This window comes from Prochlorococcus marinus XMU1412 (assembly GCF_017696315.1).
Lineage (GTDB): Bacteria > Cyanobacteriota > Cyanobacteriia > PCC-6307 > Cyanobiaceae > Prochlorococcus_A > Prochlorococcus_A marinus_AF.
Genome location: NZ_JAAORJ010000004.1, coordinates 547,343 through 605,013 on the forward strand (window position 1 = coordinate 547,343; position 57,671 = coordinate 605,013).

Consider the following 57,671-nt stretch of genomic DNA (forward strand, 5'->3'; position numbering starts at 1 on the left):
TTGGGCCTACTGCAAGTGGCAAAACAGAATTAGCTATTGAAATTGCAGAATATTTTAAAACTCATATACACAATGTCGATTCAAGGCAAATTTATAAGTCCATGGATATTGGAACAGCCAAGCCATCAAAAATCCAACAAAAAAAAATAAAGCATTTTTTAATAGATATTGAGGAACCAATCAATCCAATTAATGTAAAACAATTTCAAGAAATTGCTCAAAAATCTATTAAGGAAGAAATTAAACAAAAAAAATTACCTTTTCTTGTTGGAGGAAGTGGGTTGTATATGAACTCAATAACAAAAGGGTTTTTTGTCCCAGATGTTCCTCCTCAAAATAATTTAAGAAGACAATTAGAAGAAATGGGGCAAGAACAATGTTGGGACCTGTTAAAAAATTGTGATCCATTATCAACAAAAAAAATCAATTTTGCTGACCACATTCGAACAATAAGAGCTTTGGAAGTCTTCTACGTAAAAGGTGAACCTTTGTCAACTCTGAAAGTTCAAAAACCCCCTAACTGGAAAATCCTAGAGCTTGGATTAGATAGAGATAATTTAAAAGAAAGAATTTTTCAAAGAACAAAAAATATGTTTTTATCCGGAATTATTGAGGAGACTTACCAACTTATCTCTAAATACGGATTTGATTTGCCATTATTAGAAACCATTGGTTACCGAGAAGCTAGAGATGTTTTAAATAACCGTTCAACAATTGACAAAGCGATTGAGTTGACTGCGACTAAAACAATCCAATTTGCCAAAAGACAAAAAACTTGGTTTCGTAATAAAAATAATCCTCTTTGGCTTAATAACAAAAACCTGCTAAAAGATGCAATAATTAAAATAGAGTCTTTTTTAAGCTAACTTTATAAAAATAGATTTTGTTCATCATCCAATCAATTTATTAAATTAACTGAATGCCCCCACGCCCACGCTTTGACCGCCGAGCTCCAGTTAGAGAGCTACCAAATATAAATGAAAGAATAAAATACCCTCAATTAAGAGTGGTTGATTCAGATGGAAAACAATTAGGCGTCATAGATAGGTTAAAAGCATTAGAAATAGCATCTCAAAGAGAACTTGATTTGGTTTTGGTGAGCGAAAAAGCAAATCCTCCTGTTTGTAGAATCATGGACTACGGGAAATATAAATTTGAACAAGAAAAGAAAGCTAAAGAAGCAAGAAAAAAATCTCATCAAACAGAAGTTAAAGAAGTAAAAATGAGATACAAAATTGACAAGCATGATTACGATGTTCGGATTGGTCAAGCTACTAAATTTCTGAAATCGGGAGATAAGGTAAAATGCACTGTAATTTTTAGGGGAAGAGAAATTCAACACTCAAATTTAGCCGAGACACTTCTTTTGAAAATGGCTAATGATTTAGAAGAACAATCAGAAGTTCAACAAAAGCCAAAAAGAGAAGGAAGAAACATGATTATGTTTTTAAGCCCTCGAAAAACTCCTCTAATTAAAAAAATTGATGGGTAAAAAATGCTTTTATTAAGGTATGACGAATGTTAAAGTGTCACTATGGTTTAAAAATAAATTATTCAGGGTTTTTTTCAAGTGAGATTCAATATTCAACAAGACAGTGATATCCCAGCATCTACTCAACTAAGTAATCAAATTTGTTTCGCAATTGCAGCAAGACATTATCCTCCAGGGCACAGACTACCCAGTACGAGGCAACTTGCAATGCAGACTGGACTCCATCGGAATACTATAAGCAAAGTTTACAGACAGCTGGAAATAGATGGGGTTGTTGAAGCAATAGCTGGATCAGGTATCTATGTCAGAGATAATCTTACTAAAAGAGAATTTACAAAATCACTTTACTCAAAAGATAAAATAAGTAAAGCACCAGATCAAGAAGCAAAGACGGTAATTGACAATTTAATAAGTCTTGGATTCACTTTACAAGAGACGAGAGAGATATTGAACAATGAAATTAATTGGCGTATTAAGTGCGGATCAAGAATCATAGTCAGTACTCCTAGAGAAGATATTGGAGCTTCTATGTTAATAGCAGAAGACCTTTCCTCAACAGTTAATGTACCAGTAGAAGTTGTTCCTATGGAAGAATTAGAAAAAGTTTTGAGTAATTCAAATAATGGTACGATTGTCACAAGTAGATATTTTTTACAGCCTCTAGAAAAAGTTGCCAAACAACATGGAGTTCGTGCTATTGCAGTCGACTTAAGCGACTTTCAAAAGGAATTGAAAATTCTGAAGGAATTAAATGCAGGGAGTTGTGTAGGTATTGTTAGCATAAGTCCTGGCTTATTAAGAGCAGCCGAAGTTATTATACACAGCATGCGAGGTAGTGAATTAATGCTTATGACAGCAATCTCAGATAATAACAGTAGATTATTATCACTTTTAAAGGCTTCTAACCATATAGTGTGTGATGGGCCTAGTTTGTCAGTTGTAGAAAACACACTATTAAAAAATCGTTCACAGTTAATGAGATTACCTCAAATAATATGCGCTAAAAATTATTTAAGCAACGAAACGATAAACCAATTAAAAAAAGAAATAGGAGTTATTAATTAGACTAAGATGCTAAAAACTTTTAAATCAGATATAGAAATTATCAGAGAAAGAGATCCGGCCGCAAGAGGAATAGTAGAGATATTTCTTTGCTACCCCGGGTTTCAAGCAATAGTTATACATAGGTTTACGCATAAATTATGGCAATTAAAGATTCCTTTGATTCCCCGTTTACTAAGTCATCTTAATAGGCTAGCAACAGGTATTGAAATCCATCCTGGGGCAAAAATTGGTAAACGGGTTTTCATAGATCATGGAATGGGAGTTGTAATTGGTGAAACTGCTGAGATAGGAAATAACTGTTTGCTTTATCAGGGAGTGACATTAGGAGGTACTGGTAAAAGCCATGGCAAAAGACACCCCACCTTAATGGAAAATGTTGTAGTCGGAGCGGGCGCAAAAGTTCTTGGATCAATCACAGTAGGATCTAATACCCGTATTGGTGCTGGCTCAGTAGTTGTTCGAAATGTAGAGGGGAACAGTACTGTGGTTGGGGTTCCTGGCAGGGTAGTACATCAAAGTGGTGTCAAAGTAAATCCTTTAGCTCACTCTGCCTTACCAGATGCAGAAGCTAATGTGATAAAAAATTTAATGGATAGGATAGATTCTCTTGAAAATGAAATTCTTAAATTACAAAAAACTCTACAATGTATAGCCAGCTCAGAATCTATTGATATTTCTAAACTCGGTGATTCTCAAAATCTTAAAGACAAAGAAATTTTTGAATTTCTTGGAGATGATTAAATATCGATTTAATTGTTTTCATTAGCGTCAGTTTTAGGTTGAAACATAAACATTGAATAAATAACATTTCGTCTCATATTAGTCATCATTTCGAGAAACATGTCATATCCCTCGTTTTTATATTCGATTAATGGATCTTTTTGACCATAACCCCTCAATCCGACTGATTCCCTTAAGGAATCCATTGATTGAAGATGTTCTCGCCATAAATTATCGATTTGCTGCAAAATGAAAAATCTTTCAGCTTCTCGCATTAATCCTGGACGAATCTTTTCTATTTGTGATTCCTTTAAATCATAAGCAATTCGCAACTGCTCTTGAAGATAGTTTTTTAATTCTTCTATTGACAGTAAATTAATATCATCAGATTTAAGATCATCTAATAAGTATATAAATTCTTTGACTTTAGAAATTAATTGATCAATATTCCATTCTTCAGGAGGAAGATCAGGATTGATATAAGCATCTACAATTTCAATCATTGTCCTTTCTCCATATCCTATTACTTGTCTCTTTAAATCAATTCCTTTCAATACTCTAAGTCTTTCGCCATAAACTGCTTTTCTTTGATTGTTCATTACCTCGTCGTATTCAAAAACTTGTTTTCTAATATCGTAATAGTAGGTTTCAACTTTCTTTTGAGCATTTTCAAGAGACCTAGTAAGCATGCCTGACTCAATAGGCATATCTTCATCAACCCTAAAAGCATTCATTAGATTTGCTACTCTATCACCTCCAAAAATCCTCAATAAATTATCATCTAAAGATAAAAAGAATCTTGTACTTCCAAGATCACCTTGTCTTCCTGCTCTACCTCTAAGTTGATTATCAACTCTTCTTGATTCATGTCTCTCAGTACCAATGACATGTAAACCGCCAGCTTCTCTTACTTTTTCTTCTTCATGAATCAAAACTTTTTCATATTCTTCCTTTACATCAGACAATGATTCTCTCAAAAGCATTATCAAGTTATCATCAGTTGGTGCTTTTTCTGCTGCTGTAGCTATTCTGTCGTCAAGTTCCAAGACAGAAAGTTGTCTATCTCCCCAATTATTAACAAGTTCATCAGATAAAAAAGAGAGTTTCTTTTCAATTACTTCATCTAGTTTGCAAGGGAAAAGACTTGTTGAAGAATTTGAAATGTTCTTTTTCGAATTTGAAGCAGCTTTTGTGGAAAAACCACCCTTAGATTTTGAATTTCTTTGTTTAGGTATTGGTGGCTTATGCTCATTATCAGGCTTGACTAACAAAGGAATTAAAAGTTCTTTTAATTTAAGCCTTGCCATATAGTCACTATTACCGCCAAGAATTATATCTGTTCCCCTTCCAGCCATATTAGTCGCAATCGTAACAGCACCTGCTCTTCCTGCCTGAGCAACAATTTCTGCCTCACGTTCAACGTTCTCTGGCTTAGCGTTTAACAAATTATGTGGGATTTTTTCGGCAGATAAAAGTGAACTTAATAATTCACTTTTTTCAACACTCGTTGTACCAACTAAAACAGGTCTGCCATCTCTATGAATTTGTGCAGTTTCTTTAGCAACGGCTTTCCATTTACCAATCTCTGTCTTAAATACTTGATCAGACCAATCTTGTCTCTTTCTTATTTGATTTGTCGGTATAACTGTTGATTCTAATTTATAAGTTTTTTCAAATTCAACCTCCTCAGTTTTTGCAGTTCCCGTCATTCCTGCTAAACCAGGATATAGAAGGAAAAAATTCTGATAAGTTATGGATGCTAATGTTTGAGTCTCAGGCTGAATTTTAAGATTTTCTTTTGCTTCTATTGCCTGATGTTGTCCATCGCTCCAACGCCTTCCAGGCATGACCCTACCAGTAAATTCGTCCACTATTACAGCCTCATCATTCTTAATAATATAATTTACATCTTTAATAAATAATTCTTTGGCTTTTAAAGCGTTTGTTATATAGTGCGCCCAAGGATCTTGAGGATTATATAAATCATTAACTCCCAAATACTCTTCACATTTTGCAAAACCCTGATCAGTTAATATACAACTTCTCTGTTTTTCATCAACTTCATAATCTCCTTCTGGATCAATACCATCTTTACTTAATTCTTTTGCTTTGACTAATGCCAGAGATAATTCTGCAGCTTTTTGATATTTTTCTTGTGGTCTTTCAACTTGGCCAGAAATGATTAAAGGTGTTCTTGCTTCATCAATTAATATTGAATCAACCTCATCAATTACGCAGTAATTAAACTTCCTTTGAACTACCTCACTAATATCAGTAGCCATATTATCTCTTAAATAATCAAAACCTAATTCTGAATTTGTGGCATAAGTTATATCACAATCATAATTTTTCTTTCTCTCAACTGGATTCATATCTTGCTGAATCAAACCAACGGATAAACCTAAAAAACGATGAACTTGTCCCATCCACTCTGCATCCCTTCTAGCTAAATAATCATTTACAGTAACAACATGAACACCTTTTCCAGTAAGAGCATTTAAATAACAAGGTAATGTTGCGACAAGAGTTTTTCCCTCTCCAGTTTTCATCTCAGCAATTTGACACTCATTTAAAACCATCCCGCCAATTAACTGAACATCAAAATGTCTCATATCAAGAACACGTTTACTTGCTTCTCTTACGATTGCAAAGGCTTTAGGAAGAAATTCTTCTAGGAGTTCTTTTTGCTTTTTAAAATCTAATTCTGCTGAAATATTTGATTTAAGATTTTGAGTTTCTTTTCTAAGCTCATCATCAGTCAATTGAGAAATTTCTTCTTCTAAAAAATTTATCTCTTCGACTATTGGTTGATAGCGCTTTAACTTTCGTGTATTCGGATCTCCCAACAAAAGTTTTAGCATAAGTCAAAGTCCTTAAAAAATTCATCTTATTACAAACATTATAAATTAGTGCGTTACAACAGAATGAAGAAAACTATTATCTCTTTATTTTATAGAAACGATCGATTAAGGTATTTAGATTGAAGTCACAAAAATAACCTAGCTGACATCACTTTTCAAAATTTTTTTTACTAAATGAAAGAAATATCTCTAATCAAACATGCCAAAGGAGCTTTAGGGTTAAGGGTTTTTGGATTAGGTCCTAATCTGAAACCAACAAATGGCTTAATTAAGCTACAAAAATTACTAGATACCAATGCTTTCTGGGCAAAAAATAGAACAATTAATGATCTAAAAAAATGTCTTGCTAACAGTGATGTCGTAATAAGTCTTTGGGTTGGTAAGGAAATAGTTGGATTTGGTAGAGCTTTGACCGATGGGATTTACCGCGGAGTACTTTGGGATATTGTTATAGATCAAAATCATCAAGGCAAAGGTTTTGGCACATTAATTGTAAAAAATCTTTTATCTTCTAAAAAAATTAAAAATACAAAAAAATTATATTTAATGACAACAAATAAAAAATTGTTTTATTCTCAATTGGATTTTAAAGAAGTTACTTCTCAAAATTTATTGATTCATGAAATATAAGGCACTTTGTTTCTAGAGAAATAAAATCAAGATACAAATTTACTATAAAGCCATCTTATAAAAGTTCCTAAAATAGGAACTGGTCCAAAAGTTGGTCCGCAAAAATCAAAGTAATCTCTGTGCTCTTTGATTAATCCATTTTCCCCAAATAATAAACGAGTGGTTCCAGGATAAATAAATTCTTTACCCATAATTTTTAAACCCATTGTCCATTCAACAAATCCACAATCCCCAGTTATGGAAATTGCATGAGTTTCTAAAAAAACATCATCACATCTTTTAACTAGCTTTTCTTGAGCTTTAACATAAGAATCTAAGCCCTCTGTTTCCTGAGTTGGGTCAGTAAAAATAACATTCTCATTATAAAATTCAGCCCATTTTTGTTTTGTTGGTGCATCCGTACCATAAGGTTTAGTAAATAATCCCTTTAAATCCTTTATAGAAATTACTCTTGTCATTACGAAATTTTTATTAAGAACATCTTAAAAGATACAATCATTAAAAGCGGATGAAGAGATTCGAACTCTCGACATTCTCCTTGGCAAGGAGATGCTCTACCACTGAGCTACATCCGCATAACTCTCTTATTTTATCTCAAAGAAGGGATCAATGATTAAAATAATTAAATTTTTTCAATTAATTTAAATTTTTAATTAAAGATCCCATCTCAATTGCTTGTAAAGCATAATTCCAACCAAGATTATTTTTAATCCCTGCTCTTTCTAAAGCTTGCTGCATAGTATCAGTAGTTAAAACTCCAAAAATAATTGGAACATTATTTTCATTTGAAACTTGCGAAATACCTTTGCTAGCCTCTGATATAACGACATCATAGTGGGAAGTTTCACCACGGATCACAGCCCCAAGAGCAATTACAACGTCATAACTCTTTTTTTTCATGAGGGTTTTAGCTGCGATTGGTAATTCGAATGAACCAGGAACCCAAACTATATCTACTTGATTGCTTAATACAGAAGTATCTAAACCATGTCTTTTTAAACAATCAAGACAACCAGATAGAATTTTATTTGTAATTAAATCATTAAATCTTGCTATTACAATCCCAACTTTTAAAGTAGAGGCATTAGTAAAAGAACCCTCAAAAATAGCCATTAAATTTTACTTAGATATATTAATAGACTCTCACGAAAAGGTATTAAGTTCAAACTAATGAAGAAACTATCCCTGTAACAAAAACCAAAACAATCCAAACAGCAGCAATAGAATAAATTTTTCTCCTACTTTCTCGCTGTCCTTCCTCAGTAGAAGGTTGAGTCACATATAAAACGGGTACTCCAACTACCGCAATTAGAGAAGCAAATAATAGAGCATTTACGAAGAAAAAGTTAACAGCCTGCATAATTCAGTCTTAAGTTTCAAATATTATAAATACTATAATCTCATGAAAATGATAATTTTTAGAGAAAATTTACATACTTTAGCCACTTTAAAATGCAAAAAAAAAATTTCTACCTAATATCTATTTAGGAATTAAAAAAGTATGCAAGAAGATACGATAATTCAAAAGAATTTATTTGCAATTGGTAATGATAATAATGAGCAAAAAGAAATAACAAAAATTACAGAAGATTTATCTTTGGAAGATTTAAAAAAAGAATCGCAAAAAAGACCCAGACAAAGAAAAAATTCAACTAATTTAATAAATAAATTCAAGACTGATTTAATTTCAAATAACAAAAATGTTTGCATCAATGAAGAATCCTATAGCTATAAAACTGTTTCAAAACTGAAATTAACTCCTGTAATGAAGCATTATGTAACTCTAAAAGAAGAAAATAAAGATAGGTTATTACTTTATAGATTAGGAGACTTTTTTGAATGTTTTTTTGAGGACGCTGTATTAATATCTAACCTTTTAGAAATAACGCTTACCAGTAAAGATGCTGGCAAAGAGATTGGTAAGATCCCTATGGCAGGGGTTCCCCATCATGCAATGGAGAGATACTGTGCTGATTTAATTAAAAAAAATTACTCTGTAGTTATATGCGATCAATTAGAAAAAAGTTCTGGCAATTATGGGACTCCAATTAAAAGAGGAATAACAAGAATAATTACTCCTGGAACTGTAATTGAAGAGGGGATGTTGATAGCAAAGAAAAATAATTGGATTACTGCTATTTACTTATCAGAAGAAAACTCAGATGAATCTTATGAATGGGGCATATCAAAGGCTGATGTAAGCACAGGAGAATTAATAACTTTAGAAGGCCAATCTCTGTCAAAACTATTTGATGAAATTATTAAATTAGATTCTTCAGAAATCATTGTAGGAAGCAATGCAGTAAGAAATTTATTAATTAAAGGAAATAGGCAAATTACATATACTGTTTCTCAAGAGACTAATTTTGGAATTAATGAAGCAAATTATCTAATAAAAAATTATTTCCAAATTGCAAACTTAGAGGGAATAGGACTTAAAAATTTAAACAATGCAACTAGATCACTTGGAGGCTTATTAAATTATTTAGAAAAAATTAATCCTTCAAATTTAGATAAAGATTCTTCATTAAAAATCTCATTAGACTTTCCACAAATCCAATATGGTCACAACAAATTAATTATTGATTATCAAACTCAAAAAAACTTAGAAATCAAAAATACACAACGAGAACACAATTATGTAGGCTCGCTCTTATGGAGTATTGATAGAACTTATACTTGCATGGGTGCAAGGTGTTTAAGAAGGTGGATAGATTCACCACTATTAAACGTTAATGAAATTTATAAAAGACAAAATATAATTACAAACTTTATTGAATCTAAAAAATTACGTACAGATACTCAAAATTTACTTAGAGCAATGGGGGATTTAGAAAGACTTGCAGGTAGAGCTTGTGCAGGTCATGCAAGTCCCAGAGACTTAATTGCAATAGCTGAAGGTTTAAAAAAATTGCCTAGACTAAAATCCATAATTAAATTATTTAAATATGATCTCCCAGATTGGACTGATCAATTAAAAAATATTGATGAAGGACTCTTAGAATTAGCTGATACTATAAGTTTTAAACTAATAGAAAATCCCCCTCTAAATATTAGTGAAGGAGGCATGATCCACGATGGTGTTGACAATATATTAGATGGTTTACGTAATTTAATGGATGATTACTCTGAGTGGCTAAATAAAGAAGAATTAAAAGAAAGAAAAATTAGCAAAATTTCAAACCTAAAAATTCAATTTCATAAAAATTTTGGTTATTACATTTCTATAAATAAATCAAAAGTTAATTTAGCTCCACAACATTGGATCAAAAGGCAAACACTTACTAATGAAGAAAGGTATATCACTTCAGAAATTAAAAATAAAGAAAATAAGATTTTCCAAATAAAAAGTAGAGCTTCTTCAAAAGAATATGAAATTTTCTGCGAATTAAGAAATATAGTTGCTGAAAAAACAAAACAAATAAGATCAATCGCAAAATCCATAGCATCTCTTGATGCACTGCTTGGTTTATCAATTACTTCAGTAGAAAACAATTTTATAAAACCTTCATTAATACCAATAAATGATTCAATGACAAAAAATAGTACAAAAATTATCGCAGGAAGAAATCCAATTGTAGAGCAATTGTTAAGTGATAAAAAGTTTGTAGCAAACGATATCTCTTTTGAGGATAATCAAAAATTAATTATATTAACCGGTCCCAATGCAAGCGGAAAAAGTTGCTTTATAAGACAACTCGGTTTAATACAAATTCTCACACAAATTGGAAGCTTTGTTCCTGCTAATAATGCTGAAATCAAGATTGCAGATAGGATTTTCACAAGAATTGGGGCAGTTGATGATCAATCATCTGGGCAATCAACATTTATGGTAGAAATGTCTGAAACTGCATCAATTCTAAATCAGGCAACTTCTAGCTCACTAGTTTTACTTGATGAGATAGGCAGAGGGACATCAACTTTTGATGGACTTTCAATAGCTTGGTCAGTAAGTGAATATCTTGCAAAAAAAATTCAATGTAATACTATTTTTGCTACGCACTATCATGAGCTTAATTACTTAAAAAATTCAAATAGGAATATACAAAATTTTCAAGTTTTAGTAGAACAAAATAACGATCAGCTAATTTTTAGCCACAGAATTGTTAAAGGGGGCTCAAACAAAAGCTATGGCATAGAAGCAGCTAAATTAGCAGGAGTTCCAAAAGAAGTTATAGAAAAAGCAAAATCAGTTTTAAATTCTTTAGAAGAAAATAACAAATTAAATTATGATATTAAGTAGATTTTTGACATTTTTATAAAATAAATACTTTTTAAATAGTTTCCCTCAATAAGGCGTTAACCGCAGCAGCTGCCATAGCAGCGCCTCCTCTAGTTGAATTCAAAACAATTCTAGGAAGATCGGTTGAAATTAGTTTGTTTTTGCTTTTCTCTACTCCAATAAATCCAACAGGCATTCCGATAATTAAACTAGGTAAATCTTTTGCATTCTCTAAAATATCAATTAAATAAGTTAACGCTGTAGGAGAACTGCCAATAACTATAATTGGTGATTTGCTTCCAGAATGCATAGCGGATAACTCCTTCCAACCTTCACTTAATCCATATGCAGTTTTAGTTAAATTTGTATGATTATTTTTTTCAAACCACATTCTAGCGGTGAATACTTTATTCCTAGTGGTATTTTCTGCCATGGATTTTATTGCTGCTGCAGCCATATCAGTATCAGTTAAAATCGGAGCACCATTTTTAAGTGCCTTAAGCCCTTTTTCGCAAGCACCTTCACTAAAATTTACAAGATTTTGAACTGAAAAATCTCCTGAAGTATGTACTAATCTCTCCAACACTTTTGTTTCCAAATAATTTAGATCATTTGCTAATAAATGAGATCTTATGAATCTGATGCTTTCCAAAAAAATTGGATGATCTATTACCATTAAATTTAATTTGTGTTAGAAGTAATCATAGTTAATATATGGTTTTTATTGAGCTATTATGCCAATACAAATATTATGGGGTAATGATTTAAATGCTCAAAATACATTTATTCAAAAATTAATTGATAAGGAAGTATCCAAAGAATGGAAAGAAATTAACGTAACAAATTTAAATGGAGATGATGATGAGCAAGTCAATAAAGCTTTTGATGAAGTTCTTACACCTCCTTTTGGAGAGGGATATAGAATAGTGACATTGAAAAATAATCCAATTTTTACTGCCAAAAATGAGGATCTAAGAACTAAATTTGAAAAAATTCATGACAACATACCTCAAAATACTTATTTCATTTTACAAAATACAAAAAAACCAGACTCAAGACTAAAGAGCACTAAATTTTTACAAAAACTTATCAAAAATAATTTAGCTAAAGAAAAGTCATTTTCTTTACCAGAAATCTGGGACTATGAGGGGCAAAAAAGATTTTTAGAAAATGCAGCAAATGAAATGAATATCAAAATTGATAAAAATGCAGCTGAATTAATAATTGATTCAGTTGGTAATGATAGCTTTAAACTAATAAATGAATTAGCCAAAGCAAAAACATACCTTTCTGCAGTATCAAGTGATTCGAATTCACAACTTTTTATTAAAAGTATTGATGTAAAAAAAATATTTAGTGATCATCAATCCAATATTTTCAAAATCATTGATCTTCTCTTACAAAGAAATATTAATGAAAGCCTCATAGAAATAAATTATTCCTTACAGAAAGGGGAACCTGCTTTAAGACTAAATGCAGGTTTAATTAGTCAAATAAGAATTCATACCATTATAAAATTAGCAGTTAATTCAGGTAACGATAATGCAGATAAGATTTGTAATCTTGCAGGCATTTCTAATCCAAAAAGAATTTTTTTTATTCGAAGAAAAGTCAAAAATGTATCTCAAGAATATTTAATTAATTTAATGAGTAACTTACTAGATATTGAATCATTACTAAAACAAGGTAATAATCCTATAAATGTTTTTACAGAGAAATTAATTAATTTAAGTTAACCAAATTATAAGTTTAAGAATTTACATTATGATTTAAATATGGCTTTACTAGTAAAAAAATTTGGCGGTACTTCTGTAGGTGATATTAAAAAAATTAAAAATATTGCAAGTAGCATCTGTCAAAGTAAAGAAGCAGGAAATGAAATTGTCGTAGTTGTCTCTGCAATGGGGCAAACTACAGATGATTTAAATTGTTTAGCGGAATCAATTAGTAAAAATCCTAATCGAAGAGAATTGGATATGCTTCTTTCAACTGGAGAGCAAGTAACCATAGCTCTTCTATCAATGGCATTAAACGAATACGGAATACCCGCAATTTCAATGACCGGTAGCCAGGTTGGAATTATTACTGAATCAATTCATGGGAAAGCGAGAATTCTGGATATTAAGACAGAAAGGATCCGAAATTATATAAATCAGGGTTTTGTAGTTGTAGTGGCTGGATTTCAAGGAACAACATTAAGCCATACGGGTTCAATGGAAATTACAACTTTGGGAAGAGGTGGTTCAGATACTTCCGCAGTAGCTTTATCAACAGCTTTAGGCGCTGAAACGTGCGAAATTTATACAGACGTTCCGGGAGTTCTTACTACTGATCCAAGAATTGTTCCTAATGCAAAACTCTTAGATGAAATTAGCTGCGAGGAAATGCTTGAACTTGCAAGTGTCGGTGCTTCAGTTTTGCATCCAAGAGCAGTAGAAATTGCTCGCAATTATGGAATTAAATTGTGTGTCAAATCAAGCCAAAGTGACTCAAGTGGGACTCTCCTAGAAAGTCAAATCCAACCTCTCCCGCTAAAAAGAGGAAGCTTAGAATTAACAAAAACAGTCAATAGTCTTGAGGTGTTAGAAAACCAAGCAGTATTCAGTCTCTCAAATATTCCTGATAGGCCTGGGATTGCTGCTCAAATATTTGAAAAACTTTCAGAAGCAAGTATTAGTGTAGATTTAATAATACAAGCGACAAATGATGGAAATAAAAACGATATTACATTTACCGTTAGTGAATTAGAAGTTAAAAAAACTGCAGAACAATGTGAACTTATAACTAGTCAATTAGGAGGAGAATATAACTTAAAAACAAAAATGACTAAATTAAGTATTCAAGGAGCAGGCATTATGGGCAGACCTAGTGTTTCAGCTGATTTATTTGATACTTTATCTCAAGCGAATATAAATGTGAGGTTAATAGCTACTAGTGAAATTAAAGTCAGCTGTGTAATTGAAATCGATAATATACCAAAAACTATTAGATTTGTTGCTGAGAAATTTAAGTTATCCGATACACAAATATTTGTTAATCCAATCAATGAAAAACAAGATCAACCTGAAGTAAGAGGAATTGCATTAGATAAAAACCAAGTTCAAGTAAGTTTTCGAAAACTGCCTGATCGTCCAGGTGTAGCAGCATCGATATGTTTAGCATTAGCTGAAAATAATTTACTTATCGATACTATCGTTCAGTCTGAAAGAATTTCCTCTTTAAAAACTAAGGATATTAGTCTTACAATGAATAAACAAGATAGAGAAAAAGCTAACTTAGTTTTTGAGGCCTTAACAAAAAAATTACCCGGATCATACATTGAAGATGGCCCTGCTATAGCCAAAGTAAGTACCGTAGGAGCGGGAATGGCATTTAAGGTTGGAACGGCTGGAAAAATATTTAGAGCATTGGCTGACCAAAATATCAATATTGAAATGATTGCCACTAGTGAAATCAGGACTTCATGTATTGTTTTAGAAAAAGATTGTGACAAAGCAGTTAATGCTATTCATAATCATTTCGAATTAGAAAAATAAATTCTTTTTAATTATTTCTTGCCAATTTTTGTCTTAATTTTTTGATTCTATCCCTCAAATTTGCTGCTTCTTCAAAATTTAACTCTTTTGCTGCATCTTTCATTTTAATTTCTAACTTTTCTATCAAGTCAGGCAATTCTTCGAGCAAACATTGATTATCACCGGAACTGAGAATTGCGTCAGTTTTGTTATTAACTATATTTATTAAATCTTTAGATAAACCACCAGCATCTAGTCTTCTGGAAAGTTCTAGAAAAGATAATATTGAATTTTCTATTTTTTTGCCTGCAGGTTTTGGAGTAATACCATTGACTTGGTTATATTTTTTTTGAATAGTTCTTCTTCTTTCAGTTTCAGATATTGCTCTTTTCATTGAATCTGTGAAGTTATCTGCATAAAGCAAAGCAACACCTTCAACATGTCTTGCAGCTCTGCCTATTGTTTGAATCAATGACCTCTCAGCTCTGAGAAAACCTTCTTTATCAGCATCTAAAATGGCAACTAAGGATACTTCAGGAAGATCTAGTCCCTCTCTTAATAAATTAACTCCTACCAAAACATCATATTCGCCCATTCTGAGGTCTTGAATAATTTCAATTCTTTCAATTGAATGGATTTCGGAATGCAAATATCTAACTCTTACTTTATTTTCAGATAAAAAATCTGTTAGATCTTCAGCCATTCTCTTAGTAAGTGTTGTCACTAGCACTCGTTGATTCTTATCAGCTCTAATTCTTATTTCAGATAACAGATCTTCTATTTGGCCCTCACTAGGTCTTACATCAATTACAGGATCTAATACCCCAGTTGGTCTTATAACTTGCTCAATAAATTCACCATCACATTGATCTAATTCCCATTGACCTGGGGTTGCACTAATAAATAATGTTTGTTTTGATTTTTCCCAAAACTCTTCACATTTTAAAGGTCTATTATCTGCAGCACTGGGCAATCTAAAACCATGATCTATTAAAACTTTTTTTCTAGATTGATCACCGTTGTACATCGCGTGAAGTTGAGGACATGTTACATGACTCTCATCAACTACCAACAACCAATCTTTGGGAAAGTAATCTATTAAGCATTCTGGCGGTGAACCTTCCTTCCTCCCTGATAAATGACGAGCATAATTCTCAACTCCATTACAATAGCCAACCTCTTTGAGCATTTCTAAATCATATTTTGTGCGTTGTTCTAGACGTTGAGCCTCTAATAATTTTCCTTCATATGTAAATTTATCTAGTTGAGTTTTTAATTCACTTCTAATTGCACTTATTGCACTCTCAAGTCTTTCTTTTGGGGTCACAAAATGCTTCGCTGGGTAAACGCTAACTTGTTCCAAACTTTCAAGTATTTCTCCTGTAGTAGGGTCAACATATCTAATAGCTTCGACTTCATCACCAAATAATTCAATTCTAATTAATCTATCCTCATAAGCTGGACCGATTTCTAAAACATCGCCTTTAATTCTGAATCTGCCTCTAGTAATTTCAATATCATTTCTAGTGTATTGATTTTCAACGAGAGACCTCAAAGAGGAACGTAGATTTATTGATTTTCCCACTTCAAATTTAACCGCAGCTTTTAAATACTCACTCGGTATACCAAGACCATAAATGCAACTTATTGAGGCTACAACAATTACATCTTTTCTTTCAAATAATGAGCGTGTTGCAGAATGCCTAAGCATATCTATTTCTTCATTGATTGAAGCCGTTTTGGCTATGTAAGTATCACTTACGGGTACATAAGCTTCAGGTTGATAATAATCGTAGTAAGAAATGAAGTACTCAACAGCATTTTTTGGAAAAAATTCCCTTAATTCATTACATAGTTGTGCAGCTAAAGTTTTGTTATGGGCTAATACAAGTGCCGGTCTTCCTGTTTGTTGTATTACATTCGCAATAGTAAATGTTTTACCAGTTCCAGTAGCTCCTAAAAGAGTCTGAAACTCTTTACCAGTATTGACGCCTTTAACTAATTGTTTAATAGCTTCTGGTTGATCTCCATTTGGTTCGTAAGGAGCTTGAAGCTTATAGTTGTTCATCAACCTTGTAGCAAAAGGGTATAGCTATACTAAGAAATTTTTTCTCCAATTATTGAATTTTTCAAAGATTCTTTTAAGCCCCTAACAACCGCAATCATCGATATTAAATCATCTAATTTATTAACTACAGATCCAACGCCAACTGCTGAGGCTCCAGAGGATATTGCTAGTGGACAAGTTACTTGGCTTAATCCAGAGGCACTCATGATTGGTATATTAAGAGATTGTTTCTTAAATTCTTGATGAATAGCATAGGTAGCTGCAAGAGTTGGTACTGATTTTTCAAAAAAGCCTTGAATTCCTGAAGAGTAAGGAGTAGAACTGGTGCCACCTTCTGTTTGAATAATATCAACACCTTCTTCCACTAGCTTTATAGCAAGATCAACTTGTTTATCAATAGGCATAGTATGAGGAACAGTTACTGATAAAGGAACATTAGGCAATAAATCCCTCGTCTCTTTTGTAATGTTTAAAACTTTTTTTTCTGAAAAATTAATGCCTTTTTCATAAAAAGTATCATAATTTCCTATTTCAATTAATGATGCTCCTGCTTTTACAGAATCTTGAAAAGATTGAGGTACTACTGAACTAACACAAACGGGTAGTGTTGAATTTTTAAGTACTAAATCAACTAGTTCAGGTTTACAAGCAATATCTACAAGATCTGCACCTCCTAATGAAGCAGCCTCAACAATTATTTTCACAGATTGAACATCGAAATTATTCAATCCTGAAATAACTTTGAGTAAAGATTTGCTTCTTAACTCTTCTTTGATTTTTTGTGGCAAAAGATTAATCAGACTCATTTACTTAATGAATTTATTACCCGATTGTGACATTGTTTTAGTAAAACAGTGCATTTTTTAAAAAATATTATCTGAGCAACACAAAATGTCTGATAAAAAATTAACTCAGAAAAATTGGTCATCTTGGCATCATAAGCTTCACAAAGAGATTCTTAGCAAAAAAATATTAATTCCCAAAGGATCTAATATTTTAATAAGTGTTTCAGGAGGACAAGACTCCATGGTCTTATTAACACTAATTAATGACCTAAAAAAAATTCATAATTGGTCTATTAGTGTTTGGCATGGTGATCATCAGTGGCACGAAAAATCCTCAGTGTATGCTCTTGAATTAAAAAGTTATTGCGAAGATAAAAATATTTCATTCTATTTTGATAAAGCACAAAAAGAAAACATTTCTTCAGAAGAAAAAGCGAGAGAATGGAGATATAAAAAATTATGTGAAAGGGCCAAAACTTTATTAAATAAGTACCAGCAAAAACAAAATATTTATTTGTTAACTGGTCACACGAGTAGTGATAACGCAGAAACATTTATCCTCAATTTATCTAGAGGGAGCAATTTTGCCGGCCTGAGTAATATTGAGAGCAAAAGATTACTAGAAAATCAAATTTTTTTAATAAGGCCAATATTGATTTTCAGTAGAGAAGATACACAACAAATTTGTAATAATATGAAAATCCCTGTCTGGGAAGATCCTACAAATACAGATCTTAAATTAAAAAGAAATTTAGTTAGAAAAAAAATTATTCCAGCTTTAGAAGTTATCTATCCAGGTTGTTCTGAAAGGATAAATAATTTTTCCCAAAAAATGAGCAATTACAATAATGAACGTAATGATCTTAGTGAACTAGCATACCTATATTGTAAAGATGTGAAAGGTATCAATAGAAATCTCTTAAATAACATGTGTGTTGAAGCAAGGTGCACAATCTTAAATAAATTTTTAAAAGAAATATCTGCAAAGCAATGGAGTTCTAAAAATCTAACAAAATTAGCAACTTCAATTTATGAAAAAAATAAAGGTCAAATTAACTTACAAGAGTTTTTAAAAATTGTTTGGAATAAAAACTATATAAATTTTGAAAAAGTTAAGATGTGACAGCAGATCTTCTTCTTCTTGTTCTACCTTCAAATGAATCTTCTATAGCAGTATCAGCTGTTGGATTCTTTGAAACTTTTGGACTTTTTTGGGTATTTTGTGGATTATTTGAACTATTCGGGTGATTATTATTAGATTTCTTATGGAAATTATTATTTCTATTTCTATTGGAAAAATTTTTCTCTTCAGTAATCTTTGGAATATAAGCACGAGTTCCACTTGGAGCAGGTTGAACTAAACACAAAATAAGTGGTTCAACTTGTAATTCTCTTCTCATTCTTCTCGATAAACCATTTTCAATTTCTCTTTGTACACCAATCCAATCTACTTCAAAATTATTCGGTCCAGTTTGCCTGGATAATTGTTTCCATCTATTTTCTAAGACCCAGCTTATTTCTCGTTCTGTCCACATAGACATTTTTCTTGGCTCTGCAGTAGTTACAACTCCTCTTAAATTCACTCTGGGAGGCGCAACCATCTTCCCATCTGTACTAATAGGAGCTAAAACAGTTACTACACCATCCCCAGCTAATTGCTGCCTTTCCTTTAATACTCGAGCATCTACTATCCCGTTTCGTGAGTTATCAAGCAGTTCAACTCCAGCTTTTACAGGATCACCCTTTTGAATAGAATTAGGTGTTAACTCAACTACATCTCCATTTTCAATAATTAAAATATTATCCTTTGGAACCCCCATAGTTTGTGCACTCTTGCCATGACAAACAAGCATTCTATGTTCTCCATGAACTGGAACAAAAAACTTAGGTTTTGCAAGAGCCAACATTAACTTTTGATCTTCTTGAAAACCATGACCAGAAACATGAATATTCTCACCCTTTCCATAAACAACCTTTGCTCCGAGTTTCATTAATCTATCTATTGTATTAACAACAGAAATCGTATTACCAGGAATTGGGCTGGCTGAAAATATTACAGTATCGGTAGTCTTAAGACGAACATGCTGATGTTCACCACGAGATATTCTGCTTAACGCTGCTAGGGGTTCTCCTTGACTTCCAGTCATTAATAATAAGGTCTCTCTATCTGGCAAATCTCTAATTTGCTTGATAGGAACAAACAAATCATCTGGGCATTTCATATAACCAATATCTCTCGCCTTAGCAATAACATTTATCATCGATCTACCTAACAAACCGACCTTTCTTCCATGTTTCATGGCCAACTCTAAGATCATTGTCACTCTATGAACAGAACTAGCAAAAGTGGTAAGGATAACTCGTTCTTTTGCCTCCGCAATATGTTTTTCTAAAGAGGGATAAATAGTCTTCTCAGAGGGACAAAAGCCTGGAACTTCGGCATTAGTCGAATCACTGAACATACATAAAACGCCCTTCTCTCCATAATGCACCATTCTTTCAATATCAAATTGCTCTCCGTCAACTGGCATATGATCAAATTTAAAATCTCCTGTGAAAATAATTGTGCCAACAGGTGTTGTAACTGCTAAAGAAAAACTATCACAAATAGAATGGGTATTTCGAATAAATTCAACAGAAAAATGTTGTCCAACTTTTACAACATCTCTTGGATTTACTGTCTGTATAGTTGTTCTATCAGATACCCCTGCTTCCTCCATTTTTCCTCTAAGCATTGACATTGCCAGTCTTGGGCCATAAATAATCGGAATATTAAAATGCTTTAGATGATGAGAAATACCTCCAATATGATCTTCATGACCGTGAGTGACAATCATTCCTTTAATTCTTCTTTGATTTTCTTTTAAAAAAGTTGTATCTGGCATAACAACGTTTACCCCATGCATACCATCAGATGGGAAAGCTAAGCCTGCATCAACAAGCATCAACTCATCACCATATTCAAAAACACAAGTGTTTTTTCCTATTTCATGTAGTCCTCCAAGAGGTATTACGCGTAATGCTGGCGTATTACTTTTAGATCTAGATGAATCATTAGTAGATCTATTTACAGTTGAATTTGTACTTGATTGCATAATTTTGAAATTTATGAAGGCCTGCTTGTAATCAAATAAGGTTTATTTAAATTTAATTATCAAGTTAAATATAATCCCTATTATAGGGATTTCAGGATAAAAGATAATTGCTTTTTCATGTCATTGCTTAATGGTGACAAAGGACTTCTAGGATTACCCACATTCCACCCAGATAGCTCTAAGGCAGCCTTAATCGGGATTGGATTAGTAGTCATAAAGAGTGCTTTGAAAAGAGGCTGAAGTTTTTCGTGAATAGAAAGCGCCTTGGACACATCTCCACTCTGAAAGGAAAGAATCATCTCTTTCAATTGCAATCCAACTAAATGGCTTGCAACACTTACTACTCCTACAGCACCTACAGATAACATTGGAAGCAACAATGAATCGTCGCCACTATATACAGAGAGTTCAGAGCCACAAATAGCTCTTATTTCTGTTACTTCCTCTATTCTACCGCTTGCAGCTTTAATACTGAGAATATTAGAGAAATCCATAAGTTTCTTTACAGTATCAGGTAATAAATTGCATCCAGTCCTTCCTGGAATGTTATAGAGCATTAGAGGCAAATCCTTTGCGGAATTAGCAATAGAACTGAAATGTTTAAAAAGACCTTCTTGAGGTGGCTTATTGTAATAAGGAACAACGACCAAAGCACCGTCGGCACCAGAGTCGTAGGCTTTTTTTGTAGCTTCCACAGCCTCGCTTGTACAGTTACTACCAGTGCCAACTATTACTTTACAGCTTGAATCCAAAGATCCTTTTACCGCAATAAATAAATCATGCTGTTCAGTCCATGAAAGAGTCGGAGATTCTCCAGTAGTGCCACATAACACTATTCCGTCGGAACCGTTCTCATAAAGATAATTTGAGAGTTTAATAGCTAGTTCATAATCTACATCTCCACTTTCAGTAAATGGAGTAACCATTGCAGTCAATATTTTTCCAAATAGTGGGTTATTACACTCAGTTTTTTCTAGAATCATTTTTTTGGAATTAATAACTCAGCTATTTGAACAGCATTAAGAGCTGCGCCTTTTCTTATTTGATCTCCACATAACCATAATTCTAATCCATTAGGCTGACTTATATCAGTTCTTAGCCTGCCAACAGCAACATTATCCCTTCCCATAACGTCATTTGGCATAGGAAATCTATTATTTTTGTAATCCTCAATAATTTCAATTCCTGGAGATTTTTTTAATTCTTTAAGTGCATCTTTAGGCTCAACTACTCCAGCAAATTCAATATTGATCGATTCAGAATGTGCTCTTAGTACTGGAACTCGAACACATGTAGCAGAGATCCTTAAATCAGAAATATTTAATATTTTCCTGGTCTCATTAACCATTTTCATCTCTTCTTCGCAGTAATTATTTGCAAGCATTGGTGAATTATGTAAAAACAAATTAAAAGCCAGTGAATATGGCAAAACTTCACTTTTTTGAGGATTACCATGAAGGTATTTTTCAGTTAAAAGTTTGAGTTCCTCCATCGCTAATTGGCCTGCCCCACTTACAGATTGATATGTTGAGACAACAACTCTTTGAATAGTAGAAAGTTTATTTAATGGAGCTAAAACTAATGTCAACAAAATTGTAGTGCAGTTTGGATTAGCTATTACCCCATCATGATTAAGTGCTTCACTAGCATTAACTTCAGGAACTATAAGAGGTACATTCTTATCTAATCTAAAAGCGCTTGAATTATCTATCAATAAAGCATTTTGTTCGATAATGGTAGACAACCATTTTTTTGAAATACTTCCACCAGCTGAAGCTAAAACTAAATCAAGATTCAGAAATTCTTCCTTAGTTGTTTTTTTTGTAACTAATTCTTCACCTTTCCAAATAATTTTTTTTCCTTCTGAACGTTCTGATGAAAGCAAGACCAATTCTGATATTGGGAAATCACGTTGTTCAAGAATTTTCAGTAATTCAGATCCCACAGCACCTGAAGAACCTAAAACAGCAACTTTTAATGGCCTATTAGGCAAATACGGAGATTGTCTCACACTTTAAAATGATTTTTATAAATAGATTGACTATTTTTTTTACTTTATCAAAAAATTAACTTTCAAGGAAATCACATAATGTGAAATAATTAAGGTTCGGCTCATAGTAATAAATTAGAAAAACATGGCTAAAGATGCACTAATAGTCAAAACAACTCCTCTGCCTCAAAGTAGAATTTCATTCGAATTAGAAATACCATCTGAGACATGCAAAACGTGTGTAAATGAAACAATCAGTTCTATCAGTCGTTCGGCTAAAATTCCGGGATTTAGACTTGGTAAGATTCCTAAACAAGTCTTAATCCAAAGAATTGGCATTACACAATTACATGCCTCTGCTCTGGAAAAAATTATTGATAAATCATGGCAAGAAGCGTTAAAAATAAAATCTATAGAGCCACTAAGTGAGCCAGAATTGGTAGATGGATTTGAATCTTTACTTGCAAAGTTTAGTCCTGAAAAACCACTCAAGGTTACTCTTCAAACTGATGTTGCCCCAGAATTAAAACTTAAAAAATCCAAAGGACTAAGTGTTGAAATATCAAAGACAAAGTTTGATCCTAAGTCAATAGATGAAGCGCTAGAAAAATCTAGAAATCAGTTTGCAAACATTATTCCAGTTACCAATAGAGCAGCAAAATTAGGAGATATTGCTGTAGTTAGTTTCAAAGGAAAATATAAAGATTCCGGGAAAGAGATTGATGGTGGAACAAGTGAATCAATGGATCTTGAGTTAGAAAAGAACAAAATGATTCCCGGTTTCGTTGAGGGAATCGTAAAGATGAAAATTGGTGATACTAAAACACTTAACCTTAAATTTCCTGATGATTATTCTCATGAGGATTCAAGAGGCAAAGAAGCAATTTTTGAAGTAAATCTTAAGGATCTTAAGGAAAAAGAATTGCCTGAACTTAATGACGATTTTGCAAAACAGTCTGGCAACAAAGAATCATTAAAAGAGTTAAAGAAAGATATTGAAAAGCAACTTAAAGATAATTTTAAAAAAACTCAAAAAGATATCAAAATTGAAGCTTTATTAGATGCCTTAACAGACGAATTGGTTGCTGAAATTCCAAAATCTATGATTGATATAGAAGTGAGGAATAATATTGAACAAACCGCTCAAAGATTTGCTCAACAAGGTCTTGATGTAAAATCTACTTTCACTCCGGAATTAGTTAAGTCATTAGCAGAGTCCACAAGGCCTCAAGCTGAAAAAAATGTTCAAAGAAATTTAGCTTTAAAAGCATTATCTGAAACAGAAAACATAAAAGTCGAGAAAGATGAAATTGATTTAAAAATGAAAGATTATGAAGATGCAATCTCTCAATCTTCAAAACAAATAGATATTAAAAGATTAGAAGAAGTAGTAAGTAACGATCTACTCAAAGAAAAATTAATAATTTGGCTTGAAGAAAATTCTGAAGTAAAAGAAAAAACTACAAAAACTTCTAAAGCTACAAAAACCTCCAAAACATCAAAAGCAGCAAAAACTACGACTAAAAATACAAAAACTACAGGAACTACAAAAACTCGAAATAAAAAAGAAAAAAAATAATTTATGAAATTTCCTACTAATTAAACAAAAACCCCCTAAATTATTTATAAGACGAAAACTAATTTGTGAACTCAGAAAAAAAACATTTAATCCAAAGCTCAATAAGTTCTTACGAAAGTAATCATAAAACTATTGCCGCTGTTCCCACCGTTATAGAACAATCAGGTAGAGGTGAACGAGCTTTTGATATATATTCAAGATTATTGAGGGAAAGAATAATTTTTTTAGGTACTGGAATTAATGATCAAGTATCTGACTCCCTTGTTGCACAATTATTATTTCTTGAAGCTGAAGATCCCGAAAAAGACATACAAATATATATCAATTCTCCTGGAGGCTCAGTAACTGCAGGAATGGCCATTTACGATACCATGCAACAAATATCGCCTGATGTAGTGACAATATGTTTTGGAGTAGCCGCAAGTATGGGGGCATTTCTACTTTCTGGAGGAGCAAAGGGGAAAAGATTGGCTTTACCTAATTCTAGGATTATGATTCATCAACCTCTGGGAGGTGCACAAGGTCAAGCAGTAGAGATTGAAATACAAGCTAAAGAAATACTTTTTCTCAAGAAAACATTAAATTCACTTTTAGCTGAACATACTGGTCAACCTTTAGAGAAAATTAATGAAGATACAGAAAGAGATTACTTTTTATCCCCCTCTGAAGCAGTCGAATATGGATTAATTGATAAAGTTATCAAAAAGTGACAAGGGGTTCTGATTTTTTAAGAATATGATGACGAATCGATATTTATGAGCAATCCTAGTGAATAGGGAATATTTAACACCTTTCACTTTAAAAACTTATAATCGATGGCTAAATTCGACGCCCATCTTAAATGTTCATTTTGCGGGAAGTCACAAGACCAAGTAAGAAAGCTTATAGCTGGTCCTGGGGTTTATATCTGTGATGAGTGCATAGACCTTTGTAATGAGATTCTCGACGAAGAACTACTTGATAATCAAGCGAACACAAACAACTCTCCACAAGTAAAAAAGAAATTACCAACTGATAATCCAAAAAAATCTGTTCCTTTAGAATTAACCTCAATTCCTAAGCCATTAGAAATAAAAAGTTTTCTAGATAATCAAGTTGTTGGACAAGAATCTGCAAAAAAAATATTATCAGTAGCCGTATACAATCACTACAAGCGATTAGCTTGGAAAGTTAAAGAAGATAGTAAAAATAGCAATTCAACTGATTCACAAGCAACTAAATTACAAAAATCAAATATTTTACTCATCGGCCCTACTGGAAGTGGAAAAACATTATTGGCGCAAACTTTAGCAGAGTTTTTAGATGTTCCTTTTGCAGTAGCTGATGCAACGACTTTGACAGAAGCTGGATATGTTGGGGAGGATGTAGAAAACATACTTTTAAGACTTCTACAGAAATCAGAAATGAATGTAGAACTAGCTCAAAAAGGAATTATATATATTGATGAAATAGATAAAATTGCAAGAAAAAGCGAGAATCCTTCAATTACTAGAGATGTCTCCGGTGAAGGGGTACAGCAAGCATTATTAAAAATGCTTGAAGGAACAATTGCTAATGTGCCACCTCAAGGCGGAAGAAAACATCCTTATCATGACTGCATCCAAATTGATACGAGTCAAATACTATTTATTTGTGGGGGAGCTTTTATAGGTTTAGAGGATATCGTTCAAAAGCGTATGGGTAAACACTCTATAGGATTTACCACCAATTCAGATCAAAACAAAATTGATACAAAAAAAATAGTAGACCCAAGAGATTCCCTGAAAAATTTAGAATTAGATGACTTAGTGAAATATGGCCTAATTCCAGAATTTATTGGAAGAATTCCGGTTTGTGCTGTATTAGATCGTCTTACTAAAGAAACTTTAGAATCTATTTTAACTCAACCAAGAGATGCATTAGTAAAGCAATTCAAAACTTTGCTAAGTATGGATAATGTTGAATTATCATTTGAGCCTGATTCTGTTGAAGCGATAGCAAATGAAGCATACAAAAGAAAAACAGGTGCAAGAGCATTAAGATCAATAATTGAAGAGCTAATGCTAGACATAATGTACACTTTGCCTTCTGAAGAAAATGTAAAAGAATTCACAATTACGAAAAAAATGGTAGATAATCTGTTCTCATCTAAAATTGTTAAACTACCTTCAGGATCAAAAAGAATCATCAAAGAGTCTGCATAAAATTAGAGTTTAATTTTTTTAATTGAATCCCTAATTTTTCTAATTAATGAAAAATAAATGCCAAATATACATAAGCCTTTTCATCAAAAATATAGACCAAATAACTTAGACGAACTGGTTGGGCAAAAATTTATATCCATTACACTCAAACAAGCTCTATTAACAAAAAAAATTGCTCCTGCATATCTTTTTAATGGTCCAAGAGGCACTGGAAAAACATCGAGTGCAAGAATATTTGCAAAATCTCTAAATTGCCAGGCATTCGACCAACCTACGATAACTCCTTGTTGTAAATGTGACTTATGTAGACAAATTACAGATGGGAGCGCTCTAGATATTATCGAGATTGATGCCGCATCAAATACAGGAGTAGAAAATATAAGAGAAATTATAGAAAGAGCGAGATTTGCACCTACTCAAGCGAGATGGAAAGTCTATGTAATTGATGAATGTCATATGCTTTCAACGGCAGCTTCAAATGCTTTACTGAAAACTATTGAAGAACCGCCCTCAAGAGTTGTATTTATACTTGCTACGACAAATCCTGAGAGAGTATTAAATACAATAAAAAGTAGATGCCAAAAGTTTGATTTCAGAAGAATAAGCCCTAGTGATATTTTTGAACATTTATCAGAAATCGCCGAAAAAGAATCGATTAAGTACGAAGTTCAGGCGTTAAAAATGATTGCAAAAAGGTCTAATGGAGGTATGAGAGATGCACAAAGCCTCCTTGAACAATTGAATCTTTTACCTGAAGGGATAACAACTAATAATATCCAAAACCTCCTAGGAGAAGTATCAGAAAGTGAATTAACAAATCTGATTAAATCATTGGTTGAGAATAATCCAGAGTCATTAATTGACACCTGCAACAAATTATATGATGCCGGAAACGAACCTCTTCAAATAATTATCGGATTATTGAACATAACAAGAGATCTACTATTACACACTAATAATAATAAATATTCAGATCTTTATTATACGTCTGATGAATTTCGAGATGAGTTAGATAAAATCTCAAAAACAATAAATAAATCCACAATAATTAATTGGCATAATAATCTGAGAAATATTGAATATCAAATCAAATCAAGTGATAATCCAAGGCTTTGGTTTGAAATACATTTAACTGGTCTTCTGGATAGTCAAGAGATAAATAGTTTTGAAAATAAACAAGAAAGTAAAAATAATACGACTGAGGAGAAGCATGAAAGTAAAAAAAACATTCCAATTAATAAAAAAAATATTTCAGATGAGATGCCAAAACCAAGTATCCAAGAAGAGATAAAGCACAAGGAATTGATCGAAAAAAAAGACGAAAAATTAGTAAAATTTGAAGTTCTTGAAAAAGAAAGTATTGAAAATATTTCTGAAAATGACCAAAATAATCCTGGATCAAATTTAAAAGATAAATGGGAATTAATTCTTTCTAAAGTAGAGTTACCATCAACAAGAATGTTACTTTCACAACAAGCCGAACTTGAAAGTATTGATTCGGAAAAAATCACAATTGCATTATCTCCAAACTGGGAAAGTATGATAAAAAGCAGAAAAGTTATAATTGAAAATACTGTAAAAAAGATATTTGGAGATGGAATAATACTTAAATTTTCAACCAAACAATTAAATAAAAGTAACCCAACAAACACTCCAGAAATAACCCAAAATGAAGTAAATAATTTCCCACCAATAAAAAAAATAGAACCAAAAACTAATTCGTCAACAAAAATATCTAACGAGGAAACTTATGATGATAGTTCAAAAAACTTAGCAAATTTTTTTAATGGAGAAATTATAGAAATTGATGAATAGATTAAACTCCAGTATGAAGAGTCTTTCGCCAAAGTATCTTTTTGGGAAAAATAGACATCTTGATAGTTACCCAAGGGATTACTAAAAACCAATGTGATAAATAAAAAACCGATACAAATACCATCAAAAAATTGCTTTTTTGCAATACAGGTACTTCACTTTTACAAGAAGAACCGTACCAAAAAGCAATTCCAGATAACATAAAAGCTGTAAATGAAATAGGCCAGTAAATTGGTGAATCTAAAAAAGCAATACTGAAAACTAAATCAAAAATAGAAATGATTGGTAATGCATATTGCAAGATGAAAAAATAAGTTAAATCAAATTTCTGCAAATAATCAATTTTATTAGTAAATAATTGATCTCCATAATCGAAGAATCTTTGCAACCCCCCCTCTGCCCATCTTTGCCTTTGCGCTAATAAAGCATTTAAATTTTCAACTGCCTCCTCCATGACTGGAGGATCCCATAAGATTCCAATTTTAGATTTTGATAATAATAATCTTAAACTCAAATCAAGATCATCTGTAACTGTATCTTCATTAAAAGAACCACATGCTAATAATGTTTCTTTTTTAATTAATTGACCATTTCCCCTTAATTCGGAAACTCCAGCAACTGATAATCTTCCATATTGAAAGATTGCATCCATAGCCATCTCCATTGACTGACAGGAAGTTAAAAAATTCTTACTTACATTTGTTACTGATTTTCTTAGTTGAACTGCAGACCAATCACCCTCTTCTACAAAACTAAATAACCTTATCAAAGAATCTTGTTTTAATTCAGCATCAGCATCCAAAACTAATAGCCATTCACCATGGGTAAATTTCAAGGCATAATTCAAAGCTCCTGACTTTCCTCCTCCTGCATTTGGAGAACGACTTATGACTTTTAGCTTGTCATATTGTCTAGATAATCGATCTAAAATTAAGGGCGTCTTATCAGAACTACCATCATCGATTATGTAAATATTTAATTTATTGGTTGGATAATCTAAACTAAATAATCTTTCAACTAATCTTGATATGACATTCTCTTCATCTCTAGCTGCAACTAAAATATCAAGCACAGGTAACTCTTTATTGCTAATTCTTCTGCTTACAGTATTTAAAACATTGTTCCTTTTGAAATTTCTAGAAATAACTATTAAACCGTAAAAAACAATCACAAAAGAAAGAGTCAATATTATGTAAAAGAAATTTTCGATATTGTTAGCATGAGGAATAAAAGCGACTAAAAAACAAGCACTAAGAAATATAAACGACTTCAATCTTCGATTTTTATAAAAACCCTTACTCATAAAAGTAAATTGTTAATTACTTAACTTCCATTGAGACAATATCTCAAATTTTCTTAGTTTTGCATTTCGATAGTAATGATTCAATATTTGTTCATAAGAGAATCCTAATTTAGCCATTTCAATTGCTCCTGACTGAGATAAACCTACACCATGACCGAAACCTCCTCCTCTCAAAAGCCATAAATCATCATTTAATTTATTAATAGTAAACAAATTACTAGGTATAAAATTTAATACCCGTCGAATATCATCTTTAACAAGAACAATAGATTTATTACCCTTGTCCGTTTGTATTTCCAATTTTGTCACTCTGCCACTAGACCCACGTTCAATAGAATTTAAATCCAAAACATCTTCATTAATATTTATAAGTTTGTTTTTAATTAACTTTTCTTTAATTTCAAGATTAGAAATTTTCTTATTCCATCGAAAAAGAGAATGATTACTCCCATAAAACTGTTCTTTATCAAAATCTAAAAAATTATTTAAATAAGATTCATTTGTAATTGGAAGTTTAAAAATTTTATTTAATGATTTAGAACCATCAATGATTGAATTGAAATAAGAATAATCTTGAATTTGCCAAGACTCGCCTGCAGTAGCAGATACTCCACCATTAGAGCCATGGTAAAAAGCATTTATTGGTTGATTTTCATGAGTGAGAATTAAATTTGAAGTTTCGTCTATGGCTTTTTGTACGTTTTTATATGAAATTTCAGAAGGCTTATAAACTTGGCATTGAGTGCTTATACATAAATGATATTTATCCATATTAAATCTATCAGAATTAAATATGCCCCAAGTTCTTGCAATAACTGCTTGAGCCTTGAGTGCTTCTAAAGGAGAATTCGGTCCAATTTCATATGGCAAAACACCTGCCAAATAGTCATCAAATTCAATTTTTTGAACTAAGGTCCAAGTTCCATATAAATCCTTTATTAAATAAAAATTTTTGCCAAAATTTACACCATTTATTTTTATTTTCTCTTCAGAATAAATATATATAGGACCTTCAAGTTGCATACTACTGTAGTCATTTCTAAGAAGAGGAGTAATTTGAAAATTTTTTATTTTTCTGAAAATCTTATTTTTCAATTCAAACTCTGGCAGATCATCTTGAAATGGAATCCATACTTCCCAATTCTTAGGGTAGGCAACAGTAGTCTCAAATCCTTTATCTCTTAGTTTGTCTGATTGTTTTTTTGCCGATTCATAGCTAGCAAAAGGACCAAAAACAATTCTTTCAATTGTTTTTGGATTTTTGACGGGAATATCCGCCCAGGTAATATTTATCTGTTTTGATTTATGTTTAATACCGTTGGACGATATCAAATTTAAAAAACCTTTATTAGTTGTAAAGTTTATATTCTTTTTCTCCGAAAAACTATCATTCTCGCCGCCTAAATGTTGCTTTAAACCAATTAAAAATTTTCCTTTTTTAATTTCATTATGGAGTTCAACCTTTAGTAATTCTTCTCCTTTTGCATTTGAAATAAATTTAGTGTTTATTATTAAAAGAGAAATAAAGCCTAAAAATAAGTTTAAAAAGGCAAATTTAAGTTTCATAAATTAGAACTTTCCTTATCAATTAAAAACTTTAATTTGCACCAATGCGTATAAAGGTTTAGATTATCCTAATTAAACACATTTGACTTAAATGTCTAAACTAAAAACTCGTAAATCAGCTGCCAAAAGATTTAAAGCTACTGCGACGGGTAAATTCATGAGAAGAAGAGCTTTCCATAATCATTTACTTGATCATAAAAGCTCAAAATTAAAAAGACATCTATCAACAAAAGCCGTAGTTGATGAAAGAGATGCTGATAATGTAAAATTAATGATTCCATACGCATAAATCTTTAACCAATTTTTATTAGATATTCATGGCACGGGTAAAAAGAGGCAACATAGCCAGAAAAAGAAGAAACAAAATCTTAAATCTTGCAAAAGGTTTTAGAGGCGGCAACAAAAATCTTTTCAGAACCGCAAACCAAAGAGTGATGAAAGCTCTTTGTAATGCGTATAGGGATAGAAGAAGAAGAAAAAGAGATTTTAGAAGACTTTGGATCTCTAGAATTAACGCATCTGCGAGAATAAATGGAACAAACTATAGCAAGTTAATAAATGGGATGAAAAATGCAGAAATTATCATCAACAGAAAAATGCTTGCTCAATTAGCCTTAAACGATCCTAAGTGTTTTGAAAAAATTGTTTCTTCCGTTAGTAAGTAGAAAAAAGAATATAATCTAGAAAAGTAATTATAAATAATGGAAATATCTTCCTTTCAATCTTATTTAATAATTCTTTTTGTTGTATTGATAATAATTTCTATTTTTGTATTCAGACAATTTCTAAAAACAAGAAGTGAAGAATTAAATTTAGTAAAATTCGAGCAGAAAGGTTTAGATTCTCTCACTCAAGCCACAGAATTATATGAATTTGGGTCTATTCAGATAAAAAAAAGATTATATTCTGAAGCAACTAAAACTTTTTTAAAAGCAATTGAAAATTATGAAAATGAACCTGATGAAGCCAAAGCGATAATAAATAATGCTTTAGGATTTTCTTATGCTGCTCAAAATGAATTTAAGAAAGCAATTAAACACTATAAATCTGCAATAAAATCACTTCCAGAATATCCTATAGCCCTAAATAACCTCGCATCAGCACAACAGCGTTTACTTGAGTACGACTTGGCATATGAAACTTATCAAAAAGTTTTGGTGATAGATCCAAAAAACAAAACAGCAATTAAAAAAAGTAAGGAGTTAGAAAAAAGAAACAATTATGAACCTTATAAAGGTATTAAAGATAAGGGATTCTAAATATGGAAAATTATTCTTCTTTACTAATTGGTGGAAAACAATTTTCCAGTAGATTAATGGTTGGTACTGGCAAATACAAATCTACTCAAGATATGGTGGAAAGTTTGTCAAATTCTGACACGGAAATTATAACCGTCGCTGTTAGAAGAATTAAGAATGATCAGACCGGAGAAAATTTACTCGAAAAGATCAACTGGACAAAATACTGGATGCTTCCTAATACAGCTGGTTGTGTTAATTCCGATGAGGCAGTGAGAATAGCAATTTTGGGAAGAGAACTTGCAAAATTGTCTGGTCAAGAAGAAAATAATTTTGTGAAGCTAGAAGTTATTCCTGACAAAAAGTATTTGCTACCAGATCCAATAGAAACCATTAAAGCAGCCGAAATTTTAATAAAAAAGGGTTTTGCTGTACTTCCCTATATCAATGCAGATCCTATTCTTGCAAAAAGACTAGAAGAAATAGGTTGTGCAACTGTAATGCCATTGGGCTCGCCTATAGGCTCCGGCCAAGGTTTATTAAATCTATCAAATATAAGGATAATTATTGAAAATGCAAAAGTGCCAGTAATAATTGACGCAGGAATTGGGGTGCCTAGTGAAGCTTCTCAAGCTATGGAAATTGGAGCTGATGGTGTTTTAATCAATAGTGCAATAGCACAATCTGCAAATCCTCCTCTAATGGCTCAAGCGATAAATTATGGAGTAAAAGCTGGCAGGAAAGCTTTTCTGGCAGGAAGAATTAAAAAACAAGACTTTGCAGTAGCAAGTTCACCGGAAAAAAACATATCTATCTAATTATCTTCATTGAGCAAAGTTCTTAAAAGAGAATAAAAAGTTATTTTTTTATTTATCATATTAAGAAAGAAGATTTGAAACTATTTTCAATGTTTTTTCGCAAATTGGAAGCGCACTGTAGTAATTTAATAAATATATTATGAATCTATTAATTCTGGAGTTCTGAGTGAAAGTTATTGTTCTAGGTGGAGATGGTTTTTGCGGTTGGCCTTGTGCGGTGAATTTAGCAGAGCAAAATCATGATGTAATTATTGTAGACAATTTAAGTCGTAGAAAAATTGATATTGATCTAGAGGTAGAATCTTTAACTCCAATTGCTTCGATAACAGAACGGCTTTCTGCATGGGAAGAAATTGGAGGTAAGCCTATGAGATTTCTTAACATGGATATCTCTAAACAATATCAAAAATTACTCAATTTGCTCATTGATGAAAAGCCAGATTCTGTGATCCATTTTGCAGAACAAAGAGCAGCGCCTTACTCGATGAAATCTAGTTTTACCAAAAGATATACAGTTGATAATAATGTTAACGGCACCCACAACCTTCTTGCCGCAATAGTTGAGAGTAATTTAGATATTCATGTTGTACATTTAGGAACAATGGGAGTTTATGGATATGGATCACATAGAGGTGCAACAATTCCAGAAGGTTATCTAAAAGTTGAAGTGCCACAACCAGATGGAAGTCGCTTTGAAGAAGAAATATTACACCCTGCAAGTCCTGGTAGTGTTTACCATATGACTAAAACTTTAGATCAATTATTATTTCTTTACTACAACAAAAATGATCTTGTAAGGATTACTGATCTACATCAAGGTATCGTTTGGGGAACAAATACAGAGGCAACTTTAAAAGATCCTAGATTAACAAACCGATTTGACTACGACGGAGATTATGGAACTGTTCTAAACAGATTTCTAATGCAAGCTGCAATTGGATATCCATTAAGTGTTCATGGAACAGGAGGGCAAACAAGAGCCTTTATACACATAAAAGACTCTGTTAAATGTGTACAACTTGCTCTTGAAAATCCTCCAAAACCTGGAGAGAGAGTTAAAATCTTTAATCAAATGACTGAAAGTCATCAAGTTGGAGAACTAGCCAAAAAAGTTGCGTCTCTAACAGGTGCTGATATCAATTATTTGCCAAATCCTAGGAATGAAGCAGTAGAAAATGATCTGATTGTTGATAATAAATGCTTTATAGAATTAGGTTTAAACCCAACGACTCTGGATAATGGTTTATTAGAAGAAGTTGTTGAAGTTGCTAAAAAATACTCCAATAGATGTGATCTGAAACGCATACCTTGTGTTTCATCGTGGACTAAAAAACAAGCTGAGGCCATAAAAACTAATTAAAATTTCTGAAATAATTACCTTAAGAAAGTGAAAATTGCATTGTTTACTGAAACTTTTTTACCTAAAGTTGACGGCATAGTCACAAGACTGACTAAAACGATTGAATTTTTAATAAAAAATGGTGATGAAGTTATAATTTTTTGTCCCGAAGGGTGTCCAGAGTCATATATGGGCGCAACTGTAGTCGGAGTTGCTGCAATGCCATTACCCTTATACCCAGAGTTGAAGCTTGGTTTACCAGGTCCAGCAGTCTCAGATAAGTTAGAAAAATTTAACCCAGATTTGATACATGTTGTTAATCCAGCTGTACTAGGCTTAGGGGGCATATGGTTAGCGAAAACTAATAATATTCCTTTAATTGCAAGTTATCATACTCATCTTCCGAAATATCTAGAACATTACGGTATGGGTATGTTAGAGCCACTTTTGTGGGAATTACTTAAAGCAGCACATAATCAAGCCTTGTTAAATTTATGTACATCCACCGCTATGGTAAATGAGTTAAAAGATAAAGGTATTCAAAGGACTGCTCTATGGCAAAGAGGAGTAGATACTTACAGTTTCCGACCAGATTTGAGAAGTAAGAAAATGAGAAAAAAATTATTTGGGGAATATAACGACGCTAATTACTTATTGATTTATGTAGGAAGATTATCAGCAGAAAAACAAATTGAGAGAATCAAACCAGTATTAGAAAGTATCCCTAATGCTTGCCTAGCACTTGTAGGTGACGGACCATATAGAAACCAGCTTGAAAAAATCTTCGAAAATACCAAGACTAATTTCATAGGATATTTATCTGGTGATGAGCTTGCTAGCGCCTATGCGTCAGGAGATATATTTTTATTTCCATCAAGTACAGAAACACTTGGGTTAGTCTTATTAGAAGCTATGGCAGCAGGATGTCCAGTGATCGGAGCCAACAAGGGGGGGATTCCAGATATTATTAGCGATGGGGTTAATGGTTGTTTATATGATCCTGATGAAAAAGATAATGGGGAACAGAGTTTGATTGAAGCGACAAAAAAAATTCTAGAAAATGAAGATAAAAGAGAAGTTATGAGGAAAGAGGCACGAAGCGAAGCAGAAAAATGGGATTGGAATCAAGCAACGTTACAACTGCAAAATTATTATGCAGATACTCTCAAAGAAATAGATTAAACTAAATCTTAATTATGCTACGTGTGGAGGTGTAGGACTGCTATACGAACTTAAAGGAAGTATTAGAGTAGCAATGTTTTGATTCTTTTCAGGCCTTTTTTTCTTTGAGAATTTTTTACCAAAAGGCACTCTTATAACATTAGTTCCCTCAATGGAACAAATGTTTGAGTTATCTCCTGAAAAATTATTGACAAAATTTGGTAAGTCGACATTTTTAACTGGCAGGTGCTTAACATTACCAGATTTAAAATCTTTGGTCATAGCTTCAAATACCCCAAAAAATTTGATGCTTGAATATTTTAATAAAAAAATTTAAAAAAATTCTATAAGAAAATATTAAATTTTTATTCTCACTGATAATAACTAAGTAAATTCAAGGACGCTAGTCCTTTAAGCACATTTTTTTTCTTCGAAAGTCTCTCCTTGATTTATATTGCAAGAACAAATTAAATTGCGATCACCATATGCATTATTGATCCTAGAAACTGAAGACCAAAACTTAATAGATTTTGGACTTTTATAAGGAAAAGAAGCTTTTTCTTTGGAATAAGGATAATGCCAATTATCAGCAATTAACTCTTTCAGCGTATGAGGAGCGTTACTTATTACATTATTATTCTTTAATTCAATATTTTTTTCTATTTCGCTGATTTCTTCTCCAATCAATAGCATAGCCTCGCAAAATCTATCCAATTCAACCAAACTTTCACTTTCAGTAGGCTCTATCATTATGGTCTCAGGAACAGGCCAACTGATAGTTGGGGCATGAAAACTATAATCTATTAATCGTTTAGCTAAATCATTTACACTCAAACCAGTTTTGGATTTTAAATCTCTAAAATCTAAAATACATTCATGTGCGACAAAATTATTTTTTCCTTTATAAAGAATCTTGAATTTATGCTTTAAAGAATGCGCAATATAATTTGCAGATAAAATTGCATGCGCAGTTGCTTTCCTTAAACCACTAAGACCAGCCATTTTTATGTACATCCAACTTATTGGAAGAATACTTGCACTCCCATACTTGGCAGAAGATACGTAATTGGAACTATTAGATAAATTATTATCCATTAAGGAATGAGTAGGAAGAAATGGGCTTAAAGTTTCTGATGCAGCAACTGGACCTACTCCTGGACCACCACCTCCATGTGGAATACAGAATGTTTTATGTAAATTCAAATGACAAACATCAACACCATAATTCCCCGGTTTACATAATCCAACCTGTGCGTTCAAATTTGCTCCATCTAAATAGACAAATCCTCCAACAGAGTGAATTAAATCACATATCTTTCTGATTTGTAATTCAAACACTCCATGAGTAGAGGGATAAGTCAACATAAGAGCCCCTATTTGGTTATCAAATTTCTTGACCTTGATCGACAAATCTTGAAAATCAATATTTCCTTCGTCATCACATTCAACAGTTAACACATCAAAACCTGCCATAACTGCACTTGCTGGATTTGTTCCATGAGCACTTTTAGGAATTAAACATTTTTTTCTAAACAGTTCACCTTTTGATTCAAAATAAGAATTTATTGCCAATAGGCCTGCAAACTCTCCTTGAGAGCCAGCATTTGGTTGAAAAGAAACTGATTTTAAACCAACAATATCACTTATCCATTTTTCTAGGTCAGATATGATTTTTGAATAGCCTTTAGTTTGATCTGGTGGGGAAAAAGGATGAATAGAAGATAAATTAGCCCAAGAGACTGGATTTAACTCTGCTGAAGAATTTAACTTCATGGTACAGCTTCCCAATGGCATCATCCCATCTACCAAAGAAAAATCTTTTTCAGCAAGTCGGAATATATATCTCATTAATTCAGTTTCACTTTGGTAATTTGTAAATATATCTTGCTGCATCCATGCACTGGATCTCAAAGCTAAACTTTCAAGATGAAATACTTTATCGAATTTTATATGCTCTATATCTTCTTCTTTTTCTATAAGGTTTGCAATAAAAGTCAAAATATCTTTGATTTCTTTTTCATTACTAAGCTCATCTAAAGAGATCCCAAAGCCAGTTGAATTTTCAATAGTTGCTCCCAACGGCAAAATTCTTAAGTTATAGCCATTTTTTAAAGCTTCATTATGGATCCTGTGGGAATGCTCAGAATAAACATCAACGCTATCAAATCTAATCCCATCAGGAATATCAAAACCTAAAGCAGCTAAACTTGATTCTAAATTTATTCTCAACTCCACTAATCTCTTAGCAATTTGCGTTAATCCAGAGGGTCCATGATAAATAGCATAAAAAGAAGAAATTATTGCTAACAAAGATTGTGCAGTACAAATATTACTAGTGGCCTTTTCCCTTCTAATATGTTGCTCTCTTGTTTGCAATGCTAGTCTTAGAGACTTTTCTCCATTTTTAGATAGAGTTTGCCCAACAATTCTTCCAGGTATCAGCCTTTTATATTTTTCGCTACAAGCAAAATATGCTGCATGGGGGCCACCAAAACCCATTGGAACACCAAATCTTTGCATACTACCCACTGCCACATCGACACCAAATTCAGAAATTGGTTGAATCAAAACTTGTGCCAGTGGATCAATACATGCAGTAACAATGATTTCTGATCTATGTGCTTGGGAGATTAAGAATGTGGGATCATATAATTCCCCATTTTTACCAGGTAATTGCAACAACATTCCAAAAACATCATCGTGATTAGGAAGATTGCTTTGAGTAAAGCGTTTTAAGGATATTCCTAAAGGTTTTGCTCTGGTTTGTAGAACATTAAAAGTATGGTCAAAAACATTTGATTCCACTAAGTACACTTTTGAAGATTTATTTTTTCTTGCGGAAAAACTCATGGCCATAGCTTCTGCAGCAGCAGTACCCTCATCTAACAAAGATGCATTGGCGACAGGAAATCCTGTTAGTTCACAAACAATAGTCTGGAAATTAAATAGAGCTTCTAATCTTCCTTGTGCAATTTCTGCTTGATATGGAGTATAAGACGTGTACCACCTTGGATTTTCGAGAACATGTCTCTGGATTACTTTAGGCATGTGATTGTCAAAATAACCAAGGCCTATTAGAGATCTCATTTTAGTATTTTTATTCGCAATCTCTTCTAATTCATTTAAAGCCTCAATTTCTGAACAACCTTGGGGCAATATTTCTGAAGATTTATCTTTAAGCTGAATATCTTCAGGAATAACTTGATTTATAAATTGATCAATATTATTAAAACCAAGCTTGTTCAGCATAATTCTTTCATCATTATCTCCTAACCCAAGATGCCTATCTATAAACAAATCAGACCCAAATTTGGATGTCATATTAAAATATTTTTCTTTAAAATAGCTCTTTTTAAAAAATTTGCCTTATTTTGGTACAACCTTTGATTGATATTCCTCAGAAGTCATCAAATCAGCAATTGATGCTTTTGATTCTGGTTTCAAAATGACTAACCAACCCTCTCCAATCGGATCATTCTGTAAAAGCTCAGGGTTCTCAATAACACTTTCATTTACAGATACTATTTCCCCTGAAAAAGGAAGATAGACTTCCTCTACGGCCTTAACTGATTCTATTGTTCCAAAAGTCTCGCCTTTCTCTAAAGTCGCCCCTTCATCAGCTAATTCAACAAAAACAATATCTCCTAATTGATCTATAGCGAATTCACTAACTCCAATTTTTAGTAATCCATTTTCTTCCAAGACATATTCATGAGTATCAGCATAGTTGAGGTTGTCTGGAAACTTGTAAGACATGATTAAGTAGATAAAGGAAGTAGAGAATCCTTTGAAATTAATTTTTCCTCTAATAATTCAGATAATAATCGAATTAATGCAATTTTGATGTGAGCTATGTGAGAACCACCTTGAACAAAAATATTGTAAGGATCTCTTAAAGGGGCATCAGCAGAAAATTCACTTGTACTACCTTCAATAAATGTACCTCCTGCCATTAATAATTTTGAATCATATCCATCCATTGATGATGGAACAACATTCAGAAAAGAATCTACTGGTGAAGAATTTTGAAAAGATTGACAAACTTTTTGTACCAAATCAGGATTATTCAATCTTACTGACTGAATAAGATCAGATCTATAAGTTGCTGGCTCTGGTAAAACCTTATATCCCAAATTTTTAAAGACTGCTGCAACCATATCAGCACCTTTTAGTGATTCGTGAACAATTTGTGGTGCTAAAAACAAACCCTGCAAAATTAATCTTCCTAGTCCAAAATTTATTCCTGCAGAAGAACCAATGCCTGGTGAGGTTAATCTAGAACATGCCATCTCAACCAACTCTGCATCTCCTGCAACATAGCCACCAGTAGGAACGATTGTTCCTCCCAAATTTTTAATCAATGATCCAGCAATTATATTTGCCCCTTTAGAAATTGGTTCACTGTCTTCAACAAGCTCCCCATAACAGTTATCAACAAAACATATACAATTAGGATCAAGGGAATGAATAAGACTACAAATTTTCTCTATCTGATGATTCGTAAGAGACTTTCTCCAACTATATCCACAACTCTTTTGTATGAATACTAATTTGCATGAATTTTTTTCAAAAGAATGAACAATTTTTTCTTCAAAAGAATCAAAATTCTCGCAGATATTTATTTGCTTATATTCAATGTCAAAATCTTTAAGTGAGCCTTTTCCTCCTCCCCTAATTCCTATGACTTCTTCTAACGTATCATATGGTTGTCCTGTAAGAGATAACATTACATCTCCAGGTCGAAGAATTCCAAATAAGACAGAACTTATTGCATGCGTTCCACTTACAAATTGCATCCTCACAGCAGCCTTTTCTGCAAGAAACAATCTTGCAAAAACCGCATCAATTTTTTCTCTAGATATATCATCATGACCACTACCAGAAGATTGATTGAAATGACTACTAGAAACTTTTTCTTCTTTAAAAATTGTCAAAATATTTTCTAATTTCTGGAAAACCTGATTGGACCTTTCTTGGAAAACTTTACTTAAACTCTCTTCGACAGAAAGAACAGCGTTTTCAGCCAGTTTTAAGTTATTGTCAAGAGTCATTTATTATGAAAATTAATGTTATTTTTCAGAAGCTAGATTTCTTAATTCTGCGAGGAAAGCATTAGGTCCCCTACCCTGAAAATAAGAAAGTTTTTTTGAAGCTTCATATAAATCAAGAAGTTCTCCATCTAATTCTTCTGCCGTATAATCTCTAATTCCTGCAATTACCTCAGCAAAACGTTCTCTACGGGCAGATTTATTGACAGCATATGCTTCCATTACCTGCATTTTACATGATCTCCAAGCCTTATTCTGACAAAAATGCACTGAAAGAGCATCACTTAAAGCAGAAGCTTCTTCATCTTCTATGTACCAGTCAAAAGATGAAGGTAGAGGTTTTAATCCTGAAAATATCTCGAATAACTCCCCTGCCGACAATGGATTACCATAATCATTTTTTAAGGGTAATGCAGACTCTTCCAAAGATTTCCATAACTCTGGGTAATCGCTTTCAAAACGATCCCTTATTTTTTCAATACCTTGATCAAGAATCGTATTAACTTGAGCTAAAGCAAGAAATACTTCAGGACCTGGCGAAGATAACTTCCCATTCCTAAGATTAGAAATTTGCGAATTATGAACTTTACCTAAATCAAGAACTTCTGAAAGTAATGGCAATACTCTGTGAGACCAACCATTTCTTTCATGCCAAAGGTGTATCAAATGAGCCATAGCCCTTCGACCTCTAGATAATTTATCGCGATATCCGGGACTCACAGATAATTAAACTTATCAATAGTATAGTATGATAATATTACATATCGGTAATTTTGAAAATAGTATTTCAATATCATGAATTCATTAATTTTCCAAGAAACAGCAAAATTAAAAAAACCTGTTCCAGCTGAAAAAGTTATAGAACTCTCAGAAAAATTACTTGAACCTTCCAGTCATTCAAAAAAATATCCTCCAAGACTACATAAAACGTGGGGAACAATAGTTTTTATGGTTGCAATTCATATTCTTTCTCTTGTAGCTATACAACCAAAATTTTGGAGCCTCCCTGCAGTCACTTCATTATTATTTTTTTACTGGGTAACTGCTTGTTTAGGAGTCACCCTTGGATATCACAGATTGTTATCACACAGATCGTTCATTGTGCCAAGATGGTTAGAAAGATTTTTTGCTACCTGTGGAGCCATAAGTTGCCAGCATGGACCAATAGATTGGGTAGGTTTACATAGGCATCACCACTCTTTTTCAGATACTGAAGTAGATCACCACAATAGTAAAAAGGGGTTTTGGTGGAGTCATATGGGTTGGATGTTTAAAGACGTAGAAGCACTCAAAGCTGTTCCAAAACTTAGTGCAGATTTAATAAAGGATCCATACTATAGATTTTTAAATAAATATTTTTTATTCTTACAAATTCCTATTGGACTTTCATTGTACGCAATAGGTCAAAAATTAGGAGTTGGAGGATGGGCTCTAGTCCTTTGGGGAATTCCATTGAGGCTTGTGGTTGTTTATCATATAACTTGGCTAGTAAACTCCGCGACGCATTGTTGGGGTAAAGCACCATTTGAAAGTGGTGATTCATCTAAAAACAATGCATGGGTTGCTGCATTAACATTTGGAGAAGGTTGGCATAACAACCATCATGCATTTCCCAATTCAGCAAAACAAGGATTATTTAAAGGTCAGATAGACATAACATGGGAACATATTAAGATTCTTGCGAAATTTGGTTTAGCAAAAAAAGTAAAGTTACCCTCTAGGTCTTATTATTAACTATATTGTTCAATATTTTCATGGCTAAAAGAGTACAAGTCGCATTAACTGAATCAATCGCTTCACTAGGTAAAGAAGGAGATCTAGTTGATGTAGCACCAGGATACGCAAGAAATTTTCTATTACCTTATGGTAAGGCAATGAATGTCACACCAGCAGTCCTTAAACAAATTGAGAGGAAGAAAGAAAAAGAAAAAATCGCTGCTGATAAATTAAAGAAAGAAGCTTTAGATTTCCAAACTGCATTATCTACAATAGGTAGGTTCACTATCAAAAAACAGGTTGGAGAAGATGGTGTCCTTTTTGGAACTGTTACCAATGGGGATGTCGCCGAAGCGATAGAAGCGGCAACTAAAAAAGAAATTGATAGAAGAAACATTACTGTTCCTGATATTCATAATTTAGGTTCCTTTACTGCAAAAGTGAAATTACATCCAGAAGTAAATGCAGAAGTAAATATTGAAGTAACAAGTTAATAAATTTGTTGCATTATTTTGAAAAGTAGCCAGAGTATATATCTAAGCAATTAAAGATATGGTTTCCGTACCTTTTCCAAATAATGGGCAAAATAAAAATTTTAAAAAGGATTTTAATAGTGAAAACTCTGGATTAGTACCTCCTCAAAATGTTCAAGCTGAGGAAGCTGTTCTTGGGGGCATACTTCTTGATCCAGACGCAATCGGAAGAATTGCAGACTTAATTAAACCTGAAGCTTTTTATATAAATGCCCATCAAGAGATTTATAGAACAGCATTAATGTTGCATACCCAGGGTAAACCAACTGATTTAACGTCAATGAGTGCTTGGTTAGCAGATAATCGATCACTAGAAAAAATTGGAGGAAACAGCAAACTGGTAGAACTAGTTGAAAATGTTTCCTCTACAGCTTCCATAGAACAAGTTGCTAATTTAATTAACGACAAATTCATGAGAAGGCAACTTATCAGATCTGGTAATGAAGTAGTTCAACTAGGTTTTGATCAAACTCAAGATACTAATGAAGTTCTAGATAAAGCAGAGCAAAAAATATTTGAAATCAGCCAAGAAAAACCTTCAAAAGGCCTGACTCAAGCAGCTGAAATCCTTACAAGTACTTTCAATGAAATAGAGTCAAGATCATTAGGTACTTCAGTAGCTGGTATTCCAGTAAATTTCTACGACCTTGATGCGATGACTCAAGGTTTTCAAAGAAGTGATTTAATAATTGTTGCTGGAAGACCTTCAATGGGGAAAACTTCAATAGTTCTTAATCTGGCAAAAAATGTTGCACAATCGCAAGATTTACCTGTGTGTGTATTTAGCCTTGAAATGAGTAAAGAACAATTGACATATAGATTGCTCTCTATGGAAGTTGGAATCGAGAGTGGCAGGCTAAGAACAGGAAGATTACAGCAAGATGAATGGCCATTACTCGGAGAAGGTATCAATTCATTAGGTCAATTGCCAATATTTATAGATGACAAGCCTAACTTAAGTGTTTTAGAGATGAGATCTCTGTGCAGAAGATTAATAGCTGAACAAAAAAAAGAACTTGGATTAATTGTGATTGATTACCTCCAGTTGATGGAAGGATCAACCCCTGATAATAGAGTGCAAGAACTTTCACGAATAACAAGAGGTCTTAAAAGCATGGCCAGAGAATTAAAAGTACCAGTAGTAGCTTTATCTCAGCTTAGTAGAGGGGTTGAGTCTAGAACAAACAAAAGACCAATGTTAAGCGATTTAAGAGAATCAGGATCTATTGAACAAGACGCAGATTTAGTATTAATGATTTACAGAGACGAATACTATAATCCAGAGACTGAAGATAGAGGAATTACAGAAATCATTGTCACTAAACATAGAAATGGACCCGTAGGAACTGTTAAATTATTATTTGAACCTCAATTTACGAGATTTAGGAATTTAGCTAATTAAATCAATCCTAAAATGCAAGATCATCACTCAACAAATGAATCTTTTGATGTCATCGTTATTGGTGGAGGACATGCAGGATGCGAAGCTGCTATAACAACAGCAAAATTAGGATTTTCTACAGCCTTATTTACAATCAATTTAGATAGGATTGCGTGGCAACCTTGCAACCCTGCTGTTGGCGGCCCGGCAAAAAGTCAGTTGGTACATGAAGTTGATGCATTAGGTGGAATTATTGGTAAATTAGCTGATGAGACAGCTATACAAAAAAGAATATTAAATGCAAGTAGAGGTCCAGCTGTATGGGCATTAAGAGCTCAGACAGATAAAAGAGAATACTCAAAAAAGATGATTGAAATACTACAAAATACAGATAATTTATCATTAAAAGAAGCAATGATTACTGAACTAGATATCGGAAAAACTGAAGAAATTGGATTGAACTCAAAAAAAATCGTAAAAAAAAGAATAAAGGGTGTAAGGACTTTCTTTGGTAGTTATTATTCAGCAAGATCAGTTATCATTACAGCTGGTACGTTCTTAGAAGGAAGAATATGGATAGGAAATAAATCAATGTCAGCTGGTAGATCGGGCGAACAAGCAGCAAAAGGTCTTACTCAAAATTTACACGAAATTGGTATCAAAACAGAACGTTTAAAAACAGGAACTCCAGCAAGAGTTGATAAAAGAAGTATCATTTTTGATGAATTAGATATTCAACCAAGTACTGCAGCAGATAAATATTTTTCGTTTGATCCAGATATCAAAAATAATATGCCCCAAGTTAGTTGTCATATCACAAGAACAACTACCAAAACACATCAACTAATTCGAGACAATTTACATTTAACTCCGATTTACGGCGGTTTTATTGATAGTAAGGGGCCAAGATATTGTCCATCAATTGAAGATAAAATCGTTAAATTTGCTGATAAAGAATCACATCAAATTTTCTTAGAACCAGAAGGAATTAATACCCCTGAAATATATGTTCAAGGATTCTCTACAGGTTTACCTGAAAATATTCAATTAGAACTTCTAAGAACCTTACCTGGATTAAATGAATGTAAAATGTTGCGACCAGCTTATGCTGTCGAGTATGACTATATACCTGCAACACAACTCCAAACATCACTCGAAACGAAAGAAATTGAGTATTTATTTAGCGCTGGACAAATTAATGGAACTACTGGTTATGAAGAAGCAGCAGCTCAGGGATTAGTAGCCGGAGTCAATGCGACAAGAAAACTAAACAAAAAAGATCCAATCATCTTCACTAGAGAAAGCAGCTATATAGGAACAATGATCAATGATTTAATTACCAAAGATCTCAAAGAACCATATAGAGTTCTTACTAGTAGGAGTGAATACAGGTTGACCCTTAGAGGAGATAATGCAGATAGGCGATTGACCCCATTAGGTTATGAAATAGGGCTAATTAATGAGAAAAGATGGTCGGTCTATCAAGAAAAAATAAAACTCCTTGAAAAAGAGAAATTAAGATTAAAAAACACTCGTTTAAAAAACACGGATGAAATATCAAAAAAACTAGAATTAGCCACTGGATCAAAAATCAAAGGCTCAACAACTTTGAAAGAACTCTTAAAAAGACCAAACTTTCATTATTCAGATTTAATTAAATATAATTTGACTGAAAAAAATATAGCTTCTTCAATACAAGAAGGTGTCGAAATAGATATTAAATACGAGGGTTATCTTAAAAGACAAAAAAACAACATTGAACAAATAAATCGTCAAAGCTGTAAATCTCTGCCTCAAGAAATAAATTATGAAAAGATAGATACATTATCTTTAGAAGCTAGAGAAAATTTGAATAAGATAAAGCCAAAAAATTTTGGTGATGCTTCAAAAATTCCTGGGGTTAGCAAAGCTGATTTAACTGCTTTACTTGTTTGGCTAAAAATAAGAGAGATAAAAAAAGATAAGGCAAATATTTTTGCTGAAAAAAAGTTATCATCTTAAAAGCACTCCGTAAGAGCACTGATTAATAAACTTTTTAACTCTCCAAAAATTTTATGGGAAGAAAAAGCCTCTAATTTTTTAGTGAAGAATTCACTACCAAAAATATCTGGTCCATGGAAATTAATGCTGCTTGGGGATGGAAGTCCAACTAGACACCTGCAGCTTTTAACTAATCAAGAGACAAAAATTAAATTAATTTCAATGCAATTAGATCCTCTATCAACTCAAGAAGGGCCTACAGAATTGAATCAGTTAAATGGCCCTTTAATTAGAAGACAAGTATGGATCAAAAGCAATAATAAAAACCTTGCATGGGCAGAAAGTTGGTGGAATGCAGATCAAGTGAGTGAAAATTTAAAAGCCAAGGAAGAGCCAATTTGGAAGAATTTGACACAAGACAGATCGGAATTATTTAGAGAAGTTGATCGTATTTCACTTGTCAATGCAAAATGGTTAGAAGATCAATTTTGCTTTAAAGGACCATTCTGGTCAAGAAATTACAGATTTTTTCGAGACAAAAAACCCTTAACTATTATAAGGGAAGTTTTCAATCCAAATTTAGAAACTTTACTGGGTTATTCAGGAATTAAAGAATTTACCAAACTATACTCTTCTTCTTCTTGATCTAGGAAGATTTCTTGATTTTGATTGAACTTGTTGGATTGATTGATCTCTCGAAGTATTATTCTCATTTTCTGAAGATCTTTGCCATCTTTCAACTTTGAAATCCATTTCATCTGGCCAATCTTCGTCCTTACTCTCTTTCACATAAGGTAATTTTTTTTGCTCAGTTGTCTGTAAATTTTTTGGTTGCCTTAAAGATATTGCTTCTAAAGGTCTTTTTGAATGCTGTGTAGTAGATTCATAAGAATTTGATTCTCTGGAAAATGTCTTAATATCGCTTTGATCATCGTAAAAATTCTCATCATCATTTTCTTCATCAAAAAATAAATCCACTTTTTCAGATACCCATCTTCCTACTTTTTTAACACTCTTACTTGTTATTCCTTGAAAATCTGAGTTCCTTCTTTTACCTGGCCTAGCACCAGATACTCCATCAACGAATTGTCTTCCAGTTTCAAAAATTTTATCAACTTGTTTATCAACAATATTTCTATCAAAACTATTTCTAAGATTTCTAATTCTCCTTGAATCCATAAATTATTGTTCTTTTTAAAATATAAATTACATTAAAAAAATCAATAATTCCAAAGATAGAAACAAAAACACATCTAATTATTTCTAATCAAACAAAATTAAACACTTTTTATTCCATGCTCCATTAAAGAAATTTACACAACATTTTTTACAGGCTATATTCTTTATTCTTTTTCTATAAAAAAATTTCTCACCACAGTGTTGACAAGTTCCTATATATTTTAATTCTCTCCTTTCTATAGGAAATGAGTGCCTTACAGCAATTTGAAAATTCTTCTCTTTTGAATTAATTTCATGCATCTTTTGTAGGAAATTTGGACCATGTATCTCATTTTTCTTTAATATCCTATCTACCCATGCATGAATCATTTCATGACATAAAGTGCTATTTATTTCACTAGTGGATAATTTACTCAAGATAGGTTTCGATAAGATAATTTCAGAATCTATAAAACCATTAATACGTTTTCTTTTATAAAAACCAGCAGTAGTTTTTAATCTATTATCACTCCATCTAACTTTTACTAAAGGGTGATTATTAACCGTTAAAGAATTTTCAAAATATTGGCTATTAAATCTATGAAATAAAGGTAAAAGAGGAATTACAGGCATTATGGATTAAAATTAGTATTATTTTGACAAAAAAAGCCATCAAAAACGATTTCTTTTCTTAAAGTAATAGAAAACTCAAATTAACATGGATGCAACACTAGTTAAAGATATCGGAATTAAAGCATTATTAGTTGGCGGTGCTGTACTAGTTTCTTTTTGGACTTTTAATGCAGTCAAATTAGTTATAAGCGCCAGAGGAATTAATCCATTAGTAAGAAAGTTTTTCGATCAAATAGCTGCTGGTAGAATTGATGCAGCTTATGGTTTGACTACAAAAACTTATAAAACTCATGTAAAACGACAAGACTTTCTTAAATTTCTAGCTAGTTTAAACCTTAATAAATACAGAAATTTAAAATCAGGAAGACCTAGAGTCCAAGAAGATCAAATCATAATAACTTTAAATTTAAAATCAGAAGACAAACAAGATGAGCTCCCATTAGATTTTACTTTTGCAAAAACTGACAATGATTGGAAAATAGACAGAATAGCTAAAGTGAATTAATAATTTTTTGTGAGGCAAAAAGAATTGTTTAAAGAAGAAATAATACATCAATTAGAATTACACCCAAGTAGATTAGATAAAGAAAAAATTATCTCAGAAGCAATGAAAGAAGGTCTAGATGATTTTTTTGAAGGTATACGTATGGCACTTGATCCATTAGTAACTTTTGGTGTAAAAATTGTCCCTGAGAAAGAGACTGAAAAAAGTCAAAATTTTTTATGGGAAGATTTTAGAAAATTAGCCAATAAGCTTATTCAAAGAGAACTTACTGGTCACGCTGCACGCGATGCGATTCTTACGGCTATGGAATCTGCAACAAAAGAAGAGTGGAATGGATTTTATAGACGAGTTTTAATTAAAGATCTTAGATGTGGTGTATCTGAAAAAACAATCAACAAGATAGCAAAGAAATTTCCCAAATATGCTATTCCTATTTTTTCTTGTCCTTTAGCTCATGACAGTGCAAATCATGAAAAAAAAATGATAGGAAAAAAGCAAATTGAAATCAAATTAGATGGTGTACGCGTCTTAACTATTATTAGACAAAATAAAGTAGAAATGTTTTCTCGTAATGGGAAACAATTCCATAATTTTGGTCATATTATCTCAGAAATAGAAATCGCCTTAAAAGAAGACCCAGCACCTTATGACTTAGTACTCGATGGTGAAGTGATGAGCGCTAACTTTCAAGATTTAATGAAACAGGTACATAGAAAAGATGGTAAACAAACCAAAGACGCAGTTCTCCACCTATTTGACTTATGTCCCCTTGAAAACTTTCAAAAAGGGAAATGGAACATTAGTCAAACGAAAAGAAGTTTATTAGTAAAAGAATGGGTAGCAAAACATTCTATGCTTCTAAAACATATACAAACACTTGAATGGGAAAATGTAGATCTCGACACTATTGAAGGACAAAAAAGATTTGTAGAGCTGAATAAATCTGCTGTGGAAGGTGGGTATGAAGGAGTAATGATTAAAGATCCTGATGCTATCTATGAATGTAAAAGAACACACAGTTGGTTAAAAGCAAAACCTTTCATTGAAGTCACTTTAAAAGTTGTATCGGTTGAAGAAGGTACAGGTCGCAACAAAGGGAGACTGGGAGCAATCCTAGTAGAAGGAGAAGATGATGGGTATGAATACAGTCTTAGTTGCGGAAGCGGATTTAGTGATATCCAACGTGAAGAATATTGGTCAAAACGTAATCATCTCGTTGGTCAACTTGTAGAAATCAGAGCTGATGCAAAAACCAAGTCAAAGGATGCGGTGGCTTTTAGTCTGAGGTTTCCTCGATTTAAATGCTTTAGAGGATTTAAAGATGGAGATAAAATTTAAATTTTAAAAAAATATTCAACAAAGTAGTCAAAGAAAAATTTGGTTTTTAAATAAAAAAAAAATCTTGGCTATAAAATATAAGAATAATTATCAGGACTTTTTGAGAGACTTATGACGAAGAAAACAGTTTTCAACTTTATAAAAAAACCTTGTGGACAGGCAAAATATATCGAATTAGAAGCCAACAAAACTTTACTAGGTAAATTAAGGCTTTTGTGGTTTATCTTAATTGCGTCAATTAGAGATTGGAATATTAAAGAGTAAATTCTTAAGATTTTTCAAAATATTCTCTGGAGTATTTAGATGAGAAATATACAACTAAAAAAGTTGAAATAATTCCAATGCTAGTAATATATAAATTATTTGGTGATTGCACATTTTTTAACTCCTGAATACTTTTTGCCAAACTACCTATTGAGCAATAAAGAAAAGTTCCTGGAATTATTCCAAGAAGACCAAGAGCGAAATCTCTAAATTTAACATTATTCAAACCATAAAAATAATTAAGAATACTGAAGGGAAATATCGGAGATAATCTCGCTAAAAAAATTAATTTAAGTCCGCCTTTTTCTACTACTTTTTCCATGACACTTAATTTTGGATAACGGCTAAAAAGATTTTTTAGCTTTTTTGCAAAAAAACTTTTTGATACAAAAAAAGCAACTGATGCTCCTATGGAAGCGGAAATGAAAACGATAATTGATCCTAAGTATGAGCCATATAAAAAACCTGATAATAGAGATAACCAAGAAGCTGGAAGTATTAATAAAACAATTAAAATATAAATGCAAACAAACGAAAAGATCCCAAAACCAGTATTAAAAAAAAAAGACAAATTATAAATATTTTCAAGAAATATATTCATTCTCAATTCAAAAGTTCGAGTTTTTTTGTAATACTTTCCTTTTGTACCGAACCTTCATTTAATTTTAATCTGCATTCGTCAACAATATCTTTTGGAGCCTTATCAACGAAATTTTTATTAGATAATCTCTTATTTAAATTTTCTAATTCAATAGTCACCTTTTTTAAATCCTTGGTTAACCTTTCCTTTAATGCATCTATATTTACAAAATCCTGAAAAGGTAAGTAAACCTCTAAATCACTAATTATCCCGGAAAAAGATTTAGCAAACTCTTTTTTATCAACAGCATTAGTTTTAAAAATAAATACTTCAGAAGATTTAGTTAAGGTTTGAATATCATCAACTAAAGTTTTTAAAAAATCAATCAATTCATCATTGTCTGAAATTAAATATACAGGACCTTTTTCTGATGGCTTAAGACCTAATTCAGCTCTCAAATTTCTAATCAGCCTAATAATTTCAAAGAGTTGCTGAAAAGAATTATCAAGCTTATTATCAACAAATTTATTTTCGTGAATTGGCCATTTTTGAAGAGATAATAATGCATTATCTGGTTTTAGTTGCAGCACATGCCAAAGTTCCTCAGTAATATGCGGCATAAAAGGATGAATCATTACCAAAATATCACTGAGCACTTTTATTAAAACTTTTTCAGATATTTGTCTATTTTTAGTCTCTTTATTATTAAACCTTTGTTTAGCAAATTCTACATACCAGTCACAAAAATCATTCCATGAAAATTCATATAGAAGTTTCGCAGATTCTCCCAATTTATATTCTTTCAACAAAGCAGCGACTTTTATATTTAACTGATTCAATTTCGATAAAATCCACTTATCACATAACTCTAAAGAAGTTTCATCACTCTCATTAAGCGAATAGTTATTATTAGAAGTTTTATTAATTAACACAAATTTAGTTGCATTCCATAATTTATTCGCAAAATTTCTTGAAGCTTCAACAGTTGAAGACGTATCTTTTTTCCTATCAAAATCAAGCCGTATATCTTGTCCAGCGCCTGCAACTTCTCGAATCAAAGCAAATCGTAGAGCATCAGAACCATATTTATCAATTAATAGTATTGGATCAATACCATTACCTGAACTTTTACTCATTTTTTTATTGTTTTCATCTCGAACTAGACCATGAATATAAACATCCTTAAAAGGAATATTATTTGTAAAAGTATTCCCCATCATTGTCATTCTTGCAACCCAGAAGAAAATAATATCGAAACCAGTAACAAGAACACTATTTGGATACCATTTTTTAAAATCCGGATCATTTATATTTGGCCAGCCAAGGGTTGAGAAAGGCCATAAACCACTTGAAAACCATGTATCCAAAACATCTTTATCACGAACCAATTTAATATTTAATCCAAATTTTTTATTAGCTTCGATTAAGGCATCCTCTGCATTTCTTGCAACGATATATGGAGTATTTTGTTCTATTGAGTCTTGAGATTCATCAAGAACATACCAGGCTGGTATTTGGTGCCCCCACCACAATTGCCGACTGATACACCAATCATTAATATTCTCTAACCAATCCTTATATACTTTCTCCCAGCGTGGAGGAATAAACGATGGTTTTTTAGAATCAATTTCATTAAGACATCCTTGTGATATTTCATCCATTTTCAAAAACCATTGTGTTGACAATAAAGGTTCAATTGGCACCTTACCTCTATCAGAAAAAGGAACAGTATGTTTATAATCCTCTATCTTTGTCAAAAGGCCTAAGTTATCCAATTCTTTGATAATTTTCTTTCTAGCCTCATATCTATCTAAATTTTGAAAAATACCTGCATTAATATTTAAAGTTCCATCTTTATTCATTACATTAATCTGTTTTAAATTATGCCTTTTTCCTATTGCAAAATCATTTGGATCATGGGCCGGAGTAACCTTCACACAACCAGTACCAAAATCTTTATCAACATGTGAATCAGCGATAATAGGTATTTCTCTATCAACGAAAGGGACTTTTACTTTGACACCAATAAATTCTTTATATCTATCATCATCAGGATTAACTGCCACAGCAGTATCACCCAAAAGAGTTTCTGGTCTTGTTGTTGCAACTTCTAAGTACTTATCTAACTGTTCACCACTTTCAGAAATTAAAGGGTATTTAAAATGCCATAAATGACCATTTACTTCTTGCATTTCAACTTCAAGATCACTTACGGCAGATTGAGATTCAGGGCACCAATTAACCAAATATTCGCCTCTATAAATTAAATTCTTTTTATAGAGAATATTAAAAGCCTCAATAACTGCTTCATTTAATTTTTGATCAAGAGTAAATCTTTCTCTAGTCCAGTCAACTGAATATCCTATCCTTTTTAATTGAGAAACTATTCTTCCACCGCTTTGTTCTTTCCAGTTCCATGCTCTTTTAAGAAATTCATCTCTTCCAATATCCTCGCTTGTTTTGCCTTCACTTTTTAATTGTTTTTCGAGAATAGTTTGAACAGCTATTGAAGCATGATCAGTTCCTGGTAAACACAAAACATTCTTACCTAAAAGTCTTTGGAAACGTACTACAACATCTATCAAAGCCGTATTAAATGCATGCCCCATATGCAAAGATCCAGTAACATTTGGTGGAGGAATAACAACACAAAAAGGCTCCCCATCATCCTCGGGGTTAGGACTAAACGCCTTGAGACTTTCCCATTTTTCTTGCCACTTTTTCTCTACTTCAAAAGGTGAATAATTCTCTAAAAATAATTGATCATTCATCTCTGTCATGTGCAAATTTTATTTCAATAAACTTTTTGTTTATTTTATCTTGAGAGCAACCAATTAATGAAAATAATATTAGTTTGCAAAAAAAGACACACCCATTCTACAAAAGTTTGAAGCCAGAACCACAGGAGCAACGTTTTGCATTTTTTGGTGTTGAAATAAGAAATCCACCTCCGCTCAAATCACCGTAATAATCTAATTTTAAATCTTTCAGTAAATTAAACTTTTTTACATCCGCGTATAAAGTTACTCCTTCAGTTCTTGAAATAGGTGATCCATTACATGTACCTGGCCTTAATTTAATATGCATCCATCCTTCGGAACAATTTTTATCCTTTACCAAATCAATCGACATTTCTCCAGGAGAACCTCCAAAAGAAGCTTGCCTAGATAGTTCTGAAGCAGCGCTTTGACTGATTGAAAGATTGACGATCTCAGTCATTAGAAAAATAATAAATGGGCGATCCAGGGTTCGAACCAGGGACATCCTGCTTGTAAGGCAGGCGCTCTACCGCTGAGCTAATCGCCCTCATAATAGATCATTCTAATAGATGAAGTTGAAAAATTTATACTAAGTATTTAAATATTTCATGATTGAGGCAAAATTTAATTAATAAAATATATCCTATGTCCTCAAACAATAGATATAAATTGGAAAACAATTCCGATTTAGAGACTATAAATAGTTTTAAAATCTTAATATTAAATATCAAAGCATTAAAAGATAAAACTTGGGGCTGCCCATGGCAGAAAATACAGTCTCATATATCGTTGATCCCATTTTTATATGAAGAGAGTAATGAATTTATAAATGCGATATATGAAAAAAATGCAGATAACATATGTGAAGAGTTAGGAGATCTTTTATTACAAGTAATGCTTCATGCTGAAATCGGCTACGAAGAAAAAGATTTTGCACTAAATGATGTTATAAAAAATCTAAATAAGAAAATTATTAATAGACATCCTTATATTTTTGACAAAAAAGAAAAAGTATCATTAAAAAAATCACAACAGATTTGGGAAAATATAAAAAATTTAGAAAATGATGCACCTCGTATAAAATCTTCAATTAGTAGAAATTTAAATTTGAAAATTAAAAATTTACCTCCAACGATTGGTACAGATAAAATCACAAATGTTGTTAAAGAAAATGGTTTCAAGTGGGAAAGTACTGATGAGATTTTTAAAAAGTTAGAAGAAGAGATAAATGAATTAAAAGAGGCAATCAAATGCAAAAATGATTCAGATATAAAAAATGAATTTGGGGATATTTACTTTACCCTTCTGAATCTCTCAAACTTTTTAAAAATAAATCCTGAGTCAGCTCTTCAAAAAACAAATATAAAATTTTTAGACAGATTTTCAATCGTCGAAGAGCATGCAGGAGATAATATTAAAAAACAAACTCCCAAAGACTTTCAACGGCTTTGGCAAATAGCGAAGCAAAAATTGGCAGGGAAACTTCCTAAAAGCAAATGACAAATATTACAACATGGATAGATGAATATCATAAAGGCTCAAGATTCGGCCTAAATGGGAAAATTCTAATTAAAAAAGTCTCAAAATTTCAAGAAATTATTGTTATTGAAAATGAATATTATGGTAAAGCTTTAATGTTAGATGGTTGCTGGATGACATCATTAAAAGACGAAAAATATTATCATGAGTGTCTTGTGCATCCTGCATTAAGTAGCATTGACGAAAAATCTAATGTACTAATTATTGGCGGTGGTGACGGTGGTACTTTAAGAGAATGCGTTAAATATTCTCAAATATCAAAAATTGATCTAGTAGAAATTGATGAGGAGGTTATCAAAATATCTAAAAAATTTCTAAAAGAAATTGGAGGCGAAGCATGGAATGACAAAAGATTAGAAATATATGTTGATGATGGTGTTAAATGGGTAAAAAAAACAAGAGATAATTTTTACGACGTTATATTTATAGATTGTTCAGATCCCTCAGAATTTTCAAATTTGTTATTTTCAGATTCTTTTTATGAAGAATGTAAAAGAATACTTACACCAAAGGGGATATTAGCAACGCAAAGCGAATCTCCTGAATCCTTCAAAAATATTCACATAAATATTTTGAAAACCCTAAAAAATATATTTAAAGTTTCTGAAACTATGTATTCCTTTGTGCCTATATATCCAAGCGGGATTTGGAGTTGGACATTCGCTTCTTCAGAAGATCTAGATTTATCAAAGAAAAATTATGATGAAGCCCTAAAAATAGAAAAAGGATGTGAAATTTGGAATTTAAATTTTCAAAATGCAGCATTCAAAATGATGCCAAATAAAATTATAAAAGAACTAAATCCATAAGATGACAAAAAATTTATTTGATAACGAAAATGCAATTTATATGGGAGCAAAAAGAAGTCCTGAGCATTGCTCAATTGGTATATTTGGAGTTAATTATGACGGGACATGTTCGTTTAAACCAGGAGCAAGATTTGGTCCTGATGCAATAAGACAAGTCAGTACTTGTTTAGAAACATATTGTCCAAAAATAAAAAAAGACTTAGAGGATATTATGTATGTTGATTTTGGATCAATACTAATTGATAAAAATGACTCAAAGTCCGTTATTGAATCGGTTAAATCAGCAACAAATTATTTAATTAGTAAAAGTCTTAGTCCTATTATGCTTGGAGGCGAACACTCTATTACAAGAGGTGCTATTGAAGCATTAGTAAAAAAGTATCCAAATTTGATATTAGTTCAACTTGATGCTCATGCAGATTTAAGAGAATCATATATAGGAAATGAACATAGTCATGCTTGTACTATGAAAAGATGCTTAGAAGTGCTACCTGAAAAGAAAATTTTGCAAGTCGGAATTAGAAGTGGGACTAAGGAAGAATTTGAAATTATGTATAACAAAAACCAATTAGTTAACTTTTGTCCAGGGGGAAATGCATATGAGTTAAAACAAGCTCTTCTACCATACGCTAAGTCTCCAATCTATTTAACAATAGATTTAGATTGGTTTGATCCCAGTTTATTAGCAGGGACGGGCACTCCAGAACCGGGAGGATTTTTTTGGAATGATTTTGAAGAAATACTGAAAACTTTAAAAGAATTTAGAATTGTGGCTTCAGACATTGTGGAATTATCTCCAGAAATTGATAAAAGCGGAGTAAGTAGCATAGTTGCAGCCAAAGTACTTAGAAGCTTAATTTTGTCATTAGAAAATATGCAATAAAAAATTTCTAAACTACAGTGTAAAAATACTAAATATAAACTAAATATTTCATGGATTTGCTAAAAAGTCCTCTTTACTCAAAATATATTGAATCCAATGCAAAATTAGTGGATTTTGCAGGTTGGGAAATGCCCATATCATTTTCAGGATTAATTAAAGAGCATGAATCAGTTAGATCTTCAGCAGGATTATTTGATATTTCTCACATGGGTGTGATATCTGTTAAGGGAATTAATCCAAAGGATTATATTCAAAAACTTTTCCCTACTAATTTATACTCCTCTTCTGAAGGTCAGGGGCTTTATACAGTAATGCTCAATCATAAAGGAGGAATAATAGATGACTTAATAATTTATGACCTTGGTATACAAGAAAATGACATATCAGAATTATTGTTAATAGTTAATGCAAGTAGATATAAAGAAGATTTTCAGTGGATAAAAAATAATTTAAATAAAGATGAACTTTCGATAACAAACTTTAAAAAAGACAAAGTACTTTTAGCACTACAGGGAAAAAACTCATTCGATTTATTTGAAGAATGGATTGAAGCTTCGATCTCACATATCCCTAACTTTGGATGCGAATATAAAATTTTTGAACATATTTCGCCTAAAGAAAAAATTTTCTTTTCAAAGACTGGATATACAGGGGAATATGGTCTAGAAATACTTTTATCTAAAAAAGCAGCAATTAATTTATGGGATTTCTCAATTTCCAAAAATGTTGCACCTTGTGGTTTGGGAGCAAGAGATACTCTTAGACTTGAAGCAGGCATGCATCTTTATGGTCAAGATATCAATGAAGAAACTTCTCCATATGAAGCAGGGTTAGGCTGGCTAGTACATCTAGAAAATAATCACGAATTCTTTGGAAGAAGATTTCTTGAAGAGCAGTCAAGATTCGGTATTCAAAAAAAGTTAGTTGGTCTCTCTATAGAAGGTAAAGCAATAGGAAGAAAAGGTTGCGCAGTTCTTAAAGGTGAAGAAAATATTGGGACTATCACAAGCGGAAGTTGGTCTCCAACTAAACAACAAGCTATAGCTTTTGCATACATCAATACTTCGCATGCCCTAATAAATAATGAAGTTCAAATATTA

Annotated in this window: 53 protein-coding genes and 2 tRNA genes (2 of these 55 running past the window's edge); 31 read left to right on the top strand and 24 right to left on the bottom strand. The window is 32.2% G+C overall.

Annotated elements, in window-relative coordinates:
- The 4 genes from miaA to cysE form a co-directional block, all read left to right on the top strand.
- Positions 1–866 carry the 3' portion of a tRNA (adenosine(37)-N6)-dimethylallyltransferase MiaA gene (gene miaA / locus HA152_RS09520; protein ID WP_209135764.1) on the top strand. 34 nt of this gene lie to the left of the window's left edge, so 866 of the gene's 900 nt are visible here — the last part of the coding sequence; its start codon lies beyond the left edge, outside the window; its stop codon occupies positions 864–866.
- Between the two features lie 53 nt (positions 867–919).
- Positions 920–1,492 carry a translation initiation factor IF-3 gene (gene infC / locus HA152_RS09525; protein ID WP_209135765.1) on the top strand — a complete coding sequence of 191 codons (573 nt, stop codon included), beginning with the start codon at positions 920–922 and terminating at the stop codon, positions 1,490–1,492.
- A 78-nt stretch (positions 1,493–1,570) separates the two neighbouring features.
- On the top strand, positions 1,571–2,557 hold the full coding sequence (locus tag HA152_RS09530; protein WP_209135766.1) for a GntR family transcriptional regulator: 987 nt from the start codon (positions 1,571–1,573) through the stop codon (positions 2,555–2,557).
- 6 nt (positions 2,558–2,563) lie between these two features.
- Positions 2,564–3,298, top strand: coding sequence for a serine O-acetyltransferase (cysE, locus tag HA152_RS09535; RefSeq protein ID WP_209135767.1), 735 nt, complete (start codon positions 2,564–2,566; stop codon positions 3,296–3,298).
- An 8-nt stretch (positions 3,299–3,306) separates the two neighbouring features.
- Here cysE and secA read toward each other — a convergent pair whose 3' ends face one another.
- Positions 3,307–6,138 (bottom strand): preprotein translocase subunit SecA, encoded by a 2,832-nt coding sequence (gene secA / locus HA152_RS09540; RefSeq protein ID WP_209135768.1) that lies wholly within the window; start codon positions 6,136–6,138, stop codon positions 3,307–3,309.
- Positions 6,139–6,312: 174 nt separating this feature from the next.
- Here secA and HA152_RS09545 point away from each other — a divergent pair, with 174 nt between their 5' ends.
- The gene (locus HA152_RS09545) at positions 6,313–6,768 is read left to right on the top strand and encodes a GNAT family N-acetyltransferase (RefSeq protein ID WP_209135769.1); all 456 of its coding nucleotides are present in this window, start codon (positions 6,313–6,315) and stop codon (positions 6,766–6,768) included.
- A gap of 26 nt (positions 6,769–6,794) precedes the next feature.
- Here the strand turns inward: HA152_RS09545 and HA152_RS09550 are convergent, their stop codons facing one another.
- The 4 genes from HA152_RS09550 to psbZ form a co-directional block, all read right to left on the bottom strand.
- Positions 6,795–7,226, bottom strand: a complete 432-nt coding sequence (locus tag HA152_RS09550; RefSeq protein WP_209135770.1) for a nuclear transport factor 2 family protein — start codon at positions 7,224–7,226, stop codon at positions 6,795–6,797.
- A 45-nt stretch (positions 7,227–7,271) separates the two neighbouring features.
- Positions 7,272–7,343 (bottom strand) — tRNA-Gly (locus HA152_RS09555).
- Positions 7,344–7,404: 61 nt separating this feature from the next.
- Complete coding sequence (ribH, locus tag HA152_RS09560) at positions 7,405–7,881, bottom strand: 6,7-dimethyl-8-ribityllumazine synthase (protein ID WP_209135771.1); 477 nt, start codon at positions 7,879–7,881, stop codon at positions 7,405–7,407.
- Between the two features lie 49 nt (positions 7,882–7,930).
- Positions 7,931–8,128 carry a photosystem II reaction center protein PsbZ gene (gene psbZ, locus HA152_RS09565; RefSeq protein WP_209115106.1) on the bottom strand — a complete coding sequence of 66 codons (198 nt, stop codon included), beginning with the start codon at positions 8,126–8,128 and terminating at the stop codon, positions 7,931–7,933.
- 141 nt (positions 8,129–8,269) lie between these two features.
- On the opposite strand from psbZ, the gene mutS reads away from it, so the two are divergent.
- Entirely contained in the window at positions 8,270–11,011 is a 2,742-nt protein-coding gene (gene mutS, locus HA152_RS09570; RefSeq protein WP_209135772.1) for a DNA mismatch repair protein MutS, read from the top strand.
- Positions 11,012–11,042: 31 nt separating this feature from the next.
- On the opposite strand, the gene HA152_RS09575 is transcribed toward mutS, so the two are convergent.
- Positions 11,043–11,666 (bottom strand): precorrin-8X methylmutase, encoded by a 624-nt coding sequence (locus HA152_RS09575; RefSeq protein ID WP_209135773.1) that lies wholly within the window; start codon positions 11,664–11,666, stop codon positions 11,043–11,045.
- 58 nt (positions 11,667–11,724) lie between these two features.
- On the opposite strand from HA152_RS09575, the gene holA reads away from it, so the two are divergent.
- Both holA and HA152_RS09585 read left to right on the top strand, forming a co-directional pair.
- The gene (holA, locus tag HA152_RS09580; protein ID WP_209135774.1) at positions 11,725–12,726 is read left to right on the top strand and encodes a DNA polymerase III subunit delta; all 1,002 of its coding nucleotides are present in this window, start codon (positions 11,725–11,727) and stop codon (positions 12,724–12,726) included.
- 39 nt (positions 12,727–12,765) lie between these two features.
- Entirely contained in the window at positions 12,766–14,526 is a 1,761-nt protein-coding gene (locus tag HA152_RS09585) for an aspartate kinase (RefSeq protein WP_209135775.1), read from the top strand.
- 7 nt (positions 14,527–14,533) lie between these two features.
- Here the strand turns inward: HA152_RS09585 and uvrB are convergent, their stop codons facing one another.
- Together uvrB and HA152_RS09595 are read right to left on the bottom strand one after the other, a co-directional pair.
- On the bottom strand, positions 14,534–16,573 hold the full coding sequence (gene uvrB / locus HA152_RS09590; protein ID WP_209135776.1) for an excinuclease ABC subunit UvrB: 2,040 nt from the start codon (positions 16,571–16,573) through the stop codon (positions 14,534–14,536).
- A 29-nt stretch (positions 16,574–16,602) separates the two neighbouring features.
- On the bottom strand, positions 16,603–17,379 hold the full coding sequence (locus HA152_RS09595) for a DUF561 domain-containing protein (RefSeq protein WP_209135777.1): 777 nt from the start codon (positions 17,377–17,379) through the stop codon (positions 16,603–16,605).
- 85 nt (positions 17,380–17,464) lie between these two features.
- Between HA152_RS09595 and tilS the strand changes: the two genes are divergently transcribed.
- Complete coding sequence (tilS, locus tag HA152_RS09600; protein WP_209135778.1) at positions 17,465–18,481, top strand: tRNA lysidine(34) synthetase TilS; 1,017 nt, start codon at positions 17,465–17,467, stop codon at positions 18,479–18,481.
- Here tilS and HA152_RS09605 read toward each other — a convergent pair.
- From HA152_RS09605 to HA152_RS09615, 3 genes are all read right to left on the bottom strand, one after another.
- A complete protein-coding gene (locus HA152_RS09605) occupies positions 18,471–20,453 on the bottom strand; it encodes a ribonuclease J (RefSeq protein WP_209135779.1) in 1,983 nt (660 codons plus the stop codon). The two genes, tilS and HA152_RS09605, sit on opposite strands and share 11 nt — an antisense overlap.
- 80 nt (positions 20,454–20,533) lie before the next feature.
- Positions 20,534–21,436: a 4-hydroxy-tetrahydrodipicolinate synthase gene (gene dapA, locus HA152_RS09610; protein ID WP_209135780.1), complete on the bottom strand. Its 903-nt coding sequence runs from the start codon at positions 21,434–21,436 to the stop codon at positions 20,534–20,536.
- On the bottom strand, positions 21,433–22,464 hold the full coding sequence (locus HA152_RS09615) for an aspartate-semialdehyde dehydrogenase (protein ID WP_209135781.1): 1,032 nt from the start codon (positions 22,462–22,464) through the stop codon (positions 21,433–21,435). Before HA152_RS09615 ends, dapA begins: the two co-directional genes overlap by 4 nt.
- Before the next feature lie 124 nt (positions 22,465–22,588).
- Here HA152_RS09615 and tig point away from each other — a divergent pair, with 124 nt between their 5' ends.
- From tig to HA152_RS09635, 4 genes are all read left to right on the top strand, one after another.
- Positions 22,589–24,022 carry a trigger factor gene (tig, locus tag HA152_RS09620; RefSeq protein WP_209135782.1) on the top strand — a complete coding sequence of 478 codons (1,434 nt, stop codon included), beginning with the start codon at positions 22,589–22,591 and terminating at the stop codon, positions 24,020–24,022.
- A 65-nt stretch (positions 24,023–24,087) separates the two neighbouring features.
- Positions 24,088–24,732: an ATP-dependent Clp endopeptidase proteolytic subunit ClpP gene (gene clpP, locus HA152_RS09625; RefSeq protein ID WP_025945500.1), complete on the top strand. Its 645-nt coding sequence runs from the start codon at positions 24,088–24,090 to the stop codon at positions 24,730–24,732.
- 105 nt (positions 24,733–24,837) lie between these two features.
- Positions 24,838–26,205, top strand: a complete 1,368-nt coding sequence (clpX, locus tag HA152_RS09630; protein ID WP_209135783.1) for an ATP-dependent protease ATP-binding subunit ClpX — start codon at positions 24,838–24,840, stop codon at positions 26,203–26,205.
- 57 nt (positions 26,206–26,262) lie between these two features.
- Positions 26,263–28,020: a DNA polymerase III subunit gamma/tau gene (locus tag HA152_RS09635; RefSeq protein WP_209135784.1), complete on the top strand. Its 1,758-nt coding sequence runs from the start codon at positions 26,263–26,265 to the stop codon at positions 28,018–28,020.
- A 1-nt stretch (position 28,021) separates the two neighbouring features.
- On the opposite strand, the gene HA152_RS09640 is transcribed toward HA152_RS09635, so the two are convergent.
- Positions 28,022–29,323 carry a glycosyltransferase family 2 protein gene (locus tag HA152_RS09640; RefSeq protein WP_209135785.1) on the bottom strand — a complete coding sequence of 434 codons (1,302 nt, stop codon included), beginning with the start codon at positions 29,321–29,323 and terminating at the stop codon, positions 28,022–28,024.
- Positions 29,324–29,335: 12 nt separating this feature from the next.
- Positions 29,336–30,889: a SpoIID/LytB domain-containing protein gene (locus HA152_RS09645; RefSeq protein ID WP_209135786.1), complete on the bottom strand. Its 1,554-nt coding sequence runs from the start codon at positions 30,887–30,889 to the stop codon at positions 29,336–29,338.
- Positions 30,890–30,980: 91 nt separating this feature from the next.
- Between HA152_RS09645 and rpmI the strand changes: the two genes are divergently transcribed.
- The 6 genes from rpmI (at position 30,981) to HA152_RS09675 (ending at position 35,466) form a co-directional block, all read left to right on the top strand.
- Positions 30,981–31,178: a 50S ribosomal protein L35 gene (gene rpmI, locus HA152_RS09650; protein WP_002806185.1), complete on the top strand. Its 198-nt coding sequence runs from the start codon at positions 30,981–30,983 to the stop codon at positions 31,176–31,178.
- Positions 31,179–31,206: 28 nt separating this feature from the next.
- Entirely contained in the window at positions 31,207–31,554 is a 348-nt protein-coding gene (gene rplT / locus HA152_RS09655) for a 50S ribosomal protein L20 (protein ID WP_025923700.1), read from the top strand.
- Positions 31,555–31,590: 36 nt separating this feature from the next.
- Positions 31,591–32,148: a tetratricopeptide repeat protein gene (locus HA152_RS09660; RefSeq protein ID WP_025945506.1), complete on the top strand. Its 558-nt coding sequence runs from the start codon at positions 31,591–31,593 to the stop codon at positions 32,146–32,148.
- 2 nt (positions 32,149–32,150) lie between these two features.
- Positions 32,151–32,945 carry a thiazole synthase gene (locus tag HA152_RS09665; protein WP_209135787.1) on the top strand — a complete coding sequence of 265 codons (795 nt, stop codon included), beginning with the start codon at positions 32,151–32,153 and terminating at the stop codon, positions 32,943–32,945.
- A gap of 166 nt (positions 32,946–33,111) precedes the next feature.
- Complete coding sequence (locus HA152_RS09670) at positions 33,112–34,305, top strand: NAD-dependent epimerase/dehydratase family protein (protein ID WP_209135788.1); 1,194 nt, start codon at positions 33,112–33,114, stop codon at positions 34,303–34,305.
- A gap of 27 nt (positions 34,306–34,332) precedes the next feature.
- On the top strand, positions 34,333–35,466 hold the full coding sequence (locus HA152_RS09675; RefSeq protein ID WP_209135789.1) for a glycosyltransferase family 4 protein: 1,134 nt from the start codon (positions 34,333–34,335) through the stop codon (positions 35,464–35,466).
- 12 nt (positions 35,467–35,478) lie between these two features.
- On the opposite strand, the gene HA152_RS09680 is transcribed toward HA152_RS09675, so the two are convergent.
- The 5 genes from HA152_RS09680 to HA152_RS09700 all read right to left on the bottom strand — a co-directional run bounded on the left by HA152_RS09680 (position 35,479) and on the right by HA152_RS09700 (position 41,213).
- Positions 35,479–35,727, bottom strand: coding sequence for a hypothetical protein (locus HA152_RS09680; protein ID WP_209135790.1), 249 nt, complete (start codon positions 35,725–35,727; stop codon positions 35,479–35,481).
- A gap of 129 nt (positions 35,728–35,856) precedes the next feature.
- A complete protein-coding gene (gene gcvP, locus HA152_RS09685; RefSeq protein ID WP_209135791.1) occupies positions 35,857–38,766 on the bottom strand; it encodes an aminomethyl-transferring glycine dehydrogenase in 2,910 nt (969 codons plus the stop codon).
- Between the two features lie 45 nt (positions 38,767–38,811).
- A complete protein-coding gene (gcvH, locus tag HA152_RS09690; protein ID WP_011819279.1) occupies positions 38,812–39,201 on the bottom strand; it encodes a glycine cleavage system protein GcvH in 390 nt (129 codons plus the stop codon).
- A gap of 2 nt (positions 39,202–39,203) precedes the next feature.
- Positions 39,204–40,496, bottom strand: coding sequence for an aminotransferase class I/II-fold pyridoxal phosphate-dependent enzyme (locus tag HA152_RS09695; RefSeq protein WP_209135792.1), 1,293 nt, complete (start codon positions 40,494–40,496; stop codon positions 39,204–39,206).
- 18 nt (positions 40,497–40,514) lie between these two features.
- Positions 40,515–41,213, bottom strand: a complete 699-nt coding sequence (locus tag HA152_RS09700; protein ID WP_209135793.1) for a hypothetical protein — start codon at positions 41,211–41,213, stop codon at positions 40,515–40,517.
- A gap of 75 nt (positions 41,214–41,288) precedes the next feature.
- Between HA152_RS09700 and HA152_RS09705 the strand changes: the two genes are divergently transcribed.
- From HA152_RS09705 to HA152_RS09725, 5 genes are read left to right on the top strand one after another with little or no spacing between them, the layout of a single operon-like run.
- Complete coding sequence (locus HA152_RS09705; protein WP_209135794.1) at positions 41,289–42,227, top strand: acyl-CoA desaturase; 939 nt, start codon at positions 41,289–41,291, stop codon at positions 42,225–42,227.
- Between the two features lie 20 nt (positions 42,228–42,247).
- Positions 42,248–42,703, top strand: coding sequence for a 50S ribosomal protein L9 (rplI, locus tag HA152_RS09710; protein ID WP_209135795.1), 456 nt, complete (start codon positions 42,248–42,250; stop codon positions 42,701–42,703).
- A 58-nt stretch (positions 42,704–42,761) separates the two neighbouring features.
- Positions 42,762–44,144 (top strand): replicative DNA helicase, encoded by a 1,383-nt coding sequence (gene dnaB, locus HA152_RS09715; RefSeq protein ID WP_209135796.1) that lies wholly within the window; start codon positions 42,762–42,764, stop codon positions 44,142–44,144.
- A gap of 12 nt (positions 44,145–44,156) precedes the next feature.
- Positions 44,157–46,124 carry a tRNA uridine-5-carboxymethylaminomethyl(34) synthesis enzyme MnmG gene (gene mnmG, locus HA152_RS09720; protein WP_209135797.1) on the top strand — a complete coding sequence of 656 codons (1,968 nt, stop codon included), beginning with the start codon at positions 44,157–44,159 and terminating at the stop codon, positions 46,122–46,124.
- Between the two features lie 48 nt (positions 46,125–46,172).
- Positions 46,173–46,748, top strand: coding sequence for a chorismate lyase (locus HA152_RS09725; RefSeq protein ID WP_209135852.1), 576 nt, complete (start codon positions 46,173–46,175; stop codon positions 46,746–46,748).
- On the opposite strand, the gene HA152_RS09730 is transcribed toward HA152_RS09725, so the two are convergent.
- Positions 46,728–47,282: an RNA helicase gene (locus HA152_RS09730; protein WP_209135798.1), complete on the bottom strand. Its 555-nt coding sequence runs from the start codon at positions 47,280–47,282 to the stop codon at positions 46,728–46,730. The two genes, HA152_RS09725 and HA152_RS09730, sit on opposite strands and share 21 nt — an antisense overlap.
- Before the next feature lie 84 nt (positions 47,283–47,366).
- Positions 47,367–47,894: a SprT family zinc-dependent metalloprotease gene (locus HA152_RS09735; RefSeq protein ID WP_209135799.1), complete on the bottom strand. Its 528-nt coding sequence runs from the start codon at positions 47,892–47,894 to the stop codon at positions 47,367–47,369.
- An 85-nt stretch (positions 47,895–47,979) separates the two neighbouring features.
- On the opposite strand from HA152_RS09735, the gene HA152_RS09740 reads away from it, so the two are divergent.
- The 3 genes from HA152_RS09740 (at position 47,980) to HA152_RS09750 (ending at position 50,001) form a co-directional block, all read left to right on the top strand.
- Entirely contained in the window at positions 47,980–48,399 is a 420-nt protein-coding gene (locus tag HA152_RS09740; RefSeq protein WP_011819289.1) for a hypothetical protein, read from the top strand.
- A 24-nt stretch (positions 48,400–48,423) separates the two neighbouring features.
- Positions 48,424–49,737 carry an ATP-dependent DNA ligase gene (locus HA152_RS09745; RefSeq protein ID WP_209135853.1) on the top strand — a complete coding sequence of 438 codons (1,314 nt, stop codon included), beginning with the start codon at positions 48,424–48,426 and terminating at the stop codon, positions 49,735–49,737.
- Between the two features lie 111 nt (positions 49,738–49,848).
- A complete protein-coding gene (locus HA152_RS09750; protein ID WP_209135800.1) occupies positions 49,849–50,001 on the top strand; it encodes a hypothetical protein in 153 nt (50 codons plus the stop codon).
- 4 nt (positions 50,002–50,005) lie between these two features.
- Here the strand turns inward: HA152_RS09750 and HA152_RS09755 are convergent, their stop codons facing one another.
- The 4 genes from HA152_RS09755 to HA152_RS09770 all read right to left on the bottom strand — a co-directional run bounded on the left by HA152_RS09755 (position 50,006) and on the right by HA152_RS09770 (position 53,887).
- Positions 50,006–50,602: a TVP38/TMEM64 family protein gene (locus tag HA152_RS09755; RefSeq protein WP_209135801.1), complete on the bottom strand. Its 597-nt coding sequence runs from the start codon at positions 50,600–50,602 to the stop codon at positions 50,006–50,008.
- 2 nt (positions 50,603–50,604) lie between these two features.
- Positions 50,605–53,361 carry a valine--tRNA ligase gene (locus HA152_RS09760; protein ID WP_209135802.1) on the bottom strand — a complete coding sequence of 919 codons (2,757 nt, stop codon included), beginning with the start codon at positions 53,359–53,361 and terminating at the stop codon, positions 50,605–50,607.
- A 97-nt stretch (positions 53,362–53,458) separates the two neighbouring features.
- Positions 53,459–53,845 carry an AIR synthase gene (locus tag HA152_RS09765; RefSeq protein ID WP_209135803.1) on the bottom strand — a complete coding sequence of 129 codons (387 nt, stop codon included), beginning with the start codon at positions 53,843–53,845 and terminating at the stop codon, positions 53,459–53,461.
- Positions 53,816–53,887 (bottom strand) — tRNA-Val (locus HA152_RS09770). The genes HA152_RS09765 and HA152_RS09770 overlap by 30 nt, the downstream gene beginning before the upstream one ends.
- Before the next feature lie 98 nt (positions 53,888–53,985).
- Between HA152_RS09770 and mazG the strand changes: the two genes are divergently transcribed.
- The 4 genes in view from mazG to gcvT are tightly spaced (at most 50 nt apart) and all read left to right on the top strand, a layout consistent with a single transcriptional unit that may run on beyond the window.
- Complete coding sequence (gene mazG / locus HA152_RS09775) at positions 53,986–54,840, top strand: nucleoside triphosphate pyrophosphohydrolase (protein ID WP_209135804.1); 855 nt, start codon at positions 53,986–53,988, stop codon at positions 54,838–54,840.
- The gene (speE, locus tag HA152_RS09780) at positions 54,837–55,688 is read left to right on the top strand and encodes a polyamine aminopropyltransferase (protein ID WP_209135805.1); all 852 of its coding nucleotides are present in this window, start codon (positions 54,837–54,839) and stop codon (positions 55,686–55,688) included. The genes mazG and speE overlap by 4 nt, the downstream gene beginning before the upstream one ends.
- A 1-nt stretch (position 55,689) precedes the next feature.
- Positions 55,690–56,571, top strand: a complete 882-nt coding sequence (speB, locus tag HA152_RS09785; RefSeq protein WP_209135806.1) for an agmatinase — start codon at positions 55,690–55,692, stop codon at positions 56,569–56,571.
- A gap of 50 nt (positions 56,572–56,621) precedes the next feature.
- Positions 56,622–57,671, top strand: partial view of a glycine cleavage system aminomethyltransferase GcvT gene (gene gcvT, locus HA152_RS09790; protein WP_209135807.1) — the 5' portion only. The gene runs 63 nt beyond the window's last position; only the first 1,050 of its 1,113 coding nucleotides appear in the window; its start codon is at positions 56,622–56,624; its stop codon lies beyond the right edge, outside the window.

What these genes read in the sequence shown, in the direction of transcription:
- infC (WP_209135765.1), top strand. Translation starts at nt 920, where the DNA reads ATGCCCCCACGCCCACGCTTTGACCGCCGAGCTCCAGTTAGAGAGCTA.
- cysE (WP_209135767.1), top strand. Translation starts at nt 2,564, where the DNA reads ATGCTAAAAACTTTTAAATCAGATATAGAAATTATCAGAGAAAGAGAT.
- secA (WP_209135768.1), bottom strand. Translation starts at nt 6,138, where the DNA reads ATGCTAAAACTTTTGTTGGGAGATCCGAATACACGAAAGTTAAAGCGC.
- HA152_RS09545 (WP_209135769.1), top strand. Translation starts at nt 6,313, where the DNA reads ATGAAAGAAATATCTCTAATCAAACATGCCAAAGGAGCTTTAGGGTTA.
- HA152_RS09550 (WP_209135770.1), bottom strand. Translation starts at nt 7,226, where the DNA reads ATGACAAGAGTAATTTCTATAAAGGATTTAAAGGGATTATTTACTAAA.
- ribH (WP_209135771.1), bottom strand. Translation starts at nt 7,881, where the DNA reads ATGGCTATTTTTGAGGGTTCTTTTACTAATGCCTCTACTTTAAAAGTT.
- psbZ (WP_209115106.1), bottom strand. Translation starts at nt 8,128, where the DNA reads ATGCAGGCTGTTAACTTTTTCTTCGTAAATGCTCTATTATTTGCTTCT.
- mutS (WP_209135772.1), top strand. Translation starts at nt 8,270, where the DNA reads ATGCAAGAAGATACGATAATTCAAAAGAATTTATTTGCAATTGGTAAT.
- HA152_RS09575 (WP_209135773.1), bottom strand. Translation starts at nt 11,666, where the DNA reads ATGGTAATAGATCATCCAATTTTTTTGGAAAGCATCAGATTCATAAGA.
- holA (WP_209135774.1), top strand. Translation starts at nt 11,725, where the DNA reads ATGCCAATACAAATATTATGGGGTAATGATTTAAATGCTCAAAATACA.
- HA152_RS09585 (WP_209135775.1), top strand. Translation starts at nt 12,766, where the DNA reads ATGGCTTTACTAGTAAAAAAATTTGGCGGTACTTCTGTAGGTGATATT.
- uvrB (WP_209135776.1), bottom strand. Translation starts at nt 16,573, where the DNA reads ATGAACAACTATAAGCTTCAAGCTCCTTACGAACCAAATGGAGATCAA.
- HA152_RS09595 (WP_209135777.1), bottom strand. Translation starts at nt 17,379, where the DNA reads ATGAGTCTGATTAATCTTTTGCCACAAAAAATCAAAGAAGAGTTAAGA.
- tilS (WP_209135778.1), top strand. Translation starts at nt 17,465, where the DNA reads ATGTCTGATAAAAAATTAACTCAGAAAAATTGGTCATCTTGGCATCAT.
- HA152_RS09605 (WP_209135779.1), bottom strand. Translation starts at nt 20,453, where the DNA reads ATGCAATCAAGTACAAATTCAACTGTAAATAGATCTACTAATGATTCA.
- dapA (WP_209135780.1), bottom strand. Translation starts at nt 21,436, where the DNA reads ATGATTCTAGAAAAAACTGAGTGTAATAACCCACTATTTGGAAAAATA.
- tig (WP_209135782.1), top strand. Translation starts at nt 22,589, where the DNA reads ATGGCTAAAGATGCACTAATAGTCAAAACAACTCCTCTGCCTCAAAGT.
- clpX (WP_209135783.1), top strand. Translation starts at nt 24,838, where the DNA reads ATGGCTAAATTCGACGCCCATCTTAAATGTTCATTTTGCGGGAAGTCA.
- HA152_RS09635 (WP_209135784.1), top strand. Translation starts at nt 26,263, where the DNA reads ATGCCAAATATACATAAGCCTTTTCATCAAAAATATAGACCAAATAAC.
- HA152_RS09640 (WP_209135785.1), bottom strand. Translation starts at nt 29,323, where the DNA reads ATGAGTAAGGGTTTTTATAAAAATCGAAGATTGAAGTCGTTTATATTT.
- HA152_RS09645 (WP_209135786.1), bottom strand. Translation starts at nt 30,889, where the DNA reads ATGAAACTTAAATTTGCCTTTTTAAACTTATTTTTAGGCTTTATTTCT.
- rpmI (WP_002806185.1), top strand. Translation starts at nt 30,981, where the DNA reads ATGTCTAAACTAAAAACTCGTAAATCAGCTGCCAAAAGATTTAAAGCT.
- rplT (WP_025923700.1), top strand. Translation starts at nt 31,207, where the DNA reads ATGGCACGGGTAAAAAGAGGCAACATAGCCAGAAAAAGAAGAAACAAA.
- HA152_RS09660 (WP_025945506.1), top strand. Translation starts at nt 31,591, where the DNA reads ATGGAAATATCTTCCTTTCAATCTTATTTAATAATTCTTTTTGTTGTA.
- HA152_RS09665 (WP_209135787.1), top strand. Translation starts at nt 32,151, where the DNA reads ATGGAAAATTATTCTTCTTTACTAATTGGTGGAAAACAATTTTCCAGT.
- HA152_RS09680 (WP_209135790.1), bottom strand. Translation starts at nt 35,727, where the DNA reads ATGACCAAAGATTTTAAATCTGGTAATGTTAAGCACCTGCCAGTTAAA.
- gcvP (WP_209135791.1), bottom strand. Translation starts at nt 38,766, where the DNA reads ATGACATCCAAATTTGGGTCTGATTTGTTTATAGATAGGCATCTTGGG.
- gcvH (WP_011819279.1), bottom strand. Translation starts at nt 39,201, where the DNA reads ATGTCTTACAAGTTTCCAGACAACCTCAACTATGCTGATACTCATGAA.
- HA152_RS09695 (WP_209135792.1), bottom strand. Translation starts at nt 40,496, where the DNA reads ATGACTCTTGACAATAACTTAAAACTGGCTGAAAACGCTGTTCTTTCT.
- HA152_RS09705 (WP_209135794.1), top strand. Translation starts at nt 41,289, where the DNA reads ATGAATTCATTAATTTTCCAAGAAACAGCAAAATTAAAAAAACCTGTT.
- rplI (WP_209135795.1), top strand. Translation starts at nt 42,248, where the DNA reads ATGGCTAAAAGAGTACAAGTCGCATTAACTGAATCAATCGCTTCACTA.
- dnaB (WP_209135796.1), top strand. Translation starts at nt 42,762, where the DNA reads ATGGTTTCCGTACCTTTTCCAAATAATGGGCAAAATAAAAATTTTAAA.
- mnmG (WP_209135797.1), top strand. Translation starts at nt 44,157, where the DNA reads ATGCAAGATCATCACTCAACAAATGAATCTTTTGATGTCATCGTTATT.
- HA152_RS09730 (WP_209135798.1), bottom strand. Translation starts at nt 47,282, where the DNA reads ATGGATTCAAGGAGAATTAGAAATCTTAGAAATAGTTTTGATAGAAAT.
- HA152_RS09735 (WP_209135799.1), bottom strand. Translation starts at nt 47,894, where the DNA reads ATGCCTGTAATTCCTCTTTTACCTTTATTTCATAGATTTAATAGCCAA.
- HA152_RS09740 (WP_011819289.1), top strand. Translation starts at nt 47,980, where the DNA reads ATGGATGCAACACTAGTTAAAGATATCGGAATTAAAGCATTATTAGTT.
- HA152_RS09750 (WP_209135800.1), top strand. Translation starts at nt 49,849, where the DNA reads ATGACGAAGAAAACAGTTTTCAACTTTATAAAAAAACCTTGTGGACAG.
- HA152_RS09755 (WP_209135801.1), bottom strand. Translation starts at nt 50,602, where the DNA reads ATGAATATATTTCTTGAAAATATTTATAATTTGTCTTTTTTTTTTAAT.
- HA152_RS09760 (WP_209135802.1), bottom strand. Translation starts at nt 53,361, where the DNA reads ATGACAGAGATGAATGATCAATTATTTTTAGAGAATTATTCACCTTTT.
- HA152_RS09765 (WP_209135803.1), bottom strand. Translation starts at nt 53,845, where the DNA reads ATGTCCCTGGTTCGAACCCTGGATCGCCCATTTATTATTTTTCTAATG.
- mazG (WP_209135804.1), top strand. Translation starts at nt 53,986, where the DNA reads ATGTCCTCAAACAATAGATATAAATTGGAAAACAATTCCGATTTAGAG.
- speE (WP_209135805.1), top strand. Translation starts at nt 54,837, where the DNA reads ATGACAAATATTACAACATGGATAGATGAATATCATAAAGGCTCAAGA.
- speB (WP_209135806.1), top strand. Translation starts at nt 55,690, where the DNA reads ATGACAAAAAATTTATTTGATAACGAAAATGCAATTTATATGGGAGCA.